Annotated in this window: 55 protein-coding genes and 2 tRNA genes (2 of these 57 cut by a window edge); 15 read left to right on the top strand and 42 right to left on the bottom strand. The window is 40.2% G+C overall.

Annotated features, from left to right (window positions below):
- Positions 1 to 516, bottom strand: the 5' portion of a protein-coding gene (locus tag CH365_RS16340; RefSeq protein ID WP_100769624.1) for an MBL fold metallo-hydrolase. It extends 504 nt beyond the left edge of the window; 516 of the gene's 1,020 nt are visible here — the first part of the coding sequence; it begins with the start codon at positions 514 to 516; the stop codon falls past the left edge of the window.
- A 68-nt stretch (positions 517 to 584) separates the two neighbouring features.
- Here CH365_RS16340 and CH365_RS16335 point away from each other — a divergent pair, with 68 nt between their 5' ends.
- The 3 genes from CH365_RS16335 to CH365_RS16325 all read left to right on the top strand — a co-directional run bounded on the left by CH365_RS16335 (position 585) and on the right by CH365_RS16325 (position 4,246).
- On the top strand, positions 585 to 1,172 hold the full coding sequence (locus CH365_RS16335) for a YdeI/OmpD-associated family protein (protein ID WP_100769623.1): 588 nt from the start codon (positions 585 to 587) through the stop codon (positions 1,170 to 1,172).
- A 116-nt stretch (positions 1,173 to 1,288) separates the two neighbouring features.
- On the top strand, positions 1,289 to 2,776 hold the full coding sequence (locus CH365_RS16330) for an RCC1 domain-containing protein (RefSeq protein WP_100769622.1): 1,488 nt from the start codon (positions 1,289 to 1,291) through the stop codon (positions 2,774 to 2,776).
- 9 nt (positions 2,777 to 2,785) lie between these two features.
- Positions 2,786 to 4,246: a di-heme oxidoreductase family protein gene (locus tag CH365_RS16325; protein ID WP_244283244.1), complete on the top strand. Its 1,461-nt coding sequence runs from the start codon at positions 2,786 to 2,788 to the stop codon at positions 4,244 to 4,246.
- Here CH365_RS16325 and CH365_RS16320 read toward each other — a convergent pair.
- The 5 genes from CH365_RS16320 to CH365_RS16300 form a co-directional block, all read right to left on the bottom strand.
- A complete protein-coding gene (locus CH365_RS16320) occupies positions 4,238 to 6,292 on the bottom strand; it encodes a sensor histidine kinase (RefSeq protein WP_100769621.1) in 2,055 nt (684 codons plus the stop codon). The genes CH365_RS16325 and CH365_RS16320 overlap by 9 nt on opposite strands.
- A gap of 110 nt (positions 6,293 to 6,402) precedes the next feature.
- On the bottom strand, positions 6,403 to 6,843 hold the full coding sequence (locus tag CH365_RS16315; protein ID WP_100769620.1) for a DUF1761 domain-containing protein: 441 nt from the start codon (positions 6,841 to 6,843) through the stop codon (positions 6,403 to 6,405).
- Positions 6,844 to 6,934: 91 nt separating this feature from the next.
- Entirely contained in the window at positions 6,935 to 8,236 is a 1,302-nt protein-coding gene (locus CH365_RS16310; protein WP_100769619.1) for a cyclic nucleotide-gated ion channel, read from the bottom strand.
- Between the two features lie 85 nt (positions 8,237 to 8,321).
- The gene (locus CH365_RS16305; protein ID WP_100769618.1) at positions 8,322 to 10,460 is read right to left on the bottom strand and encodes a 7TM diverse intracellular signaling domain-containing protein; all 2,139 of its coding nucleotides are present in this window, start codon (positions 10,458 to 10,460) and stop codon (positions 8,322 to 8,324) included.
- A 51-nt stretch (positions 10,461 to 10,511) separates the two neighbouring features.
- Positions 10,512 to 12,596, bottom strand: a complete 2,085-nt coding sequence (locus CH365_RS16300; protein WP_100769617.1) for a 7TM diverse intracellular signaling domain-containing protein — start codon at positions 12,594 to 12,596, stop codon at positions 10,512 to 10,514.
- Between the two features lie 66 nt (positions 12,597 to 12,662).
- Between CH365_RS16300 and CH365_RS16295 the strand changes: the two genes are divergently transcribed.
- On the top strand, positions 12,663 to 13,112 hold the full coding sequence (locus CH365_RS16295; RefSeq protein WP_100769616.1) for an SRPBCC domain-containing protein: 450 nt from the start codon (positions 12,663 to 12,665) through the stop codon (positions 13,110 to 13,112).
- Between the two features lie 7 nt (positions 13,113 to 13,119).
- Here CH365_RS16295 and CH365_RS16290 read toward each other — a convergent pair whose 3' ends face one another.
- Genes CH365_RS16290 through CH365_RS16280 form a run of 3 tightly spaced genes read right to left on the bottom strand, consistent with a single transcriptional unit; the run spans position 13,120 to position 17,516 of the window.
- A complete protein-coding gene (locus CH365_RS16290; RefSeq protein ID WP_100769615.1) occupies positions 13,120 to 13,944 on the bottom strand; it encodes an SDR family NAD(P)-dependent oxidoreductase in 825 nt (274 codons plus the stop codon).
- Between the two features lie 2 nt (positions 13,945 to 13,946).
- The gene (locus CH365_RS16285) at positions 13,947 to 15,779 is read right to left on the bottom strand and encodes an alpha/beta hydrolase (protein ID WP_100769614.1); all 1,833 of its coding nucleotides are present in this window, start codon (positions 15,777 to 15,779) and stop codon (positions 13,947 to 13,949) included.
- Between the two features lie 9 nt (positions 15,780 to 15,788).
- Positions 15,789 to 17,516, bottom strand: a complete 1,728-nt coding sequence (locus CH365_RS16280) for a GMC oxidoreductase (protein ID WP_100769613.1) — start codon at positions 17,514 to 17,516, stop codon at positions 15,789 to 15,791.
- Between the two features lie 104 nt (positions 17,517 to 17,620).
- Between CH365_RS16280 and CH365_RS16275 the strand changes: the two genes are divergently transcribed.
- Entirely contained in the window at positions 17,621 to 19,150 is a 1,530-nt protein-coding gene (locus tag CH365_RS16275) for a metallophosphoesterase (protein WP_100769612.1), read from the top strand.
- Position 19,151: 1 nt separating this feature from the next.
- Here the strand turns inward: CH365_RS16275 and CH365_RS16270 are convergent, their stop codons facing one another.
- The gene (locus CH365_RS16270) at positions 19,152 to 19,991 is read right to left on the bottom strand and encodes a sterol desaturase family protein (protein WP_100769611.1); all 840 of its coding nucleotides are present in this window, start codon (positions 19,989 to 19,991) and stop codon (positions 19,152 to 19,154) included.
- Between the two features lie 98 nt (positions 19,992 to 20,089).
- Here CH365_RS16270 and CH365_RS16265 point away from each other — a divergent pair, with 98 nt between their 5' ends.
- Together CH365_RS16265 and CH365_RS16255 are read left to right on the top strand one after the other, a co-directional pair.
- Entirely contained in the window at positions 20,090 to 20,710 is a 621-nt protein-coding gene (locus CH365_RS16265) for an adenylate/guanylate cyclase domain-containing protein (protein ID WP_100769610.1), read from the top strand.
- Between the two features lie 542 nt (positions 20,711 to 21,252).
- Positions 21,253 to 21,876 carry a hypothetical protein gene (locus CH365_RS16255; protein ID WP_100769608.1) on the top strand — a complete coding sequence of 208 codons (624 nt, stop codon included), beginning with the start codon at positions 21,253 to 21,255 and terminating at the stop codon, positions 21,874 to 21,876.
- Positions 21,877 to 21,906: 30 nt separating this feature from the next.
- On the opposite strand, the gene CH365_RS16250 is transcribed toward CH365_RS16255, so the two are convergent.
- The 14 genes from CH365_RS16250 to CH365_RS16185 all read right to left on the bottom strand — a co-directional run bounded on the left by CH365_RS16250 (position 21,907) and on the right by CH365_RS16185 (position 36,120).
- Positions 21,907 to 22,668, bottom strand: a complete 762-nt coding sequence (locus CH365_RS16250) for a hypothetical protein (protein ID WP_100769607.1) — start codon at positions 22,666 to 22,668, stop codon at positions 21,907 to 21,909.
- 61 nt (positions 22,669 to 22,729) lie between these two features.
- A complete protein-coding gene (locus tag CH365_RS16245) occupies positions 22,730 to 23,857 on the bottom strand; it encodes a catalase family protein (protein WP_100769606.1) in 1,128 nt (375 codons plus the stop codon).
- Between the two features lie 174 nt (positions 23,858 to 24,031).
- Positions 24,032 to 24,505, bottom strand: coding sequence for a 30S ribosomal protein S7 (rpsG, locus tag CH365_RS16240; protein ID WP_008594381.1), 474 nt, complete (start codon positions 24,503 to 24,505; stop codon positions 24,032 to 24,034).
- A gap of 14 nt (positions 24,506 to 24,519) precedes the next feature.
- Positions 24,520 to 24,894, bottom strand: coding sequence for a 30S ribosomal protein S12 (gene rpsL, locus CH365_RS16235; RefSeq protein ID WP_008596375.1), 375 nt, complete (start codon positions 24,892 to 24,894; stop codon positions 24,520 to 24,522).
- Between the two features lie 75 nt (positions 24,895 to 24,969).
- A complete protein-coding gene (rpoC, locus tag CH365_RS16230) occupies positions 24,970 to 29,175 on the bottom strand; it encodes a DNA-directed RNA polymerase subunit beta' (protein ID WP_100769605.1) in 4,206 nt (1,401 codons plus the stop codon).
- A 15-nt stretch (positions 29,176 to 29,190) separates the two neighbouring features.
- On the bottom strand, positions 29,191 to 32,871 hold the full coding sequence (gene rpoB, locus CH365_RS16225) for a DNA-directed RNA polymerase subunit beta (RefSeq protein ID WP_100769604.1): 3,681 nt from the start codon (positions 32,869 to 32,871) through the stop codon (positions 29,191 to 29,193).
- Positions 32,872 to 33,004: 133 nt separating this feature from the next.
- The gene (gene rplL, locus CH365_RS16220) at positions 33,005 to 33,388 is read right to left on the bottom strand and encodes a 50S ribosomal protein L7/L12 (RefSeq protein WP_086448169.1); all 384 of its coding nucleotides are present in this window, start codon (positions 33,386 to 33,388) and stop codon (positions 33,005 to 33,007) included.
- 54 nt (positions 33,389 to 33,442) lie between these two features.
- Positions 33,443 to 33,976 (bottom strand): 50S ribosomal protein L10, encoded by a 534-nt coding sequence (gene rplJ / locus CH365_RS16215; RefSeq protein ID WP_020770520.1) that lies wholly within the window; start codon positions 33,974 to 33,976, stop codon positions 33,443 to 33,445.
- A gap of 26 nt (positions 33,977 to 34,002) precedes the next feature.
- Positions 34,003 to 34,695, bottom strand: coding sequence for a 50S ribosomal protein L1 (rplA, locus tag CH365_RS16210; protein ID WP_100769603.1), 693 nt, complete (start codon positions 34,693 to 34,695; stop codon positions 34,003 to 34,005).
- A gap of 3 nt (positions 34,696 to 34,698) precedes the next feature.
- Complete coding sequence (gene rplK, locus CH365_RS16205; protein WP_100769602.1) at positions 34,699 to 35,127, bottom strand: 50S ribosomal protein L11; 429 nt, start codon at positions 35,125 to 35,127, stop codon at positions 34,699 to 34,701.
- Between the two features lie 41 nt (positions 35,128 to 35,168).
- Positions 35,169 to 35,714: a transcription termination/antitermination protein NusG gene (gene nusG, locus CH365_RS16200; RefSeq protein ID WP_020770487.1), complete on the bottom strand. Its 546-nt coding sequence runs from the start codon at positions 35,712 to 35,714 to the stop codon at positions 35,169 to 35,171.
- Positions 35,715 to 35,739: 25 nt separating this feature from the next.
- On the bottom strand, positions 35,740 to 35,922 hold the full coding sequence (gene secE, locus CH365_RS16195) for a preprotein translocase subunit SecE (protein WP_008595351.1): 183 nt from the start codon (positions 35,920 to 35,922) through the stop codon (positions 35,740 to 35,742).
- A gap of 44 nt (positions 35,923 to 35,966) precedes the next feature.
- Positions 35,967 to 36,037 (bottom strand) — tRNA-Trp (locus CH365_RS16190).
- A gap of 11 nt (positions 36,038 to 36,048) precedes the next feature.
- A tRNA-Thr gene (locus CH365_RS16185) sits at positions 36,049 to 36,120 on the bottom strand.
- Between the two features lie 334 nt (positions 36,121 to 36,454).
- On the opposite strand from CH365_RS16185, the gene CH365_RS16180 reads away from it, so the two are divergent.
- The 4 genes from CH365_RS16180 (at position 36,455) to CH365_RS16165 (ending at position 39,080) form a co-directional block, all read left to right on the top strand.
- Entirely contained in the window at positions 36,455 to 36,658 is a 204-nt protein-coding gene (locus tag CH365_RS16180; RefSeq protein WP_100769601.1) for a type II toxin-antitoxin system VapB family antitoxin, read from the top strand.
- Positions 36,655 to 37,026 (top strand): type II toxin-antitoxin system VapC family toxin, encoded by a 372-nt coding sequence (locus CH365_RS16175; protein WP_100769600.1) that lies wholly within the window; start codon positions 36,655 to 36,657, stop codon positions 37,024 to 37,026. Before CH365_RS16180 ends, CH365_RS16175 begins: the two co-directional genes overlap by 4 nt.
- On the top strand, positions 37,023 to 38,138 hold the full coding sequence (locus CH365_RS16170; protein WP_100769599.1) for a helix-turn-helix domain-containing protein: 1,116 nt from the start codon (positions 37,023 to 37,025) through the stop codon (positions 38,136 to 38,138). The genes CH365_RS16175 and CH365_RS16170 overlap by 4 nt, the downstream gene beginning before the upstream one ends.
- Before the next feature lie 102 nt (positions 38,139 to 38,240).
- A complete protein-coding gene (locus tag CH365_RS16165; protein ID WP_100769598.1) occupies positions 38,241 to 39,080 on the top strand; it encodes a sterol desaturase family protein in 840 nt (279 codons plus the stop codon).
- Positions 39,081 to 39,155: 75 nt separating this feature from the next.
- Here CH365_RS16165 and CH365_RS20055 read toward each other — a convergent pair whose 3' ends face one another.
- The 4 genes from CH365_RS20055 to CH365_RS16145 form a co-directional block, all read right to left on the bottom strand.
- Complete coding sequence (locus CH365_RS20055) at positions 39,156 to 39,431, bottom strand: hypothetical protein (protein ID WP_244283241.1); 276 nt, start codon at positions 39,429 to 39,431, stop codon at positions 39,156 to 39,158.
- 47 nt (positions 39,432 to 39,478) lie between these two features.
- Complete coding sequence (locus tag CH365_RS16155) at positions 39,479 to 39,985, bottom strand: ankyrin repeat domain-containing protein (protein ID WP_100769597.1); 507 nt, start codon at positions 39,983 to 39,985, stop codon at positions 39,479 to 39,481.
- Between the two features lie 94 nt (positions 39,986 to 40,079).
- A complete protein-coding gene (locus tag CH365_RS16150) occupies positions 40,080 to 41,084 on the bottom strand; it encodes a hypothetical protein (protein ID WP_100769596.1) in 1,005 nt (334 codons plus the stop codon).
- Positions 41,085 to 41,195: 111 nt separating this feature from the next.
- Positions 41,196 to 41,492 (bottom strand): helix-turn-helix domain-containing protein, encoded by a 297-nt coding sequence (locus CH365_RS16145; RefSeq protein WP_100769595.1) that lies wholly within the window; start codon positions 41,490 to 41,492, stop codon positions 41,196 to 41,198.
- Between the two features lie 204 nt (positions 41,493 to 41,696).
- Here CH365_RS16145 and CH365_RS16140 point away from each other — a divergent pair, with 204 nt between their 5' ends.
- Positions 41,697 to 42,392, top strand: coding sequence for a DJ-1/PfpI family protein (locus CH365_RS16140; protein ID WP_100769594.1), 696 nt, complete (start codon positions 41,697 to 41,699; stop codon positions 42,390 to 42,392).
- 15 nt (positions 42,393 to 42,407) lie between these two features.
- On the opposite strand, the gene CH365_RS16135 is transcribed toward CH365_RS16140, so the two are convergent.
- The 6 genes from CH365_RS16135 to CH365_RS16110 all read right to left on the bottom strand — a co-directional run bounded on the left by CH365_RS16135 (position 42,408) and on the right by CH365_RS16110 (position 48,247).
- On the bottom strand, positions 42,408 to 42,974 hold the full coding sequence (locus CH365_RS16135) for an LA_3696 family protein (protein WP_425268566.1): 567 nt from the start codon (positions 42,972 to 42,974) through the stop codon (positions 42,408 to 42,410).
- A 204-nt stretch (positions 42,975 to 43,178) separates the two neighbouring features.
- Positions 43,179 to 43,814, bottom strand: a complete 636-nt coding sequence (locus CH365_RS16130) for a peroxiredoxin (protein ID WP_086448156.1) — start codon at positions 43,812 to 43,814, stop codon at positions 43,179 to 43,181.
- Positions 43,815 to 43,993: 179 nt separating this feature from the next.
- Positions 43,994 to 44,812, bottom strand: coding sequence for a VanW family protein (locus CH365_RS16125; RefSeq protein ID WP_100769592.1), 819 nt, complete (start codon positions 44,810 to 44,812; stop codon positions 43,994 to 43,996).
- Positions 44,809 to 46,182: a hypothetical protein gene (locus CH365_RS16120; RefSeq protein WP_125226330.1), complete on the bottom strand. Its 1,374-nt coding sequence runs from the start codon at positions 46,180 to 46,182 to the stop codon at positions 44,809 to 44,811. Before CH365_RS16120 ends, CH365_RS16125 begins: the two co-directional genes overlap by 4 nt.
- A gap of 58 nt (positions 46,183 to 46,240) precedes the next feature.
- Positions 46,241 to 47,644 (bottom strand): discoidin domain-containing protein, encoded by a 1,404-nt coding sequence (locus CH365_RS16115; RefSeq protein ID WP_100769590.1) that lies wholly within the window; start codon positions 47,642 to 47,644, stop codon positions 46,241 to 46,243.
- A gap of 63 nt (positions 47,645 to 47,707) precedes the next feature.
- Positions 47,708 to 48,247, bottom strand: a complete 540-nt coding sequence (locus CH365_RS16110; RefSeq protein ID WP_100769589.1) for an NADPH-dependent FMN reductase — start codon at positions 48,245 to 48,247, stop codon at positions 47,708 to 47,710.
- Between the two features lie 251 nt (positions 48,248 to 48,498).
- Here CH365_RS16110 and CH365_RS16105 point away from each other — a divergent pair, with 251 nt between their 5' ends.
- Positions 48,499 to 49,614: a hypothetical protein gene (locus CH365_RS16105; protein ID WP_100769588.1), complete on the top strand. Its 1,116-nt coding sequence runs from the start codon at positions 48,499 to 48,501 to the stop codon at positions 49,612 to 49,614.
- A 77-nt stretch (positions 49,615 to 49,691) separates the two neighbouring features.
- Here the strand turns inward: CH365_RS16105 and CH365_RS16100 are convergent, their stop codons facing one another.
- The 3 genes from CH365_RS16100 to CH365_RS16090 all read right to left on the bottom strand — a co-directional run bounded on the left by CH365_RS16100 (position 49,692) and on the right by CH365_RS16090 (position 52,499).
- Positions 49,692 to 50,393: an HAD-IA family hydrolase gene (locus tag CH365_RS16100; RefSeq protein WP_100769587.1), complete on the bottom strand. Its 702-nt coding sequence runs from the start codon at positions 50,391 to 50,393 to the stop codon at positions 49,692 to 49,694.
- 84 nt (positions 50,394 to 50,477) lie between these two features.
- Complete coding sequence (locus tag CH365_RS16095; RefSeq protein WP_100769586.1) at positions 50,478 to 51,227, bottom strand: type 1 glutamine amidotransferase domain-containing protein; 750 nt, start codon at positions 51,225 to 51,227, stop codon at positions 50,478 to 50,480.
- On the bottom strand, positions 51,228 to 52,499 hold the full coding sequence (locus CH365_RS16090; RefSeq protein WP_100769585.1) for a serine hydrolase domain-containing protein: 1,272 nt from the start codon (positions 52,497 to 52,499) through the stop codon (positions 51,228 to 51,230). It abuts the gene before it with no gap.
- A 269-nt stretch (positions 52,500 to 52,768) separates the two neighbouring features.
- Between CH365_RS16090 and CH365_RS16085 the strand changes: the two genes are divergently transcribed.
- Together CH365_RS16085 and cutA are read left to right on the top strand one after the other, a co-directional pair.
- The gene (locus tag CH365_RS16085; RefSeq protein ID WP_100769584.1) at positions 52,769 to 53,245 is read left to right on the top strand and encodes an LIC_10730 family protein; all 477 of its coding nucleotides are present in this window, start codon (positions 52,769 to 52,771) and stop codon (positions 53,243 to 53,245) included.
- Positions 53,246 to 53,314: 69 nt separating this feature from the next.
- Positions 53,315 to 53,647 carry a divalent-cation tolerance protein CutA gene (gene cutA, locus CH365_RS16080; protein WP_100769583.1) on the top strand — a complete coding sequence of 111 codons (333 nt, stop codon included), beginning with the start codon at positions 53,315 to 53,317 and terminating at the stop codon, positions 53,645 to 53,647.
- Positions 53,648 to 53,672: 25 nt separating this feature from the next.
- Here the strand turns inward: cutA and CH365_RS16075 are convergent, their stop codons facing one another.
- The 5 genes from CH365_RS16075 to CH365_RS16055 form a co-directional block, all read right to left on the bottom strand.
- Positions 53,673 to 54,281 carry a rhomboid family intramembrane serine protease gene (locus CH365_RS16075; RefSeq protein WP_100769582.1) on the bottom strand — a complete coding sequence of 203 codons (609 nt, stop codon included), beginning with the start codon at positions 54,279 to 54,281 and terminating at the stop codon, positions 53,673 to 53,675.
- Positions 54,278 to 56,275 carry an excinuclease ABC subunit UvrB gene (gene uvrB, locus CH365_RS16070; RefSeq protein WP_100769581.1) on the bottom strand — a complete coding sequence of 666 codons (1,998 nt, stop codon included), beginning with the start codon at positions 56,273 to 56,275 and terminating at the stop codon, positions 54,278 to 54,280. The genes CH365_RS16075 and uvrB overlap by 4 nt, the downstream gene beginning before the upstream one ends.
- A gap of 63 nt (positions 56,276 to 56,338) precedes the next feature.
- Positions 56,339 to 57,010, bottom strand: coding sequence for an ATP-binding protein (locus tag CH365_RS16065; RefSeq protein ID WP_425268565.1), 672 nt, complete (start codon positions 57,008 to 57,010; stop codon positions 56,339 to 56,341).
- Between the two features lie 67 nt (positions 57,011 to 57,077).
- On the bottom strand, positions 57,078 to 57,539 hold the full coding sequence (locus CH365_RS16060; protein ID WP_100769580.1) for a tRNA (cytidine(34)-2'-O)-methyltransferase: 462 nt from the start codon (positions 57,537 to 57,539) through the stop codon (positions 57,078 to 57,080).
- Positions 57,540 to 57,671, bottom strand: the end of a protein-coding gene (locus tag CH365_RS16055) for a S1 RNA-binding domain-containing protein (RefSeq protein ID WP_100769579.1). Its footprint extends 1,017 nt past the window's final position; the window shows 132 of its 1,149 coding nt (coding positions 1,018–1,149); the start codon falls outside the window, past its right edge; the stop codon is at positions 57,540 to 57,542.

Genomic DNA, 57,671 nt, shown 5'->3' with positions numbered 1-57,671 from the left:
GAATTTACCTATCTGGATCTTTTTACCCGGTTGGAATAAAGCCAATTGTTCTTCCGGCACTCCTCCTCCTTTTCCGATCTGCATCGTAGAAAGTGAACCGTATAATTTTGCTCCAGTCTCCTTAGCGATAAAAGGAGAGTCCATAGAATGATCATAATGAGAATGACATACGAAAATACCCTTTAAACGTTTAATCCCAGCGAGAAGCATAACGTATTTGATTTCTTGCTCATCCGAGGAAATTTTAGAGAACATCGTGCGAAAAAGAGAAGGCCTGGAAAAAAATCCATCCGTCAGTATCTGAGTTTCTCCATCATCTAGTAGAATCGAGCTAGTCCCTAAAAACACGGCTCTAACCTTTCCTTTCGGAATCTCAGAGGAAAGGTCCTTAGGGTCATTGCCTATAAAATGTTCCTTATAGTCCTGGATATTTGCGGAAGAAGTCAGACAGTTCTGCAATAATAAGACCGCAGTCAAAAAACTAAAAAAAGTGGACTTGGAACCTTTTTGATTCATACTACCTACCAAAAATAACTTTCATAAAGTTATATACGCTTTAAACTTCTGCCAAGTAGAAATTCCTAATGATACCAAAGTTCTTTAAGACCGGAAAGGAATTCCGTACCTGGCTTTCCAAAAATTATAAAAAAGAATCCGAACTTCTTCTAGGTTTTTATAAAACGAAATCCTTTAAAAAAGGAATTTCTTATGGAGAAGCGGTAGACCAAGCTTTATGTTTCGGCTGGATAGACGGGATCAGAAAGAATATAGACGAGGAAAGTTATTCTGCTCGTTTTACTCCTCGAAAGGTCGGAAGTATTTGGAGTAAGGTGAATACAAAACGCATCCAAGAGTTGATACAGGAAGGTTTAGTCCAAGAATCCGGCCTCCAAGCCTTCCATTCCGAAAAGAAAAAAACCGCTCAATATTCCTTCGAGCAGGAGAAGATAGAGTTACCTTCCATTTATAAAAAACAATTTCAGAAAAATACAAAGGCCTGGGAGTACTTTAGTAACCAAGCCCCCTACTACCAGCGAACCGCCATTTGGTGGGTGATCAGTCCCAAAAGAGAAGAAACCAGACTCAAACGGTTGGACATCCTCATCTCAGACTCCCAATCCCAAAAGAGAATAGATGCACTCAATTGGAAGAAGAAAGACTCTAAGACTTAAGAACCGAATCCTTCCTCTCTAAAATTCGTCTTTTTAATGGATTGACCAAAACAGGATTTTTTCGGCTTTGGTTATTTTGATACTGAGACTTAGATTCATTATTGAGTTAAAATGTTATGAAACGCCTATTACCCCTAGTTCTTTTATTCGTATGGACATGTTCCAATTCTTCCTCTAAAACACCCATGGGGCTTTTAGGAGGAGTTTCTTCTACTTCCAGCCCCAATTTTGAGATCACCTCCCCCACAGAAGGCGAAGTTTTATCCGTTTATCAATTCGATTTGGGGATCTCCAACGCAAGCTCTGGGACCTACGAAGTATTCCTGAACGAAAGTAAGGAAACGGAAGTTACAGGCGAAACCGCCGACTTGCAGGTGACAAGCCTCAAACCAAAAAGAGGACAAAATACTCTAAAAGTAATATTAACAAACGAAGAAGGTAACGTACTCGAAAAATCGGTCTCTTTCTATTTTGGAAACAAACTGACCGCGGGAGGATCACATTCAGGATTTATAATAGATGGTTTTATCTATACCTGCGGAAGAAATAATAAAGGACAACTCGGGACAGGCTTTTCAGAAGGAGACACAAGTAATCCTAATATAGTAAAACTTGCTTCTATCTCGGGAATAGTCAGCATTTCATTTAATCAAAACAATTCTTTAGCGATCAAAGACGACGGAAAAGTTTATACCTGGGGTGCAAACGCACAAGGACAATTAGGGCTTGGAAATACTATTGAGCCGGCAGTTGGAACCGCTGGAAACCCGGCTACCCAAACACCTCCTACTGAAGTTCCGGGAATCACCGATGCAGTCATGGGAGCGTTCGGTTTCAATCATGCAGTTATTTTAAAATCAGACGGGACAGTAGTTGCATTCGGACAAAACAACGTGGGCCAATTGGGAAATGCAGATATAAGTATTACCAGTACTACAATTTCTTCTAACCCGGTAAACGTAGTAGGACTTACGAATATCATCCAAGTAATCGCAGGCTCACAACATTCTGCAGCATTAGACTCAAACGGAGATGTTTATGTTTGGGGAAGAAATCAGTATGGAAATTTAGGAAACGGAACTACTTCTACCTCGACTGCAATATCGGCAACTCCTGCAAAGGTTCCAGGACTTACCAATATCAAACATATCGCAAATGGAAGAGATCATATCCTCGCATTAAAGAATGATGGAACGGTTTTCGCTTGGGGATTAAACGCGAGCGGACAGTTGGGCCTAGGAAACCAAGACAGTCCTAAAAATTCTCCATTACAAGTAAATAATATAACAAATGTTGTGCGCGTATTTGCAGGTGGAACCCAAAGTTTTGCCCTACTCTCCGACGGAACTATTCAAGGCTGGGGAGAAAATGGACAAGGGAATTTAGGAAATCCGGATGCTGCTACTAAGGTTACCGAACCAAATTTGAGTGTAGTTGGAATTGCAAAAGGATCGAGTCTTGGAATCGGAGCACTTCACGGTTTTGTTCTATTGCCGGAAGGTTCCGTTTATGGCTGGGGCTGGAATTTTAGAGGTTCTTTAGGAAGACCGGATCTACAAGACTCCTGGGCAGCGAAAACCCCGGTTGCCCTAACATTTCCATAAGAATAAACAGTGCTTACTATAAAAAACTACCTATTAGTATTTTCTATTTTTCTAATGGGATGTTCCGAATTCGGAAAACAAGTTTTCGGAAAAGGGAATTGTATCTCTCAAGATCTATCTTGCAGATTTTCCGAGATTTACCCATTGGTTTCCGTTGCCGGAGGCCAGGATGATTCCTGGGAATATGAAGAAGGAGAAGAATTATCCGGAGGTAAAGGAATGACCTCCTTCGATTTTACATCCAGGGCATATTTACAATTTGCACCCGGGCTTCCTTTGGATAAAATTTCCGATTTTACTGTAGGACAATCAGTCTTCGAAGTCCCTTGGGAAAATTCCAGCTCGGGACAGATTGATAGACGAGGACTTGGTCCCCTATTCAATGCAAATTCTTGCTTGGCCTGTCATGTGGGAAATGGAATCGGAAAAGTCCCTTCCGGACCTGAAGAAACCATGTTCACTGCGTTAGTGCGACTCAGTAATGATCCTAATTACGGAGGACAATTCCAACCATTCTCTCTGAACGGAGTCCCGGCCGAAGGAATAGCTTCCGTTTCTTATTCGCAAATAGAAGGAGTTTTTCAAGACGGGACTTCATATACATTAAGAAAACCGAAAGTAGAATTTTCCAATCTGAATTATGGCCCCTTAACCTCTAACGGGGATGTATATTCTCTTAGAAACACTTCCAAGGTGATCGGGATGGGATTATTAGAAGCAATCTCGGATGAAACTTTGTTATCCTTACAGGACGAATCTGATTCTAATCTGGATGGAATATCAGGAAGGATTAATTTAGTTCCGGATCTGGTGAGTGGAACAAATAAAATAGGAAGATTCGGCTGGAAAGCAAACGAACCCAATTTAAAACAACAAGGCTCTCGAGCGTTTTTAGAAGATATAGGAATAACAAGTCCACTTTTTCCTTTCAAGAACTGTACGTCCGTTCAGACTGCTTGTGATTCTTCTCCCCATGGAACCCTACCCGAATTGAATACTACAAAGATAGATATGATGGTAAAGTATATGAGACTGATTGCTGTTCCTGCGAGGAGATCTCCTTCTTCTTCCGAAGTCCTTATGGGTAAGCGGATTTTTTTCCAAGCAGGATGTAATTCTTGCCATATTTCTAAATTATCAACAGGTAATATTCCTGGCGCTCCTGAGATATCAATGCAGATCATCCGACCGTATACGGATCTTCTATTGCATGATATGGGAGAAGGCCTGAAAGACGGAAGACCAGACCACTTGGCTTCCGGAAGAGAATGGAGAACACCTCCTCTTTGGGGGATAGGTCTCGTTTCCAAAGTAAATGGAACATTACAATTATTGCATGACGGTAGGGCAGAAACTTTTATGGAAGCCATCATATGGCATGGAGGAGAGGCAGAGAGAAGTAAACAGCATATTTTGGGACTTTCTTCTTCCCAAAGGAACCAACTAGTTAAATTTTTAGAATCACTTTAGTTTAGGATCTTGGCCTGGCAAAGTAAAATAGAAGGTAGCCCCTTCTCCCTCTTTGGATTCTGCCCATACCCTTCCCCCATGGCGGGAAGCGATTCTTTTTACTATAGCTAGTCCAACTCCGGTACCTTCGAAATCCGAATTGGAATGTAACCGTTGAAAGACACCGAAAAGTTTATGATAGTACTGCATATTAAAACCAGCACCATTATCTTTGACATAAAAAACGGTTCCCTCATCGGATTCCGTGGAGCCGACCTGGATGGTAGGTGATCCGATTTTTTTAGTATATTTGATAGCATTCGAGATCAGATTCACCCAAAGTTGACGAACCGCTGGCTGATCCGCTCTTACGTTTGGAATATCTTGTATTTCAAAACGGATTTCTCTTTCTGATTCCAAGTTTAGCAATTCTTTATATACGGTAACGGCCAGTTCTTTCATAGAAATTTCTCTCTCGGCCAATTCTGTTCTTCCCAACCTAGAAAATTCAAGAAGATCATCCACCAACTGCCCCATCTGCTTGGCATTCTCTATAATTTTTCCGATGATCCTTTTTCCTTCTGCATCAAAATTCACTCCATAATCTTCCATTAAGATCTGGGTAAATCCACTGATCCCTCGGATTGGGGCTCTTAAATCGTGAGAAATGGAATAAGAGAAAGATTCCAATTCTTTATTAGCCAAAACTAATTGTTCCGTGCGTATCTTTACTCTTTCTTCCAATTCATTATTTAGTAAGCGGATCTCATTCTCTGCTTCCTTGCTTGCAGTAATGTCTTGGTGGACTACAATTATCTCTAAGATATTCCCTGCAGTGTTTTTAACGGGATAAAGCACCATTTGCAACCAACGATCTCTTCCTGAACTCCCGATCAACTTAGGATCATAAAGAAAAGGTTCGGAGATCGCGGGTTCTCCGCGGAATGCCTTCTCCACAAAGGGAAAAAATCCCGCCTCTTTTATCTGAGGATCCTTTAATATATTATAATCGACTAATACGTCTCTTCTGGTATTCCACATTTCTTCCCAAGCAAAATTAGTGCCCGTACAAACACCTTCCGGATCGTAAGTTAATACGGGATAAGGAAATTGTTCTAAAATTGTCCTAAATCTATTCTCACTTTTGAATAGATCCATAGTTTTAGAGCTAACCATCTTCTCCAATTCGTGGTTCAGTTCCGAAAGTTTTTTTTCGGCATCAGTCCTTGCGAGATCCGATTTTTCCAATTGAGTGGCTACGAACCAAACCAGAACAAAAAAGGTGAGTATAATCCCGGTCATTAGGAACCCTACTCCTAGTTCCAAACTGACCGGATTGATCTTATTCAAATAAATACGTATGTAACCGAATATGACAGGAACGATAATTAAAAATGGAATTAAAACTCGTGCTAAAATTCCTCCAGAACTTTTGCTCGTGAATACCCTCATAAATCCTGAATGTCCATTGATCAACAGAAGGGAGAAGGAACAAAAAATAAAACTAATAGCGGTATGAATTGCCATAGGAATGAAGGAAAGAATCCCATAAAATTCCCGAACCTGATACACATAGCCAATCACAGAGAAAAGTCCGATCAAAAGAACTAAAATGCATAAATAATTGGAGATGGAACTTAATACTTCCCTTCGAAAAGAACTTAAAAAAACCGCTGCTCCGAGTATCACAAAATCGAAAGCAGTATTTGGAGCCATTCGATTCGTAAAACCGCTTACGATAACTTTTGAGATCTTATCCGGAAAAAGGAGAGTATCCATTCCTAGATCAAACCCACTGACAATAGAATATAATTTAGAAAGACCAATGATGATAACAGATAACGCAATAAAACGTATGGTATTACGGGAGGGTTTGGAATCAGGTTGATTTAAATTGAGATAAAGCGCCAATCCCAGCAAAACGAAAGAAAGTGCAGACATCGGGTTCATCGCAACCATTGAAGCTCTTGGTCGTTTCAGGATCTCGATATCGAGTAACCAGCCGAGTAGAACTAAAGCTCCGATCAAAGAGGGAATAAAAATTAATACGTTATGCTTACTTTTCAAGAGAACTTCCGGATATCCTTCGGAAAAAAATTTCTGATTTTAGCTTAGGATACAAAAAGGGATTCCGATTTGGAATCCCTTTTTTACATATCAGGAATGTGGATTAATTATTAAGCAGGCCAAACAGCGAGGATCTGACCTATAGCCGCTAAGGAAACTAAATTATACCCTGCATTGATAAAAAACAATTTCCAAGATCTGGATTCCCAAGCTACAGAACCTAAAAGCATTGGTATATAAAAACCCAACCAAGTATAGAATGCAGCATAAGCTCCATACATCCAAGCAGGCCCATCTCCCGGAAGATTCCAAGAAGAAGGTTTCCAAACAAATAAACTATGAGCTAAAACAAATGCTGTTAGAAAAGAACCGATGATCATGATACCCATGGATTTTAACATCTGCTTGGTATCAGGTTCCATATTCTCGTAACCCATTTCTTTAGCCCAAACTTTACCGAAGATCGGTCCGAACCAAAGAAATCCGATCACTACGTTTGCAAGAACCCCAACCAAAATTGCCAAATAATTCAACGGTATTACCGGTAGCATAAATTCTCCTATTTCAGCCCGTGCTTTTTAGCAGAATTTGCGAGTCGGTCAAGTAATTTCGAAACAGATCTTAAAAAGAGAATGGAAGTTGTTATTTTTTCAAATTGGAAACAGATTCCTCTATAGCGGATCTGAATTCTGAGAATCGTTCTAAAGAGTGATCGAAATCCGACTTACTTAAAGTATAAATTTCACAGGTGCTCATAGCTCTTACTGTTGCAGATCTAGGTTCGTCTGTTACCAACGCTAACTCACCGAAGAACTGACCTTCCTGCAAGTTTATCAAGACAGTTTTGTCATCGGAGCCTAATATATCTACAGAACCTTCGCTCAAAATATAGAGGCTATCTCCCTTCTCTCCTTTTCTAAAAACCGTATCACCTTTCAGGAAAATTGTAGGTTTTAAAGAAAATACCAAACTTGCTACCAATGCAGGATCGGCACCTTTTAAAAAAGGGACCTTCTCTAATAAACTCCGATGCAATTGTATCTTTACTTCTTTTCTCAAAGATAAAGGAAGGTCATTCAAAAGTAGACTTTCATCTTCTCCCCATCCTCTATCTATAATGTACATATAATAATCACGCACTCTTTTCCGCATGTCTGTCGGAATGTTTCTAGCCTTTAAAAAAGAGTCAACCTGGGCCATCTTTTTCATTTGTGCAGCCTTAGCTAGATCTAGATTTCCCAATATACTTGCGATATTACCGATTACTGTTGCATACACCCCTGCTCCGAGCATCATTACGAATATTGTATATATTCTCTGCAGATCTGTAGAAGGAGTGATGTCTCCATAACCTACGGTGGCAATCGTGGTTACAGTCCAATATAAAGCTCTAATATATTCAGACCGACCAGTCTGATAATCTTGGAGATCATCCATAAACAACCAGCCAACCGCGCACCAATGGGCGACTAATGTAACCCAGAATGCAAAGAGAACTAATCTTAGGATCCCTGGTGTGGGTTGGAAGGCAAGATTGATCCTATGTAGAATGTCCGATATCCTGAATACTTTTAAGATGCGAGTAACTCCTAAGATAAGATATAGATAAGGATATTGGGATTGTTGCAGGCCGAAAATTTTAAGAGTAGCGTATTCGAAAGGTATAGCCGCAATTAGATCTATAACAAACCAAGACTTTAAATAATCTCTGATCACTTCAGATCGTATAACGACCCATTTACCATCTTTGTATTCCGGAGTGACACAATTCCAAATGATGTCCAATGCAAAGACCGAATCTATGAAAAAATAGATCCCTGTTAAAAGAAGGTTCTGATCGTAAGAAATAACGATTCTAAGAGGAGATTCCAAGGAAGCCCAAAATATACATATGAATACGAGTATATCCCAATATACTCTAACGCGGTTATTCGAGCTTATCATAATTCAACCTAAGAAGGCTGAGTTAAATATCGGAATAGGGAGAGGTATTTCTACAGCATCCCGTATGAAAAAGGTAAAGAAGGAGTTAGCCTAGATATTCCAGAACGACCATCGCCATGTCATCGTGAGAACTTTGTTCTTCTTGAGTGAAATGTTGGATTTTTCCGATTACTGAATTACAAAAAAGTTCAGGTTCCAATTCGGAAAAATTTTTAAGCAGATCTAAAAATCTATCGTCTCCATAAAAGTCACCTTCTTTGGATCTGGCTTCAGGAAGACCATCAGTGTATAATACGAGCTTGTCACCTCTACTCAATTCTGTCTTTAGAGTTTGGTAATTCGGAGTGGATAAGAACTCATTGATCGCAATCCCAGTCGGACGATAAGTTTCATGCTTTCCATTGGATTTACGTATTAAGATCGCCTCAGGATGCCCTGCATTTGCGATTAGTATCCGTCCCGATTCAGGATAGAATGTAATCATAGTAGCAGTCACAAAATTTCCGTTCAACTTCCCCATCAACTGAGCTCTCATTTTTGCAAGCATGTATCCAGGGTCACTTAAATAGTCCGACCAATCCGCCAAAGCCATCTTAACCATCGCCGCCAACATTGCCGCACCCGTTCCATGACCTGTCACATCACAAATAAAAATTCCGAGAGCCCTTCCTGTCCGATCGGAAATCAGATCTACGAAGTCGCCTCCCACATGAAGCATCGGGATACATCTATACGCAATTCTTACGTTATGTGATTTAGGGAGAACGGAAGGAAGAAGTGAAAATTGTATCTTACCCGCAATCGCAAGGTCCTTTTCGATCAATTTTGCCTTAGCTTCTATATCCAACTTTTGTTCTTCTATCGTCTTGGTTCTTTCTATCACCAAGGTTTCCAAAGAATCATTCAACGTTTTCTGCATTTCTAGATTTTCTTTCTGAGCTTCAAAAATCTTACGCTGTGCATCTTCTTTTTCTTTTTTTAGAATATTGATCTTATCAGCTAATGCAAAAGAGAATATCAATGCAGACATAGAGGAACCGATATAAAGTCCATCATCCGCCCAATTAGAAACTCCGACAAGGTTCGCAAATTTTAAAACGACAAACATCCCTGAAATACATAAGAAGCTGAACGCCAATAAGAAGTATCGAGCAGGTCTATAATTTTTAAAAAAACAAATGGAAGCAGCGATCAAGACCAAAGAAGGAGCAAGGATACTAAGAGCCAAACTTACTTTGACGGTAAGCTCTGGAGGCAAAAACAAAGGCGAAAAAGTTAGAAGAGCATGAATTCCCCAAGTAAAATGTAGAGAATTATTTAGATAACGATTTATATTCTCTTCCGTATTCAAAAACTTTTGGGCGAATAAAACCAAAGAAGACATACATATCCCGGTAAAGACTACGTATAAGTTCCTCTGGAGATCAGGATGTTCCGACCAAAGATATTGGAATCCGTGACCAGTAAGAACCAGCTGTATTCCGAAAAATCCGAAAATATTGGTAACAAAAAACAGATAGCTGATATCTCGAGTAGATAAGAATATCAATAAATGGTAAAGGATCATCACACACATGATCCCGTAATACAATCCAAGACCTAAATGAATATCAGCATTATGATGATAGAAGGTCTCGGGATTCCATACTAAAAGTGGAAACACCAAACCGCCGCTTGTGTTCAACTTAAGATAAAAAGTACGGGTCTGTTCCGGTTGGAAATCTAAGGTATAGATAAAATTTCTGTGATTTACCTTTCGAACAGGATAAGGAAAGGCCATCCCACTGGAATTAACTAACTCCTGTTTGCCGGATATATTCTCTGCAAAAAAGTCGACTCGATCTATATTCGTATAATATAGTTCTAAAATTTTTCGGATCTGTGTCTTTTCTGAGTTTTTCAGGGTAATCCGGATCCAATAATCAAAGTTAGTCTGTCCGAAGTTCAGCGGATCCATATCCGATTTTTTGAATTTTCCGAAATATTCTCCTGAGGAAACCTTCTCTATTCCAAGCTCCTTATTAGAATCTTCTAAAAAATAGACCTCAGTGCTAATTCTTTTGCGCTCTACTTGAGATGATAAAGGGATAACCTCCTCCGAAAATAAAGACGAGGCCGAAAAACATAAAATTAGAACAAAAACCTTAGATAGGTACATCGGAATACGTTTGTAGGAATATTTTACTCCTCCCTTCTTTAGGAAAGAATAAAATAGCCCTTTCAAGTTCCGAATAGAGGATGATTTATCAGTACCGGACGACCGATTCGAGGTCGGCTATTCTTCTACTTCTTCTAATTTTCGATCGTGAGTTACCGGGTACAAACGTTTTAAGTAAAGTTGAGTAGCCTTATCATCCGGAAAGAGTGAGATCACTTTCTCAAACTGCTGTTTTGCTTCCTCGAATGAGTTGGAATAGAATGCTTTCACACCTTTTTCATAGGATTCTTTGGTTTTCAATTTCAGATCTTGGTGCTGAGGCTCGTCTCCGTCGAACACTTCATAAACTGAAACAGGTCGTTGTTTCCCTTTTACCTTTACTCTGTCCAAAAAACGGAAATGGAATTTGCCGTCTTTTTTAACTTCTTCGATCGTACTTTCGCTGACTGCAATTCTAGAGCCATATACTTTAGTGAGACTCTCGATCCGAGACGCAAGGTTGACCGTGTCTGAAATCACCGTACCTTCTAACCTTTCTTCCGCTCCAATTGTACCCAGCATTAAGGAACCCGAATGGATCCCTACCCCTATCTGAATAGGAATATAACCTTGCCGATGTCTATGTTCATTGTATTCTTTCAAATATCTTTGCATTTCTACACCGGCAGATACTGCATCTATTACGTTTCTCTGAAATAGAGCCATAATCGCATCACCAATAAACTTGTCTATAAACCCATTATGTCTTTGGATAATAGGACTCATCCTACTTAAATAAGAATTGATAAAATTAAAATTCTCCGCAGGAGTCATCTGCTCCGATAATGTAGTAAAGGAACGAATATCGCTGAATAAAACTGCCATATCCTTCTGGATCTGGTCTCCAAGTCTCACATCCAGAATTGAATCCTTTCCTAAATTTGCTAAAAAGTCTTTCGGGACGAATCTGGCATATGACTCTGTGAGTATTTTTTGCATTTCCAAAGTTTTTGCTTGGGCTTCTTCTTTTTCCTTTTTCATAATATTGATACGGTCCGCCAAAGCAATGGAAAGAAGGATAACTTCCATAGTAGAGCCCAAATACAATCCGTATTCAGTTAAGAAAGTAGAACCCAAAACGTTGATAAAGCGCAGAACTACTACCGTTCCTGAAACAGTAAGAACCGTAAACGCCAGAAGAAAATAACGTGCTGGACGAAACTTTTTCAAAAAGCTAATCACTGTAGCCGTAGGAATGAAGATCAAAACAGGAAGGGTCAGGACCAATGCCAATTTTACTGTAATCTCCGGAGGCAGAACCAAAGGAGTAAATAAGATAAATCCATGAGCGACAATCAGCACCTTCATGGATTTATCCAGCCATTTCGGAACATTCTCCTTTGTATTCAAAAATCTTTTTGTGAATAAGAGCACCGAGGCCATACAGATACCTGTGAAGACCACGTAAAAATTTCTTTGTAAAAAAGGAAATGCAGGCCATAGGTATTGAAATCCATGCCCGGTTAGGACCAATTGTATTCCTAAAAAACCTAAGATATACGATACGTAGTAAAAATAGCTCACATCTCTTACGGAGAAGAAGATAAAAATATTATAGAGGATCATCACAACCATTACTCCATAATATAAACCTAAACCATGTTGCATATCCGCGTTATATTGAGAGAAAGTTTCCTTATCCCAAAGTGTAAGAGGGATGTTCAAGCCTCCACTGGTCCAAGTCATTAAATAATAAGTCTTTTGTTGTCCAGGCAGCAACTCTATCTGATAAACGAAGTTGCGATTCTTAAAACTTCTTGCGGAAAAAGGAAAAAGCATCCCGCTTTCCTCTTTAGAATAAGTTCCATCGGGATTCGGCTTATAAAATTGAACTATATCTATGTTGCTATAATTGATCTCGACAAGTTTGGAAACAGATTCCGGGGTATCGTTTTCGAAAGTTAGTCTAAACCAATAATTATAATTTAATTGTCCAAAATCCAACGAATCCTTATCGGATTTTATAAATTTCGACTCTGCATCCGGCTTGGAGATGTCGTCGAATGTTAATTTTCTTTCAGGATCTTCTAAATAATATACAGACTTACCTAAAGGTAGTCGTTCGATATCCTTACTAACGTGGATCTTGTCATCTGCATATACAGAAGAAACTGCAAATAACGCGAAGAAAATGAAATAGAGAATAATACTTTTACAATTCATAAATTACCGAATTTTAAACATTTATTAGATAGACATTTTTCAGATAGAACATCAGATATGTGACGAATGAATCCTCAAACAATCGTCACCTCGATAGAAATCCAGGCATCCCCTGAAAAAATTTGGAGTATTTTTACCGACTTCTCCAAGTTTCCTTCTTGGAATCCTTTCTTAAAAAGGATTCTCGGCAAACCGGTGCAAGACGGAACAATTATTGTTTTCGATTATTATTTTACGGGAGTTTATTTACCTACCAAGGCGTTGATATACGAACTAGCCAATTCTAAATCCATATCTTGGAAAGGAGCCTTCCCCCTCTTTTTCAAATACATGTTTGCCGGAGATCATCGTTTCACTTTCGAAAAGGTAACCCCTGGCCGCACCAAATTCAGTCATACTGCAATCTTAACTGGGATTATGCCTAATTTATTTAGTTCGCATATCCAAACTGCTGTACGTAATTCACATATAAAAATGAATCAAAAATTAAAAGAGTTAAGCGAAGACAATTTCTAATTCGCTATCAATCAAAAACTCCCTTTCTTTTCCAAGATTCGAAATTTCTAACTCCCTTTTTGGCCATGATCGGATAGATCAAAGACAATAAGGAAGGGAATAATAACGCAACCCTTGCCAATAATCCTTGAGAATATGGAACATAGATCTCGGCCTTATCCGTTTGGATCGCTTTCCAAATTCCTTTGGCAACTGCAGAAGGCGGTAAAGGTGGATTAATATAAGCCATGGGCGAACTATCTCTAGATGCCATATACTTTGTCATAGGAGATTGAATCGTCCCAGGCAGAATGGAACTAACTCGTATACCTATCTCCTTCCACTCCAGATACAAACTTAAAGAAAAACCTCTGAGTGCAAATTTTGTCGCACTATAGATAGAATGATGAGGAGCAGGAACAATTCCCGCTAGAGAAGATAAGATGACCAGTTTACCTTTTGTTTTTTTGAGATAAGGCAAACCTAACTTTGTCAATCGAATAGTACCGATGATATTGATCCCAATCTGCTCATCTATCTCTTCTTGGGTTAGGTTCTCGAACTTGGAAGGTCTCATGATCCCTGCATTATTCACAAGTACATCAATCTTCCCAAATTGTTTCACACATTCTTTAATCGCTTTTTCTGAATCGGAAGCCTTAGAAATATCACAAGCAAAAACAACATGATCTTTTCCTAATGTTTCCGCAAATTTTTTTAGATCCGAAGATTGTTTCTGCAGATCTGTCAAAAACAAGAGATACCCCTTTTCGGAAAGAAGAGATGCGGTTTCCCTGCCGATCCCTCCTGCAGCTCCCGTTAGAAAAACGACTGGTCGGTCTTCCTTAGACATATTTATCCTTTTTTCACTCCGTTGGAATTCTTGCGCAGGAACTCCACTATTCTTGGGAACACGTCCTTATCGCTCTTTTTCCCCATCAAAGTATCCTGATGGCCGTAACCCTCGGCGATAAACAGTTCGTTTTTATTTCCTGGATTCAAACGATTCAGTGTTTCGTAAGCTATAATATTAGAATCTTTGAATACTTTATTTTGATCGCCCGTCATAAACAATACCGGCGTTTTGACTTCCGATGCCTTATCTAAATAGTTGTTCGGCAAAGAGTTATAACGACTGTCGGTCGGTGTATATTTGATCATTGCCTTGCGACCCACGGCTTTTCTGATATGCCTGTAATAATTCATAGAAGTTGCCCCGAAGAGATCTCCTACTCTTCGATGAGTGATATCCGGAAGGTTTGTATGTTCATAACAAGCAGGCCATCCGGTTCCCCACATAAGACTGAGCATATGACATGCAGGCTCGTCACATTCGTGATGAAAAAGACTTACAAATCTAGACAATAGCTTTCCTGAAGCTATACCTGGTAGATAATACCAGCGAGGATTCACATTCGGAAATCTGAAAACCGACTCCATTAAGAAGGGAGAGAATGCTAATTTGATCTTGGACCAAGTAGGTACATTAGGAGTCAGCGATACACTATTTGACACAACGCTTGTGACTCCGTCTATTTTTCCTCCGAACAAACTCATGAAGAAAGAAATGGATCCCACACAATGTACAACAAAGTGGATCCTTTTTCCCGCACCCACAGCGTCTTTTACTACTTTTAAAGCGGCTGGCACATCATAAAGAGCGATATCATCTAAAGTATACCTATGAGGAAAAAGATTATAATTAAAACGTAAACTTCCTCTCCAATCAAAACTCCAAACATCCGTAAATCCATTTTCATGCAGATAAGTCACTAGGTTCTTATGCTCAGGCATAACGAACATATCTGTAGAGGTTGTAAGTCCGTGCATCAAAACTACGACGTCCTTACTTTCCTTCTTCTGAAAACGAACTAAATTAAGGGAAATTTTATCATCTGTAGTGAAGGGATGAAACGTAATCTTAGAATTTTTTACGCCGTCTAGAGTGAAAACAGGTATATCCCTTTCTCTCCATAACTCAGGCTCTGCTTTCCTGAATTGGGCTCCGTAAATTTCCCAAAGATTTCCCATGAATAATTCACCGAATCTGAACAGAGCATCTTTTCTTTCCGAAAAAGTACGACCGTTGGATTTGAAGGTGGTCATCTGCTTAATAAAATCTTTTTCTAATATGTGTAGAATGCCTTTTGCGAGAACCTTTGCTTTAGGCTCTGCCTTTTCCTCGACATATCCCTCGTACACGGTAGTATAAAGTGTAGAAGTATCTCTCCAGATATTCAGGATCCCGTCATCGACTACCTTCTTAAATCCGTTTAATGTGATTTTCTTTCCCGCTTTATTCTTTAGAAACAAACGGTACTTCATATGTTTTTCGTTGGCAGAAGGTTTTCCGTAATCTACGAAACAGTTAAAGACACCTTTTTCCACTTCGAATCTACCGCCAAGAGGCTGACATTCTACCCAACCAATAGCCTCTCCAGTTTCATTCGGGTCATAGACAAAAAACTGAGTATCAGTTACGCGAATCGTTAGGTGAAACATCAGATAGTTTCCGGCCTTCTTCCCCGCGGCATAATCATCCTGGTAATTAAAAGATCCGGGCATGGAAACGAAACCTTTCATTTCCTCCGTAAATTCCAAACTTACCGGATGAGAACCGACTCCTGTTTTACCTAGCTTTGATTTGCTTGTATTCTTCTTTGATTTATTTTTCGTCGCTGTAGCCAATCGATTATCCTACCTTAAACTTGCATTCGGCTTCTTGCCTGTAATTCCTTCGGCTACCATTTCAGAAAGAGCGGAAATAGTCATAGAAGGGTTAGCCCCTACTGCAGTAGGCAATAAACTGCCATCTGCTACATACAAACCTTCGTAACCGAAAACCTTTCCGAAAGTTTTAGGGTCGGAAGAACAAACTCCTGCATTTGCAGAAGGCCCTAAAACGCAACCACCCAAAGGATGAACCGTTACGTTATTACGTACCGGCCAAGAATAAGTCGGCATCGGGAATCTGGTCTTTGCATCCGTGAACTTTGCGAACCTCTTGTTCACATCCATTATGGTATTATAAAGTGTTCGATTTTCTTTTTGAGGCCAATGTATCTGAAGATTTCCCTTTTTATCCAGATACATCTTCCCATCAGAAGTATCTATTCCCATACAAAGAAGTACTGCAGAAGTATAGGAAAGGTCTCCTTTCAAAGCTTCACTCAAAAGAAATCCCACTCTACCGAAAATTTTTCCGCTTAGGATACTCTTGAAGAGTTCTCCGATAAAATGGAAAATATATTTTAATTTAAAGATGAGAGGGATCGCACCTGAAACGAAGTAAGAAGCAAATACAGGATAACTTGCATCTTCCAACAAGAAGGCTTTTTTAGAATCAAAACCGGAGAATAAATTATAATCCGTATATTGAGTGATTACCGGTCCGTAATTCGGATCGGCAGGCTTCTTCCCTTTGGCAGTAAAGGAAAGAAAATCACCGTTTCCAGAGAATTGTGTCCCTAGTTTATCCGAAATCTTAGGCAAAGTTTTAAACTTTGTTTTACATTTAAGTAGAAGTTCCGTAGACCCTAAAGTTCCAGCAGAAACCACGATACGTTTCGTATCCGCAAAAGATTCGGAAGTTTTTCCATTCTGTAAATTCAGATAATGAACTCTAAAACCGTGTTCACCTGATTGAGACGGATCTTCTTCTCCTTTGCTATTCAAAGGAACAATTTTGGTAGCAAGATGTTCCGTTTTGATCTCGGCCTTGTTCGAATTCCTCGCTACAAAAAGATAATTTAAATCCAGAGTGTTTTTAGAATGAGTATTACATCCCACATCACATTCTGCACAATAAGTGCAGGAAGTTTGGACAGCTCCGAAACGATTCTTTTCCTGGACTCCAATAGGAGTCGGTTTCTTAAAATCGTTTCCAAAAAATACGTTTATGTCCGCTCTTTTGGAAACTCTGGATTCATGCTTTGCAAAATATTCGTACAATTCTGTCCGAACTACCTTACGTCTATCCTCTCCGGTATCAGGGATAGGCCTAGAGCCCAAGATATCTTTTACTATTTTATAATAAGGTTTTAAATGTTTCTTTTTAATAGTTTCCGGCCAACGGTGATCGAAAATATGATCCGGAGGCTCTAAAAATACGTTTGCGTAGATCAAAGAACCTCCACCTAAACCGGCGGAAAGAACTACATCTAGTTTTGGATAATTACGAATATCGAATAGTCCGGTTTGCCTACCCGCTCTTTTGAACTTGGAAGATCTAGGAATAGGACCTTCTTCCGGAACATTCCAGAAGTTTTTGGACATTCCCTCAGGAGATCTGGGAAAAGAACCTTTAGGATATTCTTTCCCTCGTTCGAGTACTAAAACTTTGCCTGGCCATTTTTTAGACAAACGACAGGCATTGATCGAACCGCCGAATCCGGTTCCGATTATTATAGCCTCGTAAAATTTCAAGTAGGCCTCCTAACGTCGAAAAATCTACTTATTTGCCCCATTTACCTAAAAATAGCAATAATTAATTGATTTTATTAACGTTTTTTGAATGATTCACATCCTAAATGCCTAAGAGTAAAATTAAATATATCGTTATCTCCGACATTCACCTAGGAGCATATAACAGTTTACTTACATACATTGAAGAATTCCCGGACCCCGTAAAAGATTCGGATAGATTCAAAGTAAATCCTCAGAAAACTTCTCCCGCACTTGCAGAACTTCTAAACTGTTTGAAACATATCGTTCACTCGGTAAACGGTTCTTCTAAACCTCCTCAATTTATATTATTAGGCGACGTGCTTGAGTTAGCATTAGGCGATATCAACGAAGCATCAATGACCTTCGAAAGATTTTTGGATATTGCTTATAAGGAAACGAAACATCATTTTTCCGAAAGTATTCTTTATATTCCAGGAAACCATGATCACCATCTTTGGGAAACCGCGAGAGAGAAACAGTATATGGAATATATCGCGAACCTAAAACCGAACCAATACATCAATCAAACTTGGCATACGACCAAGATGGTAAATCCGGACTTCATACAATCCGATCTACTCACTGGAATTTTAAGACGAAACAAAAAGTTAAAAAGAGCTGAGGCAGTGATTGCATATCCGAATTTGGAAATTCCTTCTAAAAACGGAAAACGTTCCGTGTTCTTAACTCACGGACATTTTTTGGAAAACATCTATTCCTTAATGAGTACAGTGCAAAGAGTTCTGCTGCCTGAAATAGATGAGGACAAGGATAAGCCAAAGCCTACTCAATCCCTTTGGAAAAAAATGGGGAATTATATTCCATTCAGAAAACAAGTAGAAGTCCCAAATCCAACATCCATCTATGTATTAGAGAGGGAGAATTTTGCATGGATCGACTTCTTCTGGTCTACTCTAGGAAGGTCCGGCAAAGTGGGAACAGGCATTGGGCTTATTTACGATATGCTCCAAGACGAAAAAGCAGTGAGCAGACTCGCTAAGAATGTAGCCGACTATGCGGTTCGAAATTTAAAAGTAGCCCTCTTTCTCAAGACTATCTTTGCCTGGGTGCTCAAATCTATTCTTACCAAAGTTGTAGTAAAAGTAGGCCAAGCAGAAAGAGGAATGTCCAACTCAGTTCTAAGCGACGAAGTAGTTCATAATATGGATTCATATTTAGGAGAAACTCTTCCTGCACAATGGAAATCAGAGACTCAAAAAAGTAAGAGAGAATTTCCGAATGATTATACATTCATTTTTGGTCATACACATAAACCTTTCGCAGTGGAAACCCAAGACTTAGGCTTAAAAATTTCAGGCAAAGAAGTATTCAATACCGGTGGTTGGGTAGTAGATACAATCCAACCAATGTCCTCTCATGGAGGAGCCGTATTGTTTATAGACGAAGATGCAAATGTCGCTTCTTTTAAGGTCTATACTGAAGGAGAAATAAAACCCAGCTTCTTAGTCCCGGACGGAAAAACAAATCCGATGTATGAAACATTAGTGGAGACAGTAGACCTCCAGAATCGAAAGTTTGGGGCCTTATCCAAATCCTTAGATGAGGAAATCCGCCTCAGAAGAAGATTATTAAAAGTCAGAATCAAGGAGTAGATTAAGATTTTTGCAAATAGGTAGAGGGGATCGCGGAGATCTCCTCCTTCTTCTCCACATCCGAACTATTCTCAAAACTTTCGGAATAATCCTTAAAGTTTGTACCCATTATTCTATCCCAAAAATTAAAATAAAGACTGTAATTCCCATGAAACTTTTGGTGATGAAGATTATGATGGGTAGAAGTGTTGATCCATTTTAAGATCGGATGAATAGTCCAACCTTTTGGAAAGAACTCATATCCTAGATGCCACCAGATATTCATAATCATCGCATAAAAAGTATGAATTAAAAAAACATAAAAATGAAGAGGAAGGATACATAGAGCTGGAACTACATATACACCTTCCAAAAAAGCCTCCACCCAATGAAAATTATAGGCAGCCATGGGAGAAGGATTTACGGATCGATGATGCACTGAATGTATATAAGGATAAATTTTTCGATGATGCATAATCCTATGAGCCCAATAAAACCAGGTTTCATGCCAAATAGTAAGCAACAAAAAGCTGAATATCGCGTAACCTAATCCGTATTCAGCAAAGTCCTTATACGTTTTTATATGAAGGATCTTCAATTTTCCAAGAATATATACTGAAACAGCAATCGTGCTGAACATAACCAAAGTAATCGCCGATTGTTTTAATTCAAAAATGATTCTTTCTCTTTTAGGGAAATCCTTCTGGATTCTGAATTTCTGAAAAAAGTCCTTTTTCCAAACCCAGAAGATCAGAAATGCAAGTCCCGCAATCGGATAATAACGCAGGAAATTCATTTTTAACTGATAAAGAGCAAAACCTGATACACAGTATTCCCAACTTAGTTCACAAACGAATCTCATTCCGACCTTCCTTGTCTAGAATAACCGATTTTAAAGAATTAGTCTTTCAAAAAATAGGTCGACGAATTCTATCTAAAGCGCTCTACTAATCGATTCTTATGGCATTCAAAAGAAGTATATTCGCAAGCGCATCCGAAGATAGATTGGAAAACCTAGTTTTAGAAAGATTAAAACCTGGTGCCGACAAGGAAAAAATAGACGCCCGCATCTGGGACTTATTCGGAGAAGTTTGGTGTATCATGTTTACTGATCTTTCAGGATTTTCACGAGGAGTAGAAAAATTCGGGATCATTCATTTTCTACAAACCATTCACGAATCCGAAAGAGTTTTAGTGCCTATCATAGAAGATCATGATGGAATACTTCTCAAATCGGAAGGAGATAGTTTTTTGGTGATCTTCAGGAATGTAGGCAAAGGACTACAAGCTGCGATCAGAATGCAAAAAGAATTATTAGAATATAATAAGGACAAAATCCCTGAAGAAAAGATTCTTCTCTGTGTCGGACTCGGCTACGGAAAGGTTTTGAAAATAGGAGATTCAGACGTTTTCGGTTCCGAAGTAAATACTGCTAGCAAACTAGGAGAAGATACTGCAGAGGCCGGAGAGATTCTAATCACTCAAACTGTTTTTGATAATGCGCAAGATACTGGTTTAAAATTCGAACCGATTAAAGATGTGCCTGCGGGAACACATGGGGCATATAGAGTTCTATATTGAAAACAAAATTTATAATCAGGAAAAACAGGATGACCCTAAAAAAAACAATCTGCCTTCTATCGTTTCTTTTTCTATCACCTGTATTCGGGCAGGAAAAGGATACCGTTCTTAGTTTCGAAACGGAACAAGAATACGTCGATTTCGTTTATAGCCTACAGTCAGTGTTAGTAGAACGGTATCCGAAATCGAAACTACAATGGGTTTTTATAAACTCATCCCAATATGAAACGGATTTAAATAATGTAATCGCGTTGGCAAACGCCGATTTTAAACAAAAAATAAATCACAAATTCGTTAAACAACAGAAGGAGCCGACTTCTGACCTTATAAAATCCGGGAAGTTCCTTATAGGGAAAAGAAAAACCGCAACCGAAGATCAAGCCATTTGGATCACAATCGTCGGATATGATAAAAATGGACTATTCATAAACGATTCCAAAAAAGGACCTTTCGAGCGAGTGTCATTCGATGGAATTGAGTCGGCTTACTTCCTCAAATAGATCCCCGTAATTCTGAACGAGTAATTTTTCCAAGGAAAACACATGAAAAGAAACGTTTTATCTTTATGCTTCATACTAATTTTAGCGTCTTGCAAATCGACTGCAAAAAGAGAAGTGCCGCGAGAGATGTCCCATTTTAAAAATCTTCTAATAGAAACGAATCTTTTGATCCGCCAAATCGTTCCTCCGAAATTCAACCCCGTTCCGAAAGATGAAGAAATACCTTATCACTACGATTACGCTCTTCTTTCCGATGATAAACAGATCGAGATACGGTACATCGTAAAGTCGATCCCTGGGCTTCTCAAAGAGATAGAAGAAATCAAAAAAAATAATCCGAAGGCTGTTATAGTAACCCCTAAAAAGAACGATTATTTAATTCACTTCGCCACTTTTCTAATTAATCTGGGAGGAGAATTCGCCGCCACCTCTTATACGGCATTTCCCACCAAAGCCGTTAAAGATGAATTCGGAGCCGACTGGGGAAGCAATTCCGCATTCGAAATGATTCCCGGTACGGATAGAAAATACAAATATTGCTTTATGACTGCTTTACATAAAGATAATATAGCAGACGTTTATATTTTATATTTATCCAACGATTCGGAAAATTTGATTCAATTTGCGAAGAAGACGTATCTATTCTATAATCTTCGATTCATGTAATCTTAGGAATCACTCTAATCGCAAAAATTTTTAGTCATACGACTCAATCTTCGAATCAGTCATATCAAAAAGGACCGATCCCGGAAACCAGGCACTAGTATAACCTTTGCCTTTATAATAGCAGCCCCCTCCCCAGTCTAAAGGAATATCCGCATAATACCAAGTTTCGGATTTTCCTTTAGGCTCTTTAGAGCCTTGGGTTTTAGCAAGAAGTACCAATTTCGATTTTTCGGGAAATTTATCTGTTTGGATCGATTTTTCATCTTCTCTAGTATTACAAACGATGGAAGGAAAATCGTAACCTGGGCCGATGCGTGCAAGGCTCGATTTAGATAAGTATTTTGATTTTCCGGGAATGGTTTTAACAGCCACACCTTCTATCTTTCGCTCAGTAGATTCAGGAAGAAAAAATCCTCCAAAGTAACTAGCGTCATTAGAGCAGTATAATTTTGCGGAATAACGAATAGAATATTTTGTAGGAACAATACTGCAGGTTCGGTTGGCTTGGAAATTATAAGGTTTACATGGCTCTTCCGCGGATGCTTGCATAATCACCTTGTTTGATTCTATCTTATAAGTCCCGGAATATCCCCCACATCCATCTCCGTCATAATTTTCGAAAAAAGTAAAGTCCTCTCTGAATTCCAAATACCAACCGAAGGTCCTGTTTTCAGGTCCCCAGTAAATTCCGAGCAAATTAGATTGTCTTGTTTCTAAATCGATTTTGTTTTCGGATGCGAGGTTTAGGTAAATTCCTACGAAAATAAATGGTACAAATAGAAGTTTTTTCATCCTGAATAGTGATATTAGACCCCGTTTAAAACAAGGCCTAATCATCGTTTAACGTTTGATCTTAAGGAATTAACTTGGCCGGTATATCCTTTTTATCAATTTCCTTTCTTTGAGTTTTATTCTGTCCATGTCTATAATCCGAAATAGCTTGATAAACAGATTTTCTAACTCGATTGATCCCGCCTAGAGGTTTATGCTCTTGGAGAGAATGCCAAGGTGTATAAGATACGTTCTCACAAAGAGAATCCATCTTTTCATTTGTAAATTCCTGCTTAGGAATCAATATCTCTGCTACCGGATAAAATGGTGAAACTTCTTCATCCCAAACAACAGCGGGATCTTCCACCGGCATAGATTTAGGATCTTTTTGAAGCTGAACCATAAAAGTAAAACAAGCCGAAGATTCTTTCAGTTGTTTACTCATCGCCTCTCTTAAATAATTTTCAGCCGGAGAATCCGGAATTTCGGATTTAGTTTCAGAACATGGTTTTACGGAATATTTCACCGCCTTACCTTCTCCGAAAGCGTAAGGGGTTGTAGACCAATAACGAATTTCTAATGGACTTGTGATCTTTTTGCCTCGGATGGCTCTTACTTTGGAAAGACCGCCCAATTTCCAACTAAATGGATTCCAACCAAAAAAATAAGAACCGGGTTTACCAGCAAACGCAGCCTCGAATAAAGCCAAGTATTCATCCGGAGCTCCTACAGGAAGAACAGGGTGATTGATCAGTAAAAAATCCTGGGTTTTCTCTTGCGCTTCTTCAACTAAGATCTTTTTTCCTGGAACATCGAAAAGTTTGATCCCAACTCCGCGGATATCTCCTTCCAAGTCTGCTTTCGGTTTTTGAGATCCGTTAGAAAAACGAACCAAACCTTGATAGGATTTTCCTGGCTGGAAAACTCCCAACTTATACTGAGGATCTAGATCTTTTTTTACGGTAAAGTTAGCAGCCACACAGCCATGATGTTTAGGATGTGCGTCTCTCCTGACAACGGCTCCATCTTTATAAGATTCTTTAAGAGAAGTTAGAGTAAGCTCCAAAGTACGCTTTGCGATAGATTCTTCTTCAGGAAATGAGTATTCCTTTCCTAATTCGACGGAGTCCGGAATTTTTACGTACGGTCCTCCGCAGGAAAGTGAAAATACCAGAAAGAAGAGATATAAGATAGAAAGTTTTTGTCCCATGGCCTGATTCTGTCCCGGGAAATTCTTTTGTCGATATAAAAGAAGCAGGGAATCATATTGCCTGAACCCTTATTTTAATAGGTTCTAAAATAAAAAAGGGACTCTTTTCGGAGTCCCTTCATCAAACCTGTTCGCGGTCTCATGCAACCGCGAACCATTGTGAATAAAAGATTCTTACCAGCGATAGTGGCTGAATGCTTTGTTTGCATCTGCCATTTTGCGGATATCTTCTTTCTTCTTGATTGCAGCTCCGGTGCCTTTTTGAGCCTCGATAAATTCTGCAGCAAGCTTATTAGCCATTCCTTTCTCGTTTCTATCTCTAGAATAACGGATCAACCATCTGATTCCGAGAGCTAAACGTCTTTCAGGACGAACTTCGATTGGAACTTGGTAAGTCACACCACCTACGCGGCGGGATTTAACTTCCACCTGAGGTTTAACGTTTTCTAATGCTTCTTTAAAAGTAACGTAAGGATCATTTCCGGTTTTCTTTTGGATTAGATCCAGAGCATCATAAAATAAAGATTCTGCTACGGATTTTTTTCCGTCCAACATCAAGCAGTTGATAAACTTCGCGATGTTTGCATCTCCATAAACCGAATCCGGTTGGATCTTGCGTGGTTCTACTTTTCCTCTTCTTCTAGACATTCCTAATAACTCCCTTACGCCTTAGGTTTTTTCGTTCCGTATTTAGAACGACTCTTACGACGTTTGTCGATACCGAGAGTATCCAAGGTACCACGGATAATATGATAACGAACCCCTGGAAGGTCTTTTACCCTTCCCCCGCGGATCAGAACAACGTTGTGCTCTTGCAGGTTATGTCCCTCACCGGGAATATAAGCGGTCACTTCAATACCGGTTGTTAAACGAACCCTTGCGACTTTTCTTAAAGCCGAGTTCGGTTTTTTCGGTGTGAAGGTAGTCACCTTCGTGCAAACTCCCCGACGTTGGGGGCTACTTTTTAATGCAGGAGATTTAGATTTGTTAACCTGTTTCTTCCTGCCGTGACGTATAAGTTGGCTAATTGTAGGCATGAGTTTCTTCTTTTTAGCAGGCCGGTGACCTATTTTACCAGTTCTACCGACCCTGCTCTATTGTAAAGCTTTCCTTTAATTCTCGTTGTCTTCCGGTATGGCCATCGGAATTTCTTCCTCTTCCACTTCCAGAGGACGATCTAGATCCCCGTAAGTTTCTTTGAACACCGCGACATCGCGATATTTTCTCATTCCGGTTCCCGCAGGGATCATGTGACCGATGATTACGTTCTCTTTAAGTCCCGCTAAGTTATCGGTCTTTCCTTTGATTGCAGCGTCGGTTAACACCTTAGTTGTTTCCTGGAAGGAAGCAGCCGAGAAGAACGACTCAGTATTCAAAGATGCTTTCGTTAAACCTAAAAGAATTGGAACACACTGAGCAGGAGATCCTCCCTCAGCGATCACTCTCTTGTTTTCTTCCAAGAAAGCGAAACGATCCACTTGTTGTTGGTTTACGAAAGAAGTGTCTCCGGAATCGGTGATTAAAACCTTACGCATCATTTGGCGAACAACCACTTCGATGTGCTTATCATTGATATGCACCCCTTGTAGTCTATAAACCTCTTGGACCTCTTGCACCAAATAAACTTGGAGTGCGGTAACACCTTTTACTCTCAAGATATCATGTGGATCCAGGTTTCCATCGTCTAACTGGTCTCCTCGTTTTACGAAGTCTCCGTGACGAACACGTAATTGTTTTCCGATCGGAATAGTTACTTTTACTTTATCCAGTTCTTCGTTGTCTGGAACGATATAGAGAACTCGTTTTTCTTTTACGATCTCTCCATTATCTTCTATCTTACCGTCGGTTTCTGCAAGAGTAGTCGCATCCTTAGGACGACGTGCTTCGAAAAGTTCATCTACCCTTGGAAGACCACCGGTAATATCTCGGGTTTTTTCAGCAACGGTTGGGATTTTGAAAAGAATATCTCCCGCTTTTACTTTGTCTCCATTTTGAATGGAGATAATCGCATCCACAGGAACCAGATATTCTTCTTTGCTTCCTCCGGAAGTCACAACGACTCTCGGAATTAATTTCTCACGGCGTTGCTCGATCACCTTATAATTAACGTTAGAAGTTTTAACGTCCTCGTCCCTACGAACGTTCTTACCTACTTCCAGATCCACCCAAGAGGCGATTCCTTCAATTTCAGTAACACCGATTTCGTTGAACGGGTCGAATTCTCCGAGCGCTTGATTCGCTTCGGTAATCTGTCCGACTTTTACGTTCAGAGTAGTAGAAGTTTTTACTGGAACAACCGCTTCTTCTCCCAGAATTCTGAAGAGACCGTCCGCGATTTTTACCGTTCCTGGAGCTTCGGAAGTTACGTTTTCTCCAGAAGCAAGAGTTGCAACCAACTCTCCTTTATCCACTTTCTGTCCGTTCTCAACTCTAAGGTTGGTTAGGTCGGAAGAATTGAACTGTTGGATCAATCTTTGTACTACGATGGATCCACGACGAGAGAAGATCAAACCTCTATCAAGAGTTTGTAAAGTTCTACCGTTGATCGAATTAACGATTGCGCGGTATCCTACTTTGTGTTCCTTCTCTTGTACTTTTGCGGAAGCAGCACCACCGATGTGGAATGTTCTCATTGTAAGCTGAGTTCCTGGCTGACCGATAGATTGTGCCGCGATGGTTCCGACTGCTTCTCCGATCTCCGCAGGAGTCAGACGAGCCATATCCATTCCGTAACATTTAATACAGATTCCCCAACGAGCTTCGCAGGTTAAAGGAGAACGAACTTTGATTTTTTCGTAACCAAGGTTCTCCAGTTTTTGTCCTACTTCTCTTGTGATCAAAGATCCTTTAGGGTAAACCACACTTTCAGTAACCGGGTCAACGATGTCCTCAGAAGTATAACGTCCAAATACACGGTCGCTTAGAGAAACGATAACGTTCTCACCTTCTTTTACGGTTCCAAGAGTGATACACTCTTCGGTTCCGCAATCGTCTTCTGCAACGATCACGTCTTGGGAAATATCCACCAAACGACGAGTCAGGTAACCTGCATCCGCAGTTTTTAACGCGGTATCTGCAAGGCCTTTACGAGCACCGTGAGTAGAGATGAAAAATTCAAGAACGCTTAATCCCTCGCGGAAGTTAGAACGAATCGCTAATTCAATGATCTCACCGGAAGGTTTCGCCATCAGACCACGCATACCGGCCAACTGACGGATCTGTTGTTTAGATCCACGAGCACCGGAAGCCGCCATGATGAAGACCGGGTTATATCCGCCCTTGTCTTTTTCCAATTCCTTGAACATGGAATCTGTGATGAGGTCGTTGGTTTTAGTCCAGATCTCGATCACTTTTTTCTTACGTTCTTCGTTAGTAATAATACCTTTACGATATTCTCCGTCGGCTCTTTCTACTTCTTTGTTAGCATCGCCAACAAGAGTAACTTTACCTGGAGACACTCTAATGTCTTCGATAGAAATAGTCGGGCTGAAGATAGTTGCATAACGATATCCTAATTTTTTAATATCGTCCAACATTAGAACGGTTTGAGCCGGTCCGTATTTCTCATAAACTTCCGCAATGATCCTGTTGGTCTCTTTATCGGAGAGAGCACGGTTCACATAAGGATATCCTTCAGGAAGAACCGTATTGAAGATCAGACGACCTGCAGTTGTTTCCAGAATTTTTCCTTGGTGAAGAACTGAAATTTTAGTTCTATATTCTATCACTCCTCTGTCGATCGCGTAAGTAACCTCGTCCAGGTTCGCGAATGATTTAAGAGGAACTCCTGCTTCGGTTGGAAGTTCAGAAGTTAGATAATAAATTCCGAGTACGATATCCTGAGTAGGTCCGCAGATCGGGTGACCGTTTGCAGGGTTCAAGATATTGTGAGGAGAAAGCATGAGCATCCATACTTCCAACTGAGCTTTTGGAGTCAGCGGAACGTGGATCGCCATCTGGTCCCCGTCGAAGTCAGCGTTGAACGCGTGACATACAAGAGGGTGAAGTTTGATCGCTTTTCCTTCTACAAGAACCGGAAGGAATGCTTGGATCCCTAAACGGTGAAGAGTAGGAGCACGGTTCAACATAACCGGGTGCTCTTTCACTACTGTTTCCAGAACGTCGAAAACTTCTTTTTCTTCTGCTTCTACTTTTTTCTTAGCGGACTTGATGTTAGGAGCTAGGTCCAAATCCACCAAACGTTTCATTATAAAAGGTTTAAATAACTCGAGAGCCATCTTCTTAGGAAGACCCATCTCGTGGTATTTCAGCTCAGGACCAACTACGATCACCGAACGACCGGAGTAGTCCACACGCTTACCGAGTAGGTTTTGGCGGAAACGTCCCTGCTTTCCTTTCAGCATATCTGAAATGGATTTAAGAGGTCTGTTACCTTTACCTTTTACGGTACGTTTGCGGCGGCTATTATCGAATAACGCGTCAACCGCTTCTTGGAGCATACGTTTTTCGTTACGAACGATGATCTCAGGAGCTTTTAACGCAAGAAGGCGTTTTAGACGGTTGTTTCTGTTGATAACACGACGATATAGATCGTTCAAGTCAGAAGTAGCAAAACGTCCACCTTCTAACTGAACCATTGGACGAAGTTCAGGTGGAATGACCGGAACCACATCAAGAACCATCCACTCAGGACGGTTTCCTGAATCGCGGAAAGCTTCTAATACTTCCAAACGTTTCAGGATTCTTTTGTCGGAGATCTTTTCTTTTTCTTGGATCTTTTGGCGGATGATGCGAGCTTCCGCATCAACATCGATACGAGAAAGAAGTTCTTTGATCGCGTCCGCACCGATACCAGCAACAAACTTGTCGCCGTATTCGTCTAGGTATGCGTGATATTCTTCTTCGTCGATTAACTCGCCGCGATTTCTTCCTGTATCAGCCGGATCGATGATCACATATTTTTCAAAATAAAGAACACTCTTGAGCTGATTGATGGTCATGTCCAAGAGAAGTCCCATTCTGGAAGGAACAGAACGATAGTACCAGATATGAGAAACAGGAGCCGCGAGCTCGATATGGCCCATACGTTCACGACGAACTTTGGAGTGAGTTACCTCAACACCACATTTGTCGCAAACCACACCTTTATAACGGATGGACTTGAATTTTCCGCAGTAACATTCCCAGTCCTTAGTAGTTCCGAAAATTTTCTCACAGAAAAGACCGTCTCTCTCGGGCTTCAGAGTACGGTAGTTGATTGTCTCAGGTTTCTTTACTTCTCCGTAAGACCATTCTTTGATCCTTTCCGGAGACGCTAATCTGATTGTTATTGATTCAAAATCGTTATTGGATCTCATGCTACCTTTCTTCCCTTAGGCGTTCTCGATCGTTTCGAACTTAATCTTCTTCTTGCTCTTGGAATATTCGTCTTCGTAGTCGGAGATATCAACGCTGTTACCTTCCGAGTCGGTGATGACGATATCCAATGCAAGACCCCTGAGTTCCTGCACTAGTACGTTAAAGGATTCCGGAATTCCAGGTTTAATGGAATGGATTCCTTTAACGATAGCTTCATAGATTCTTGCTCTTCCGAGCATATCGTCCGACTTGATGGTAAGAAGTTCCTGAAGAGTATGAGAAGCGCCATAAGCTTCGAGAGCCCAGACCTCCATCTCTCCTAAACGCTGACCACCGAACTGAGCCTTTCCTCCAAGTGGTTGTTGAGTAACCAAAGAGTAAGGTCCGGTAGAACGAGCGTGGATCTTGTCGTCCACCAAGTGAGCGAGTTTTAACATGTAGATGTAACCGCAGAATACCTCGTTCATAAAAGGTAAACCGGTACGTCCGTCGTATAATTTGAATTTAGAGCTGAGAGGAAGATTTGCTTCTTTGCAATACTTCTCTACATCTGCTTCAGTAGCTCCGTCGAAAACTGGAGTTTCGAAATTGATTCCCAGCTTGCTTGCAGCAAGTCCGAGTTGAGTTTCAAAAATCTGTCCCAAGTTCATACGAGAAGGAACACCTAACGGGTTCAGAACGATATCCATCGGAGTACCGTCTTCCATGTAAGGCATGTCTTCTTCTGCCATGATACGTGCAACGACACCCTTGTTACCGTGGCGTCCTGCCATTTTATCTCCGACCAGAAGTTTACGTTTACGAGCTACGAAAACTTTCACCATTTCTTCTACGCCGGCAGGAAGTTCATCTCCCTTCTCGCGTGAGAAACGTTTGATATCGATTACAGTTCCTTCGAAACCGTTCGGCATACGAAGAGAAGAATCTCTTACTTCCTTCGCTTTTTCACCAAAGATAGAGTGAAGAAGTTTGTATTCAGGAGTCAGGTCTGTTTCCCCTTTCGGAGTCACCATACCAACCAGGATATCTCCCGGTTTTACTTCTGCACCGATACGGATTACACCGGTCTCATCTAGATCACGGAAAGCTTTGTCCGAAAGATTCGGAATATCTCTTGTGATCTGCTCTTGTCCAAGTTTGGTTTCTCTTGCTTGGATCTCGAACTCTTCGATATGGATAGAAGAGAATATATCGTCTTTTACAACTTTTTCGGAGATTAGGATCGCATCCTCGAAGTTATAACCTTCCCAAGGCATGAATGCCACAAGAACGTTACGTCCAAGTGCCAGGGTTCCATTGTCTACCGCTGGACCGTCCGCAAGAACAGTTCCTTTTTGGAGAATGTTACCATTTTCATCCATTCTTTCGCCGGACACGATCTGTCCTGCGATAGTAGTTCCCCTGCGAACTTCTTCGCCGCTGGAAACGATTGGCTGGTATTGTTTGTTACCAGAGATCAGATTGTATTCGCGAATGTTTCCGTTATCCGCAGTCACTTCGATTTTCTCTTTGCTGACTTTGGTAACTTTACCGTCGATCTCTGAGTGAACCACCCCAACAACTGGAGTTTGGTTAAAACAAGTACCTTGGTTGGTTTTCTTAAATTTAGTAAGATCGTAAGTGTCGGATTCTTTTCCGCCCTTGCGCTCGATTACCACCTTCTCCGCATCTACGTATGTAACCACACCTTCATATCTGGAGATGATACAAATACGAGAGTCGTAAGCTGCACGAGTTTCCATTCCTGTTCCCACGAAAGGAGCCTCTTGGCGAAGAAGAGGAACCGCCTGACGTTGCATGTTAGAACCCATGAGCGCACGGTTTGCGTCATCATGCTCTAAGAATGGGATCAGTGCGGTAGAAACGGATACTACCTGCATTGGAGCTAAGTCCATATACTGGATCTCGTTCGGGTTACGGAAAGGGTAATCCGATCTGTGACGAGTAGAGATCAGTTTATTTTTAAACTCTCCCTTCTCATCTACAGGAGAAGAAGATACCGCGATAGAATGATATTCTTCCTTATCTGCGGTTAAGTATTCTATGTTATTGGATACTTTGCTGTTTTTGACTACTCTGTAAGGAGTTTCCAAGAATCCGTAATCGTTCACTCTCGCATATGAAGACATGGAGAGGATCAAACCAATGTTTGGACCTTCAGGAGTTTCAATCGGACACATACGGCCATAATGGCTATAGTGAACGTCACGCACTTCGAATCCTGCTCTATCTCTGGAAAGACCTCCAGGTCCCAAAGCGTTCAAACGACGTTTGTGAGTAAGCTCTGCCAGAGGGTTTGTCTGGTCCATAAATTGAGACAATTGGCTGGATCCGAAGAACTCGTTAATAACTGCTGTGATCGGTTTAATGGAGATCAGAAGTTGTGGTGTTTGAGTTCCAACTTCTTGAACGGTCATTCTTTCTTTGATCACTCTTTCTACACGAGTGAAACCGACTTTCAATTGGTTTGCGATTAACTCACCAACAGAACGAATACGACGGTTCCCTAAGTGGTCGATATCATCCGGATAATAGTTCTCAGTTTCGGAGATCAAGTTGAGAAGGTAACGTACAGTCTCGATAATATCCGCAGGTCTTAGAACTCTTTCGTGAGCGCTTGTAAATTCTTTCGGGTTATTGAATTCGAACTTACTATTGATCTTATAACGACCTACATCGCCCAGATCAAAAGTTTTAGGAGAGAAGAATAAACGATTCAATTCCGCTTCTGCGTTCTCGATCGTAGATGGCTCTCCTTGTCTCATGATTCCGTGGAATTTTAGAACTGCGTCTTCGTAATCGTTGACTCCGTCTTTTTCCAAACAATTGACTAGAACAGGATTATCCTTGTCTTTAGGATATTCTACGAGTTCAACTTCCTTCACCTTCATCTCTTTTAAGATGGAGATATTGTCCTCGTTAATCTTGGAACCCGCATCGAGCATAACCTCTCCGGTTTCCATGTTGATCACATCAGCGATCACTCTACGTCCGATCAGACGTTTGAGTTCCTTCGTAGAAGCTCCGCCGATTTTTGCTTTGGAGGATTTATAAAATAAACGTAATATTTCTTCGTTTGTCCCGTGTCCGAGAGACTTAACAAGAAGAGTTGCAGGAAATTTTTTCTTACGGTCGATTTTTGCGACCAAAATTCCCTTATTGTCCATTTCGAATTCCAACCAGGATCCGCGGTATGGAATTACTCTCGCGGAGTAAGTATCTCTTTCTTCATCATAAGAGAAGAAGATACCAGGAGAACGGTGAAGCTGTGATACAACAACACGCTCAGCTCCATTGATGATAAAAGTTCCCTGCTCGGTCATTACAGGAAGATCGCCCATGTAAACGACCTGCTCGCGGATCTCTCCGGTTTCTTTGATAATAAGTCGAATGACCGCTTTTAAAGGAAGAGCGAAAGTAGCATCTGTATCCTTACATTCCTGAGGAGACTTCTTAGCTTCTCCTAAAACATAGTGACTGTATTCCATCACCATATCGTTGTTCGGACTTTCTATAGGGAAGGTTTCTCTAAAAACCGCTTCTAGTCCCTGATTTTTTCTTTTGGTGGGATCCTTAACTTCGGATTGAAGAAACCAATCGAATGACTTCTTCTGAATCTGAATCAAGTTAGGTAGGTAATCCAAATTGGTGATTTTACCGAAGTTTACCCGTTTTCTCTCTACTTGACCGTACATTCGTGTGCTCCCTGGGGTGATGGAAAATTATAACTGCGCGAAAAAATGCAATAAGGCAAGGAAGTCCGCTGGCCTCCTTGCCTGAGTGAAAGGATTGTAATCAGATATCGAGGAGACAAAGCCTCGTCCCTGATTAGACAGCCTTAAGTTCGATTTGAGCTCCGACAGCTTCTAATTTCTTTTTAATGTCGTCAGCTTCTGCTTTCGCAACGCCGTCTTTAACAGACTTTCCGCCAGCTTCTACCAAGTCTTTTGCTTCTTTCAAGCCAAGACCGGTGATCTCGCGAACAACCTTGATAACTTCGATTTTTTTATCGCCGAAACCTTTCAATACAACGTTGAAGGAAGCAGGCTCATCTGCTGCCGCTGCTCCGCCACCTGCTGGTGCCGCTGCAGCTACTGCTACTGGAGCCGCTGCGGAAATTCCGAACTTCTCCTCCATTTTTTTAACTAGATCGGCTGCTTCCACAAGGGTAAGTTTGCCGAGTTGCTCTAATAACGCTTCAGTGGTAGACATTTTGTGCTCCTTTGATTCCGTTTGGTCCTTTAAACTACTTACTAAAATTGGTTCTTACTGATTGTTCTTTTCTGCGACTGCTTGGATAGCTCTTGCAAGTCCTGCGATAATTTGGTTCAGACCAGAAGCGATACTTCTTGCCGGACCGTTGATACCGCCTGCGATCTGAGCCAAGAGTTGTTCTCTTGACGGAAGACCTGCGATTGCTTCCACATCTTCCGCGTTCAAAACAGACCCGTCTAAATATCCCGCTTTCAGAATAAGATTCTTATTCGTCTTAGCATATTCTTTTAGAATTTTGGCTGCGCTTGGAAGATTTGCATCCGCGAAAATTGCCGCTAGAGGTCCTTGGTATTCGGATCCAAAAGCGATGTTCTTATCCTTATGCTTCTCGGATTCTTTGAGTGCCAATAGAAAGAGATTGTTCTTGATCACTTTCATCTCGGAACCTTCTTTACGAAGTTTCGCGCGAAGATTTGTGATCTCTTCTACTGTGAGTCCGCTGTAGCTGGCTAGGATAAAGTCGCTACGTTTTTCTAATCTGCCTTTTAATTCGGCTACTGCTTCAATTTTTTCCTGGCTGGGCATTGTTCCTACTCCCGTCTACTACATCCTTAAATGGATGTGTTGACCAGTTCCTTAATGTCTACTTTCACACCGGCACCCATAGTTGGGGAAACGGAGAAAGTTTTCAGATAATCACCCTTTGCATCGGAAGGTTTGTCCCGGAGAAGAGTTTGAACTACTGTGCGAATGTTTTCTACAAGTTTGGTTTGATCAAAACTGACCTTTCCAACTCCTAAGTGAACGACTCCACCTTTATCAGGACGATATTCAATACGTCCTGATTTCAGCTCGCCAACCGCTTTCGCTACATCGTTAGTAACTGTTCCAGCCTTAGGCTTAGGCATTAATCCTTTACGTCCTAAGATCGGTCCCAGTTTACCTACTTCCTTCATCATGTCAGGAGTAGCAACGCAAGCATCGAAGTCGGTCCAACCGCCGGCAACTTTCTCGATCAGGTCCATATCGCCCACGAATTCCGCACCTGCGTTTTTCGCGTCGTTCTGTTTGTCTCCTTTGCAGAAAACAAGAACACGAACCAGTTTACCGGTTCCGTGAGGAAGAGAAATAGTTCCCCTCACGTTTTGGAGAGATTTATAATTTACTTTCGTAGAGATCTCTATCGTTCCGTCGAATTTAGAGTAAGAAGTAGCTTGCGCTAATTCTACAGCTTTCTCGATCGGATAAACTTTAGTTGCGTCGACTTTCTCTTTAGCCGCGCGATATTTTTTTCCGCGTTTCATGAATTAACCCTCTACCGTAACGCCCATAGAACGACAAGTTCCGGCGATAATTTGAACAGCTGCGTCCAGATCATTCGCGTTTAAGTCTTCCATTTTGGTTTTAGCAATTTCTTCTAATTGCTTACGAGAAATCTTCCCAACCTTAGTGGTATGAGGAGTTGCGGAACCAGTCTCCAACCCGATCGCCTTCTTAACAAGAAGAGCCGCCGGAGGTGACTTGGTAATGAATGTAAAACTCCTGTCGGAGAATACGGTGATTACAACGGGAAGTTTGTACCCGATCTGGGACTTAGATCTCTCGTTGAACTGTTTACAGAACTCCATGATGTTCAATCCTGCCTGACCGAGAGCCGGTCCGACTGGAGGAGCAGGGTTGGCCTTACCGGCTTCAACCTGGAGCTTAATCTGCTTTACTACTTTTTTTGCTGCCATTGGCGAAACACCTTATTTGTTTCTCCCGGTTTTCCCACCGGTCAGGGTTCGGTTTTGACCTGTAGATAATCTAATTCCACAGGGGTAGAGCGTCCGAAAATCTCTACCTTCACTCTGAGTCTTCCTTTGTCTGGGAAGATCTCGTCTACGACTCCAGTAAAATTCGCGAAAGGGCCATCGATAATCTTCAGGCTATCTCCCACTTTAAACAACAATCTAGGAGTAACTGGCTCCTCAGATTGGAACTCTCCGGTTTCCGCGAAAAGATTTTTCACTTCGTCTACAGAAAGAGGTTCAGGCCCTCCATCTTTTGATCCCACAAAAGTGGAAACAGAAGGAAGACTTTGGATCATAAAACGAAGGTCCTCGTCCATATCCATCTCAACAAGAACGTAGCCCGGCATAAGTTTTTTCTTAGTGACCTTCTTTTTGCCGTTCTTCATCTCGGCGACTTCCATGGTAGGAATGCGCACTTGAGAAATCTTCTCCTCCAGCTTGCGCTGTTGGATCAGCTTTTCCAGGTTCTTCTGGACCTTATTCTCGTGACCGGAATAAGTCTGTAACGCATACCATTTCAAATCAGCCATCATAATCACACTTTATCCTAAGTTCTTACAGATTCCAGAATCCGGTAAGAAGCTTCACAAACGCAGTATCCGAAAAGAATAGGAAAGCAGAGAAAAATAACACTGTAACCAGAACGACAATAGTAGACTGCATCACCTCTTGTCGATTCGGCCACTGAACTTTTTTAAGTTCTTCTCTACATTCTTGTATAAATGCGCCAAACTTCACTAATAAATCCTTCCTAATCCTCTTAGAACTCGAGGCAAAAACTCCAGGTCTGGAGAGAATCGAACTCCCACCAAGGACTTTGGAGATCCTTGTTCTACCATTAAACTACAGACCTATTCGAACCTTAGCCCTCTACCAGGCTTGAACTGGTGACCCCTTCCTTACCATGGAAGTGCTCTACCGCTGAGCTAAGAGGGCATGTCTATCTACCCGCTCCCGGAAGAGGAGCTAGAAATACACAGTATTTTTACCCAGGGTCCCTGGTCAAGGTTTTAGCGGCTCTTCCCTGGTTGCTGGCATTATTTATGCAAGGAGGAAGATTTTTTAAACCTTCTCCCCTAAGCAACGCTCGACTTTAGTGTGATGTCTGATGCCTTATGCGACATAAGAGCGTTATTCATTTGGGAAGAAGGATGAGTAATTTCTAAATTTTCCCCGCGAACCGCAAAGTGGAACCGATTTTCCTTATCAGAATCAATTTTCCGTTCCCGATGCCTTGACATATGGCATTTAACACCATATATTACCCTATATGATAGCTGTCAAAACCACATTATACATTCCAGACGAGCTGATCTCCAGTGCCCAAGACTATACTGGGATCCAAGAAAAGACACGTCTTGTGCAAGAGGGATTGCGCGCATTAATTCGGGAAAAATCTGCAGAAAGAATGGCTCTTCTCGGGGGAAGCGATCCTAAAGCAGAAGGTCCTATCCGCAAAAAAACTTCTAAATGACAGCGGTGCTTGTAGACACCTCCGTTTGGATCAATCACCTGCGCAAATCGGATCCCAAGCTGATAGAGCTACTCGGTTTAGGTTTAGTTCGACGTCATCCTATGGTAGAGGGAGAACTCAGTCTGGGGAATTTTAGAAATAAGAATTCTTTTCTGACGGAGTATGCTCAATTGAAAGAAGTTCCGATTGCAAACCATAAAGAAGCCCTGATCTTTTCGGAAAGAAATTCCCTGGCAGGACTCGGAATCGGCTGGATAGATGCACATTTGCTTGCAAGTTGCGTCTTAGGAACTGCAAAATTATATTCTGCAGACCTATCCTTGATAAAGGCAGCGGAGAAGATAGGGATTGCGGAAATTACAACATGAATGAGTTCGGAATCCAATCTTATACTTCTTTATTTTTAGTCTTTTCGATCGGACTCGCATTTCTATTTTCTTTGGGAGAAATATTTTCTTCTCCCAGAGGAGAAAAACAAAACTTACTAGCCTTTATTTTTTTCTTAGTGGGCATCTTTCTCACTCATGCATTCTTGCTTACATGTAAGATGATCATCCACTTCCCGGGCCTTTATCTGACACATCTTCCCATTTCGGGACTCATGGGACCTTTTATAGAACGTTATCTCCTTCTTGCGATGGGCAACACTCCTGAATCCAAAAAAATTTTTTATCTGAAGATGATTCCCGCTCTTGCAATATTTTTATGGATGGCACCTTTCTATTTTTCGGGAGGTCCGGAAAAGATCGAATTGCTCAAAAGTTTACAAACTACAGGTCTTCCTTTATTTTTAAAAATTCCCGTACTAAGTACGATGGGAGTCATGTTCGCATTTTTACTTTCCACGTTCTTTCGTTTGTTTTGGGGCTTTAGATTTTCAGTTATATATAAAGATCCAAGAATGCTTACGATCCTAGGAGTAAGCATTTGTATTTTGATCATTTTATTATATGGATCCATATCCGTATTTTTCGGATCCATCAGAGGATTAGAAGGTGTAGGCTCTTTGATCGGGATCTTCTTATGTGCTTTGTACATTCTGCGCCAGGGATTTCCAGAATTCTTCTTAGAAGTCCAAAGAGTAGTGGAAGAAGAAAAAAAATACAGAGCCTCTCAACTAGGTGGATTGGATCTAGAAGATATTAAACAAAATTTAGAAGATCTTTTTCAAAAGGAGAAGGTATTCTTAAAGGAAGATCTGACTCTTGGATTTTTAGCAGGCAAATTAGAGATCAGCACTCACCAACTTTCCGAATATTTGAACAACGAAATTGGAAAAAATTTTTTCCAATTACTGAATGAATACAGGGTAGAAGAGGCCAAAAAGAAAATAGAATCCGATCCTGCCGAAGTATTATTATCCATAGCCTACTCTTCAGGATTTGGCTCCAAATCCGCTTTCAACGAGGTTTTCCGAAAGGAGACCGGATTTACTCCTTCCGAATATAGAAATAAAATTCGAAAAAATAAGTCCAAATAGTCCGTTTCGATCGGTCTGGACGTTTATTTTATTCCACTCCGATCGGGGAGGACGATTTCTTTTTAGATCCGCCGTAAACTGAATACAGAGATCGGAGGAAAAATGGCAATCAACGCTTGTGATTTCGGTTGGGAATGTGTTCGGAATTTCGGACTATTCCAACTTTCTATGAACTTTATTAGATACTATCCTTTGGCTGGACTTGCATTCTTTATATTCTGGGTTTGGAAAAAAGGATACTTTGAAAAATACAGGATCCAGAAAAATTTTCCGAAATGGGAGAAGGTAGTATACGAGATCAAACAATCTGCAGTTACAATGGTAATGTTCAGCTTGGTTGCAGTTATTTCTTTCAGTCTTCAAAAATTAGGATATCTTCCGAGGGCACTTTACTTCGATATCTCCGAAAGAGGTTGGGCTTACGCGATCTTAAGTTATATTCTGATCACTATCTGGCATGAGACTTGGTTTTATTGGGCTCATAGGTTAATGCATCACAAAAAAGTTTATACGTTCGTGCATGCCATTCATCATAAATCGGTAAATCCTTCCCCATTGGCCGCTTACAATTTCCATTGGGCAGAAGCTTTTTTAGAAGCGATCTATGTTGTGCCGTTCATTAGCTTGGTCCCGATCCATTTCGGAGTGTTTATATTCCACACATTCTACGCGATGATAATGAATATTTGGTGGCATCTAGGATATGAATTTTTCCCTAAGGGTTGGGCAAGCCATCCGATCACAAAGTGGATTAACACTTCTACCCATCATAACCTTCATCACCAAAAGTTTCACGGGAACTATAGCCTCTATTTTAATTTTTGGGATAGAATCATGGGAACAAATTTCCCAAATTATGAAACTTACTTCGACGAAGTAGCGGAGAAGAAGGAAGATTATGAAAAATCTCCTGTCGGTTCCGAGATAGGATTTGCAAAATAATCTATATATAAAGTTTTTATAATAGCTCTAACTGGAAACCGAGAGAACTCGGTTTCCTTTTTTGTATCTTCAGTTTCAGAATATAATCCCGCTTCCTCCATGACCACCTCCACCGTGGCCTCCTCCACCACCATCACCGCCGGAACTGCCGCCGCCCCCTCCTCCAGAACCGCCTCTGGAAGTTCTTGTACTTCTTCCGGAAGAAGATGTTACAGTATGGCAATCGGATTTACAATCATCGCAGATAACTTTGCAAATAAATCCGATCCCGAGAGAATTTTCATTGGTCGCGACCAACAGACAAATGGAAAAGTTTTTATCACAATCCCTAACACAACGATCGTCGTTCATGCAGGATTCCAAAAAGAAAAGAACAAGGACTATCTGAAATGCCGATTTCATTTTTTTGGACCAATCTCATAAGGAAGTAACAACTCTTTGATCTGAATAGACTCTTCTAAGCTCGCTTCCGAAAATGCGGTGTGACCCTGTTTACTTTTAATATGTACATTCGCTCCATTTTTCAAAAGAAGTTTTACTATGTCCAGATTCCGATTGTAAACTGCCATCATAAGAGCAGTATGACCGTCTCTGGTTTTGGCGTTGATGTCTGCGCCGTTTCGAACTAAAAACTCTGCGATTTCAACTTCTCCCTCTCTTGCAGCAATCATCAAAGGAGTGAAATTTCGGGTAAAAGGATCTCTTGTATCTACGGAATAGCCTGACCTCAAACAACTCTGCAGACCGAATAGATCTCCTTTATAGACAAAATCAGAAGGATAAGGACTTCCCCCTCCCCCAGCGTATTGAGGAGAAATACAACTCATTAAAAAAATTGTTAAAAGGAAAAAGCACCACTTAACGCAAAAAGAAACAAATGGTAACTTGAAAGTGAAAAGATTCATATGTGTCCTCTTCAACAAGAGGACCATATTCAAATCAAAACGTTCCCGATTATTAAAATTTTTGTGAATCTGGAAATATTTTATTTCTAAAAAATTATTCGGGAGGAGGAGAATCAGGCATTAAGATGAGGATACGTCCGTCTTCCTCCATTTTCACATTGGAGAGAGACAATGCTTTTTTATATTCCGAAAAGCAGAAATCGAACAAGGTGGATTCGTCTCTGTCTTGGAGTAAGACCCTTCCTTGATGAACTTGAATCCCTCCGAAAAGTAATTTTCCGCCGATAACATAAATATAATTTTTGGAATTTGTTTTAGGATATGGAACTTCCTGTTCTGCTACGAACTCGATATCCAATACATTTTCATCCAATTTTAGATCTTTGATCTTACCTTCTACTTCCGGGGAAGGAAAAACCGAAAATGGTTCAAAAAACACCTTATTCCCTGAAATCACCAAACCTTTTCCCTTAGGAAAACGAACCAGGTCCTCGATGGATACACCTACAGTATTTAAAAGTTCTTTTGTATAAGGATTTAATAATGCTCGAACAGATTCATTTTCCAGCAAGATCCTGCCGGATTCCTGATCGATTTTAATGGTGGCTATACCCTCAAAGGAAACCCAAACCACTAATTTGACCTCGCCTGAAATTTTAAGTTTCCACACACCGTTATGAAAAATCGGTTTAAGTTTGATTTTACGAAGAGTAGATTCCGGAAAAGAAAACAATCTTCCGCCTATCAGCTTTTCCAAACTTTCAAAAGAAATCCGAATATTTCCGTTTAGGATCTTGAGAGTAAAAAGCTCCGGACGATCGAAATGTAGAATTTCTCCACTTTTAGGGATTGCCTCCAAAGAAAGGTGATCCGTTTCCACGAAAACATCTTTCTGCCAGTAAAACCGAACGTTTTTTAGAATTAGGCGAGGCCCAGCAAAATAATGCGAGTCAGAAACATTTTCCTTTTCGGAATCAATATCCGAAAAAGGTATATCCATATTCTCTATGCCAAGTCTTCCGGCCCAAAAAGAAAGAAATGCGATTGAGATTAATGCGACCCAATAAGTCCAAGGATGTAAAATTCGATTCGGCTTCATTTAGCTTTTGCCCAAAGGCAGTGGGAATTTTTTAGAATAACCGTTCTTCTTGGCTATTCTTTTCTAACAAGACATGTGATTGATTGGAAGGCCAACAGATTAAAAAGAGAATTATTTAATCTTTCTTTTAGTGGAACTTGCCGCTTTTAAAGACTTCTTTTTGGACTTGTGTTCCGATTTATCATCAAACTTAAAGAAGAAGTCTACAGGCTTTTTGTAAAGTTTCGCAAGGTTCCAAAATTCGATTACGTCTACCCTTCTGTCCCCGGCTTCAACTTTAGAAATGAAAGATTGGGGTGTTTTGAGGGCCTTGGCAACATCTACTTGGGTCAGTCCCGCTTCTTCCCGGGCCTTCTTCAGTAACTTTTGGAAAATCTTATATTCTTCGGTGTAGATTGTTTTAGCCAAGCAATACTAATTCTACTTCCCAATTCAGAATATACCAAATCAGGATATTAAAAAGATGCCCACCTAATTCCCCAGATATTTATCAATTAGTGTATCTTCTTCCATTCTAATGAATTTTCATAAAACGGTTTTTATCCTCCCTATTAGAAACTTTTCTTTCGAATTCGACTTGAAGACTTCTCCGAGTCATATCCCATTTTATCCATGCAAGAGTCGTTCAATATCGGGTTACTTATCTTTCCGGATATAACCCCTCTGGATTTTGTAGGGCCTTACGAAGTATTTTCCAGAATGAAAAATTCCAAAGTCTATGTGATTGCCGAGACCAAAGAACCGATTTCCTCCGAAAGAGGACTTTTTATTCTTCCGGACACAGGTCTGGACGAAAATATAAATTTGGATTTGGTTTTAGTTCCGGGTGGACTTGGCGTAAATCGACTCATGGAAAATGAAAAAATCCTGAACTGGCTGAGAGAAAAATCAAAAACCTCCAAATATATTAGTTCTGTATGCACCGGAGCTTTGGTCTTAGCCTCGGCTGGTCTTTTAAACGGATATAAGGCAACTACACATTGGCTCTCTTTAGATGTACTAAAACTTTTTCCAAAAATCGACGTGAAAGAAGATAGAGTCGTGATTGATCGAAATCGAATTACAGGTGGCGGGGTCACTGCAGGCATCGATTTTGCTCTCCAAGTTGTGGCAGAGATCCAAGGACAAAAAGCCGCAGAAGAAATCCAACTAATGATCGAATACAATCCGGAACCTCCTTTTTTAAGCGGACATCCTAAAAACGCAAATCCAGATCTGGTTTTAGAAACTCGGTCCTCTCGTAAAAAGGCCCAAGATCTTAGAAAGGATATAGCGACTAGGTCCATCGAAAGATTTTCTAAAGAGTGAAATTCATTTGAAGATTTATAATTTGACTATGATCGAGAAAATTCCGGTCAAAGCTATGATTGCACCCAGCATCCATCTCGTTTGAGCGGAGATGAGTTTGTGAATTTCTATTCGTAACTCTGCAATATCCCCTTTTAGCTCTGTTCGGAGTTCCGAAATTTTTTCATTCATTTCGGTGCGAAGTTCTTCTATATCTCCCTTTAGTTCTGCACGAAGTTCCGCGATATCCTCTTTTAGCTCGGCACGAAGTTCAGCAATGTCCTCTTTTAGCTCGGCACGAAGTTCGGCAATGTCTTCCTTTACCTCGGCACGAAGTTCCGCGATATCCTCTTTTACCTCGGTGCGAAGAGCAGCTAAATCCGATTTGAATTCCGCTCTTAGGTCTGCCAGGTCCGTTTTGTATTCGGAGCGAAAAGTATTCAATTCTTCCGAAAGTCTGTTATCAAATCTGTTCGAAACGAGTTCCACTATATTCTCCTCATTAGCTGCGAAAGAATCGTTGAAAAAATCCACAAATTCATTCGTACCATTATCACCCAATATTTCTTCCAATTTTCGCGGTATTCTGCGAAATATAGGCATTGCCATTAGTATGCTCCTTACGAGGAAGCTTGCAATTTAAAATTCCCCGTTATGAGGCTCGGGTTCGGAAAATTGATTCCTGAGCGTACTTTTTGTTTGGAAAAGTTCTTCCGGAATCAATATTCCAGAAGAACTTTATAAAAATAGAATGTATAAAAAAAGGAGTCCGAAGACTCCTTTTTAAAACTGGCATTTATCTCTTGCTTACTTATTCGGTTGAGGAGTATATCTCAGATAAGGTTTAATCTTCTTAAATCCTTTCGGGAATTTTTTCTCAGCATCCTCGTCAGAAACAGAAGGCACGATGATAACGTCCTCCCCATGTTTCCAGTTTGCTGGAGTCGCAACACTGTAATTCGCTGTCAATTGGAGAGAATCAATGACTCTCAAAAGTTCATCAAAATTCCTTCCAGTAGATGCAGGGTAAGTCAAGGTCAGTTTCACTTTTTTATCCGGACCTATCACAAACACAGAACGAACAGTTGTAGTTTCACTCGCGTTCGGATGGATCATATCATATAGACCGGAAACTTTTTTGTCTGCGTCCGCTATGATAGGATAATTCACTGTGGTATTTTGGGTTTCGTTGATATCTCCGATCCAACCCTTATGTGAGTCTACCGGATCCACGGATAATGCGAGTACCTTAACGTTTCTTTTCTCAAATTCCGGTTTAATTTTTGCAACGTAACCAAGTTCTGTTGTGCAAACAGGAGTATAATCTTTTGGATGCGAGAATAAGATTCCCCAACCTTCTCCCAAATATTTATGAAATTCTATCGGTCCTTCGGAAGTTTCTGCCTGGAAATCCGGGGCCACATCACCTAATCTAAGTGCCATAATCGATGCTCCTACTTTCAATTCTGGTCAACTTCACAGAAGATTGCAAGGATTTTATTCGCTATAACAGATTATTTATTTAAAATATAGGAATAATGACAATAAAGCAGATTTTTCAATGTTTTTTGTAGATTTATAAGGGTTTTTAACCAATTTTAAGGTATCCAAATCCTCCAATTTTATTTGGGCAAAATCGGGTTATACATTACCCATGCAATATTCTCAGTTATAAATTCATCCTCAACTAAGGTTTCATTTTCGAATATTTTCCTTCTGATCTCATTTCGACGAGTATATCCCCCCCATGGCTCAGTTCTAAATTGATGCTTAGATTCATATACTGTATAAGAAAAAGGTCCGGGTAGATTAGTTCTCCATTCTCCTTTTAAAAAATCACCTTCTAACCATACCTTAAGTTGGTATTCCGCCTTTGTATCGTTTCTGATCTGAAGATCTATATAATTATAAGCGCATGTTGCTCCCGACCCGAAAGGTAAGGTTCGATTCGAATCAGGAAATACATCGAAGCTGTGTCTCCATCTTTCAACCACGGTTAAAGGAGAATGGAGAGTCATCCAATAGATCAAATTAGTCATTTGGCATAGGCCTCCTCCTGTCTTTGCCAAAAACCCTCCGTTACGAAGTTGCATACCGGGTAAAAACCCTCGGCTTGCAGTCGGCTTACCTACCAAACGCCAAAATGAAAAAACCTTTCCTGGCTCTATAATCAAACCATTCAAGCAAAGAGAGGCAATTTCTAAATTTTTAATTTTGTTATATTGTAAAATCATCTCTACATCCTTTAACTTCCGGAGGAGAGGTGACTTATGTTCGAAGATCTTATACGGATAATCTTCTAAGGATTTATTTTTCGCAAAATTGGATCTTTGCAATATCCATAATATTCTTCTTTTTATCCTAAAATATAGTGTCCCGAAGAACATTCTGAAAGAAGAGCGAACTACTCGTTTTTTAAAATCAAACGGATCTGAACTCATTTGGAACCTTCATATTTTTTTAATATGAATTTAGGCCTCTCTTTGAAAGGATTGATCCAACTTTCAATTCTTGATAAACTTTTTTCATCTCTTTCTTCTTCTTTTATAGAATGAAAATCATCCCAATCGGCTTCCTTTACCAACAGATAATTCCCCAGAGTAATAATTGGAGCCTTGAAAATTTTCTTCCCTTTTAGATCAAAGGCCGAATCCAATTCCCTATATGAAAAACCTTTTACGATTCTATATATTTCTGAATTTTTAGGAAGTTCATTTTTTGCCTTATCATCCGGTTTCCAGGAAAGGCAATCATACTCTTTGTAAAATTTAATAAATTCACAGAACCCGTGATGTGCGATTAAAAGTCCCGGCTGAAATTTTTCGGGGAAGCCGGCGATAACTTTTCTAAATCCAGGGTAATCATGTCCAAATTTGCTATAGTCCGATTTTATACTCAAAAACCAAATAAAACAAATAAGTATTCCGGCAAAATAGGCTTTCCTGGAACCTCGTAGGAATAATTCCGAAATCCAAAGTATAGACAAAAGAATTCTAAATTGTAAGTCTGCAAAGGAAGCCCAAGGTAAAAATAATGCTCCTAAAATAAATATAAGAAAGGCAGACTTTCTTTCTAAAATTAAGAAAAGAAAAATTAGCACCCATTCCAAAACAAATGCAATTCCGTAAATCCTATAAGCATCTAATAATGGAATATCGAAATTCCTTTCAGTGTCTATCCTCCCTCCGAAAGTAAAATTGAATAAGTATATACGAGCAATATAGAATAAAATAACCAAAACGAATGCGATTAAGGTTATATTTAGAATTTTCCAGGAATTTTTTTGAATAATTTTATCCAGGAAGAAACCGAACAAGAACACCATTCCTAAAATCAGAAAAACCGAATGTGCTAGACCGGAAATCCCTATAAAAGCCAACGAGAGGATCAAATATTTAAATTTTCTATAAATATTCTTTCGATCCATTAGGAATCTCAGATATAAGGAAATCCCAATACTGAAAAGACCTAGACCCCAAGCTTGTTTGGGATACAAAAACGAAATCCAAATTCCGGATAAAAAAATATAAAAAGGAAAATTACCTCTCTCTGCCTCTTTATCCGATAAAATTGTTTTAGAAAATCGAATGGTTAAAAATCCGCAGAAGGTTAGAAAACAATAAGTAATAAATCCGAAAATAAAAAGAGATCTTTCCGACTCGCCGAAAATCCGAAAAATTAATTCGACTATATGAAATACAAAGGATGTATCCGGAGAATGTAATTGGCCAGTGTTTATTAAAGATTTTGCCTGGACACCGTACCAATATATATCCTTTCCAGGAAGATTTTCCGAGGAAAAGGAAAACAAAAAGATGCTGGGCAATAAGAACAATCCCAGCATCTGCAAGGTACTTTTTATAAAAGATTTAGTAGTAGCTACCGTAGATTTTTGTTCCTTTTATATCGAATATTTTTGCATCAGAAGAGATCGAATTACTATCACAAATAGCATCCGAATGAAAATCTACTTTCGTTAACTTTAGTCTGTCCGAAAAAATTTCAGTTTTCGATTCTTCCGAAATATCCGTAGAATCATAAGGGCCAGTCCCAGTATTGTTGATACTTCTGTATACGCTATATAATCTTCCAAAAATATAGATTTGGCTTTCTTCTTTCGAAGTTTTTTCTAAAATCCAATTCCCGTCCATGACCACATCTTCGCCTTCATTTCCCTGGGAAGTTCTCCAATATACGAAACTTCCGTTGGGGCGCAATGTAATACTGTCATATATCATACATTCCGTATTTGCCAATCTATCACCTAAAATTTCTCCAATCGGTGTACCTTTAGATTTTTCTATAATAGATCTTTCTCTTGCTAAAAACTGAGAATCGTTCACAGTATAACGTTCAAAATTCGGACCTAAAAGTATCATTTCGCTTAAAGCAGTGTCCTTCCATTTTTCTCCGGACCACGCAGCCTCAATAGTAAATTTAAACTGTTTACCTGTTATAGGTTTGGATAAAAGGACTCTTTGGGCTCCTGATCTATCTAAAAGGATTACTGATGCAGATTCAGTTCCATTAGAGACGGAAAGTTTTTCCACTCTACCGTTCTTCTTAAAGTGTTCATCCGATCTTTGGTAGCCGTTATACACTTCTAGTCCGTGTAGAGTTATTTCTTTTTCTAGATCAATCTGTATATATTCTCCGATTCCATCATCGGGTTTTCCTTCTACCCATCCGAATTCTTTTGCCCCATCAAAAAGATTATAAGCTGGATACCCTTCTTTTGGTTCCGTCACTGAACTCGCAGTGACTTTTCCATCAATTCCGATTGGGAATAAAACGGTGGCTTTTTTATCATTTTTGTAAAACTCAATCTCATCTAACTCTATTGGTTGCAATCTGTTGGAAAAGGAGGGTTCTATATATAAGGAATGTACAAGAGAGCCAATTTTGAACTTTTCACCACATTTTGCCTTACCGTAGTAGCTTGCATTTACATACGTTACATACTCTTGGACGCTGGAGGCAGGACATAAAAATACGATCGAATCTATTTGAGTATAACCCGCAGAAACTCCGGGTAGGTCCATCTTTGACTCGTTAGCAAAGAAAAAAGTAATTCCTTCCTTAGGCGTTCGAGAAACGTAAGGCTTCCAAGATTTTCCGGAAACAAAAACATTCTCCGGACGATATCCTTCCTTATAAGAAGTAGCTTGTATACTTTCTATCAGCACACCGTTTTCACGATCGAATTTTTTGCCGCAGTTTACACAAAAAAATTGTGATAAAAAGAATAGGACTATGATGGCTTTATATCTCACCGAAACACTCCCAGAAGAAGATTCCGACAAAAATAGCCGACCTAACCATTTAAGAAAAGTATTTTAACCTGATTCTTGGATTAAATTTTTTAGATTCTCCAAACAATTTCGCAGTTCCTTCTCCGTTTGCTCATCCATGATATTTCCTTCTGCATCCACCTTCTTGTTCACAGAAGGAATACTTAGAACACAATCATCGTTTATCTTAACCGTGAGAACATTCAATAATTGTAAAAAAGCTTCCTGGGCCTTGGAAGCACCGCCATAACCAGGAGATGCATTAATCAGCCCAACCGGCTTTCCATAGAGTTCCGCGCTGGACACAATCCAATCCAGTGCATTCTTCAAAACGCCAGGGATAGCGAACGCATATTCAGGGCTGGAAAAAAGAATTGCATCCGCTTCTTTTAGTTCCCTTCTCCATTTTATGACTTCTTCCGGAGGAATATCCGTATCTAAGTCAGGGTTAAAATGTGGGATTCGATCCAATGGATCGGCGAGAATAATTTGTAAAGAATCGTCTGCGATCCTTTTTGCTGCGAGTAATAAGGCTGTATTGGAAGAACCTTTTCTTAAACTTCCGGAAACGGCGAGTACTTTCATTTTTCTTCTAACTCAATTTTCTTTTTGTATTCGATTAGACTCTTTTTCTTCCATAAAGAGGAATATTTATTCATAGCAAGACTCTCCTAACGTAAAGTGAATCAATATTCCGCGGGAACTAACGTCCATCTAACTTTAAATAGTTGTCTTTCTTGTCTGATTTTTCAATTTTTCGAATAATTATAAAACTATAAGGCAATTTCGAGAATATCCGCACATGATATTACGAATATTAACGCCGCAGGAAAAACATGTTAAAAAGAATTTTTGGTATTCTATTGGTAATACTTTCTTATTCGGAAGCTTTCGCACAAGTCCCGCCGACCAGTTCTGCCGATCCAATTCCAGTTTCCGAAAAAAGACGTTCCACTTATTTTAAGGTGACAGCGGATGCAGTAAATTCTGCCACTACAAGAAATGCATTATTAATAGAGAATGCACTTTTTTCTAATCGTTTTGGTCAAGGGAAGTCAGTACATTTTGATCCGGTTGCTAACCCTACATATAGAGGAGCCGGTATTGAATGGGGCATGACGATCAAACATGCTTCCGGCTTTTTTAGAAGTAACATATTAGTTGCCGCGTCCGCACTCAGTGCAAGCCAAGCCCAGAATAATGTCAGTAACCAAGTCGGCGGTTTTTTTGCAGAAAATTCCGTAACAAATTATTATTTTTCAGATAATAAATTAGCAACAGCGAGAGTCGGTTATTACGGTGACTTTCTTCCATTTCATAATACGAATAATTCTTTCTTAGAGAAAATTGGAATTAGAGTCGGTTTAGAAGCATACGGAAACCAAATAGATCTTGGATCATCTTTAAATAATAAATCCGGATCTTTTTCGACATTCTCACCTTCCAAACCAGGTATCGACTTTTTTACCTCTGAAAAAATCAAATATTCGGAATCCACGTTAAACGCAGTCATAGGACTAAATTACGAAATCGAATTTGCCAAGAAACATAAGATAAACTTAGGAGTTGAACATTTCCAAAGTGTTTATGGCAACGGAAATTACGAAAACAAGACAAGCGGCATAAACTCTTTCGGCGGAGGAATGATTATCCCTACAAGCACGAAAATCCATGGAGAAGTTACCAATAAAATTAACGGGAATAGACTGTTTCTCGGCTATGCGTATAGTTTTACGGAGACCTTTTCCATTCGATTTACATATGGTTTAACCAAAGCGATTCATGAGGTTATAGATTCTCAAGTTAAGGATAAACCAAATGCGGCTGCAATTGTATTAGGAACTGGCGATGCAAGCTCATTACTTTATTCCATGGCCAACCCAATGAGTGCAAATCCAAGAAGTGTAGATTCTCGGAACCAATTCGGATTAGCTTTCGAATTTAAATTTTAAACTTTTATATATTCAGTATTCCTTCTTTCGGAAGCTAAAAAGCCGGAAGGAGGAATACTATAATGGAAGAAGATACACTAACCTTTTTTTAAAATCGCAGTTAGTTCTCTTAAATCCCGGATATCCCCTTCCACATGTTTATGAAAGGCAGTCCATCCTCTAGATCTGGTTGGTAAGATATCCAACTCGACTTTATCTCCACAATAGACTAGCTTCTCGGGAGAAAGTCCCACAAGTTTCTCGGCTTCCTGGAAGATTAAAGGAGAAGGTTTTTCGTATCCGAATTCTGCGGAGACGATCACCGGATAAAAATAATCCAGCACACCTACACTGGAGAGTAACTGTTTTAGTCTATGATCCCAGTTAGAAATGATTCCAAGACCTAAATCACGCTCTTTTGCAAATTCCACTAGTTCATAAAAGCCTGGGTCTATTTCCCATATAGAAGGCTCGTCAAAACGTTTGAATATAGATTGGAAAATAGGATCAGGTTTTAGGTCGGAGCCTATTTCTTTTAAGAAGAAGCCTAGAAGTTCTCTCCACCAGCCTTCGCTTCCATCTTCGTGTGCATGGAATTTGTCCCTATGATCCGGAAGTGGATGACGCGTCATGTGAGCATAAGCCTTGCGGAAGGCTCTTTCCATATAACCGCTCGGATGTTTGGAACCGTCCAAGCCGAATTCTTTGAGAACTTCGAAATACACTTCCCCAGCAGGCTTTCTCATAGTTAGAAGAGTATCTCCAACATCCAGAAAAATGTAATGTTCTTTGGAATTCATATTGTAATTACCAGAGTGATCGTAAACCGAACCCTCTATAGTCAATATGCCTAGGTTATATTAGAGGAAAATCAAAAACTACAACTATCCGAAGAATTCAGGCAGCTCATATGCGAACTTATGAGCATCTCCGGGCCACCTTGCGGAAAGATAAGACTTATCTAAAACACTGAACCCCGGTTTAATATTGGAAAAACTATCTCTTGCGATTGGCATCGGTCCTTCTTGAAAATCCACTGGAGATTCCAGAAAGGAAGTCACTTCATCCTGTAAAGGTATAGGATAGGTTCTATAATAATCTCCGAGCCAGGCCCTGGTCAAGTTCCAAGCCAAAAGCTCCTGAGATTTCAAAAGCCCTGTGGTTTTTAGTCCGTATAAACTGGACTTTTTTGTTTTAGGATTTTTAGATCTCGCAGCGAGAAGTACACCATGACAGATGGCTGCCACAGGTTTTCCTTCCGCAAACGTATTACCTACTAAATTCTGCAAAGGTTCGGATTCCAAATAAACTCTCATACCTTTCGCATGTCCTCCGGGGAGAAGTAATACATCAAAAGAATCCAATTTGACAGATTCGTATTTTTTGGGATTTAAGAATTCATTCGATTTTTCTAATTCTCTATAGAGTAAAACATCATCATTTTTTGCTCTTAAAACTGGAGAAAGAATTCCTAAACCTTTTCCGGTTACCATCCTAAAATCGGCTTCTCCGCTGATCCCGCTTGGAGTGGCAAATATGATCTTATATCCGTTTTCTTTTAAAACCTTCCAAGGTACGGATACTTCTGTGGGATCGAAATCGATTTGTGGGATTGGGATTAAGACAGTCTTCATTTAAGGATGATTTTGTTTCATCCCTGGTTCTGCTGCAATCCTTGTTTCATCCGCTCCTTCTTTAAGCTTAGGGTCCAAAGAAGTTCTAGCAGATATTTTCAGTTCTCTGAGAAGCGCTTCTTCCCTGTCAGGAGAAGGGATCTTATCCGTAGATATTAAAGAAGCCTTAATCGCATCCAAAGCGGCGGTTAAAACTAGGTCAGGTGCCTTGTCCCAAATGGCGCTGGTCATCACTAGAACGATCTTACGATGAGGGATCACATAGATGAATTGTCCCCCCTTACCATTTGCCATGAAGCTAGGTTTTCCTTCGAATTCATGGATCCAAAATTGGAGTCCATATCGTTTTTCAACACCTGGCTCCAGAGTTAAAGCGATCCACTCAGGTTTTAAAATCTGACGGCCTTGCCATTTTCCTCCATCCAGATAGAGTTGTCCTAACTTAGCCATATCGATAGGTCTCAAACGAAGTCCGAAACCGGCAGTTTGTCTTCCGGATTTCGAGGTATTCCATTCTTCTCCCTTAAAACCTAACCAAGAGAATGCAGTGTTCTTAGAATATTCGTATAAGGTTTTTCCAGTTTTAGCTTCCAGATAACCTGCAGCTAGCTGAGTATCTCCATTAGAATATTCGAATTTAGTTCCCGGAGCAAAAGAAACGGCGGGAGTCCAAGCGATTGCAAGTGGGTCTGCGTCCGTCCTAATATCTTCCTTTTTAGGAAAAGAATCCCAGGCCATTCCGGAACTCATACGTAATACGTCTTTAAGTCGGATAGATTCTTTTCCTTTTAATTCCGAAGGAAGAAGTCCCGGCAAACTAGACTCCGCTGAGGAAAGACTATCCTCCAAATCCACTCCACAATCGTTCGTATAACAAATCCCTAATAGCATAGAGACGACCGACTTGGTCACAGAATACATATTATGATTATGATTTCGAGAGATTCCGCCGGCGTATCTTTCAAATACCAGGTTTCCTTCTTTTAAGATGAGAAGAGAACGTACCTCTGTTTTTTCTTTTCTAAGTTTTTTAGAAAGTTCCACCAAAGGTCTGGAATCCAGTCCCAATTCTTCCGGAAATTCAACTCGGAAGCCTTCTACAGGGTTTCTATCTAAGGTCTCGTTTTGATCCCAGGCAAGTCCGGAAGGGAGTTTGACCCAGCCCCAGTCTAGGGCGCTACAATTGGAAAGAAAAAGGATAACTAAGGAGAGAAGAAAGAAACGTTTTACTGATATACTAGAAAAAAAACTACTCACTAAAAGACCCCCCATTCAAATTCTTAGGTCTTAAGTACTGCTTAGACAGACTCTATTATAGGTTATCCTACATTCAATACTATTGAGACCTAGTCTGGAAATTTTTTTCCAGTCGATTTCTATACAAAAGAGTGCAAAAATTATGTATTTATTTGTTAGACGACGAAAATATTCGCCTAATCCCAAAGGTTTAGTTTTTAAAAAATTCCTTTTTCTTTCCTTGTCTTCCCGTTTTACGGACAAAATCTGTAAAAGCCGTCTGCCGAAATATCGACTTTCTTCTTATGAAAATTAAACTCGGAATATTACTATTCTTCTTTATTCTAAACTGCTTTTTCGCAGTAGATTGGAGCTCCAACGAATCGGGTAAAGTAAGAGGAAAAGGTTCTGTGGAAGATTTTCCCGAGCCTGAAAATGCCAACCTAAGTAAACAGGAACTTTCTAAAAGGCACCCAAAGGGAGGCTTCAAGTCCAGAGAAGAGCAGGAACTTTTCGATATGATGATCTCCGCAGGATCCGATCAAAACACTGCTCGCAACTGTGCCGCCAAATACGGTACCTGTAAAAGCCAATGTTGGACCCAATATCCAATTCCTAAAGTAGAGACCGTTTTTACAGCAGTCACAGTTGACCGTAAGAGGGAAGATTGTATCGCAAGATGCAGTAATCTTTGTGATGATTATACCCCTTCCTCTTCCAGAGGTTCTATGCCGAACTCGGGTAAAGGAAATTATTCGGATCCGAACGCTCCCAGATACTAATTCAATCTTTCTAAAGAAAGACTGGACAAAGAATGAATACTTCTTATCCTCCTTTTTCTCGGAGGAACAATGTCTTCATCTCAAGAAATTTTAGTCTTCACTACTCTGGCGGATCGCGATCTAGCGGAAGAGTATATTGCTGAAATGCTCCAGTTAGGCATCATAGTGAGCGGTACCATTTTTCCGGAAGTAGCCCTTTTGTATCAATGGGAAGGAAAACTCACAATTGATTCGGAAAATAAAATTCTTCTAAAAGCAAAGGCGGACAAATACGCAGCAATCGAAGAATATATTATAAAAAAACATCCTTATCTCGCTCCTGAGATCATCAAAATGGATGTAAGCTTCGGTTCAGATAAGTTTAAGGCTTTTATAAAGGACAAAATCGCGAAAGGGGGTTAATATCCTTTCGCATTTTAAGAAAATCTCATATAAATGAGCCTAACACGTATTGGACAAACGTAATCAAAGATTGCGGTTGTACTAAAATGGCAACCGCAAGTCCAGTTAGCGCTCCATAAAAATGTGCGTCGTGATTGATCCCATCCTGCCTGTTCTTAGAAGCATAATAAGAATATCCCAAATACAAGATCGCATATAGAGGTCCCGGAATCGGGATCGGTATAAAGAAAAAGAAAATTTTAGAGTACGGATAGAATAAGATAGAAGCAAATACGATTCCGGAAGTTCCACCGGAAGCTCCAAGACTTGCATAATTCACATCTGCTTTATTTTTCTGGAAAGAAACCAGATTTGCGATCAGGATACTCGCCAAGTATAACCCCATAAATCCCAAAGGTCCGAGCACCATATCCACATGCCTTCCGAAGAAGTACAGTGTTAGCATATTAAATAATAGATGAGTAAAATCCGCGTGAACAAATCCACTCGTAGCTAAGGTATAATAATTCCCTTCTTTAGAATCTCTGAAAGGCCTGAGAATCAGTTTGTCCAAAAGATTTTGGTCTACATATAATGTGTAAAGGCTGATAATCCCAGTAACTATTATAGTGATAAGTGTGATGTCTAATCTCATTTTTCCTCTGTGGGATTCACTTTGATAGTAAGCATTTTGTCTCTAAGCAAAGCTGCTCTTTCGAAATCCAATTCCTTGGCCGCTTTTAACATTTCTTCTCTGATCTTCTCTTTCATTTCTTCTTTAGAAGAGAAGTTTTTCTCTCTGAACTTCTTATTGATCTCTTCTGCTGCGTATTCTTCAGGAGCCAGTTCTTTCTCTGTTCTTTCGATCATATCGGCAATTTCCTTTTTGATCGTTTGAGGAGAGATCCTGTATTTCAGGTTATGTTCTTCCTGGATCGTTCGTCTTCTTTTAGTCTCTTCTATGGCCCTGGTCATAGAATCTGTCATCTTATCCGCATATAAAACCGCAGTTCCGTTGATATTCCTAGCAGCCCGACCGATCGTTTGTATTAAGGATTTATAATTTCTCAAAAACCCTTCCTTGTCCGCATCCAAAATGGCAACGAGAGAAACTTCTGGGATATCCAAACCTTCTCTAAGAAGATTGATCCCTATTAGAACATCATAAATTCCCTTTCTCAAATCCCGGATAATTTCTATCCTTTCTAAGGTTTCTATCTCTGAATGTAGATAAGAAACTTTAAGTCCGATTTCTTTATAATAATCCGCTAAATCTTCGGACATCTTCTTAGTCAATGTAGTGACAAGAACCCTCTCTCCAAGATCTATCCTTTTTCGGATCTCTACCAAAAGATCCTCTACTTGGTTTTTAGTAGGTCGGACTTCTACATTCGGATCCAAAAGTCCAGTAGGACGAATGATCTGTTCAACTCTTGTTTTACTCTTCTCCAATTCGTATTCAGCAGGTGTTGCGGATACATAAAGAGTTTTAGGAGTTAAAGATTCAAATTCCGTAAAGTTCAAAGGTCGGTTATCAAGTGCAGAAGGTAATCTGAATCCGAAATCCACCAGAGTTTGTTTGCGAGCTTTATCGCCTGCATACATCCCCCCTACTTGAGGAATCGTAACGTGAGACTCGTCCACTATAAGTAAAAAATCCCCACGGAAATAGTCGATAAGACAGGCAGGTCTTTCTCCTTCTTTTCTTCCCGTAAGGTGACGGGAATAATTTTCGATCCCGTTACAATAGCCCATCTCTTGTAACATTTCCATATCATAATTCGTTCTGGATACGATACGCTGTGCTTCTAAAAATTTATTCTCTTTGGTAAACTTGATCTCTTGTTCCGCCATTTCATCTTTGATTCTTTTGACAGCGTCCTTTATCAAAGGAGGAGACATGATGAAATGTTTTGCAGGATAGATAAAACATTTTTCCTGTTTTGCAATCACTTGGGCGGTAACCGGATGAATTCTTGAAATCGAATCCACCTCATCTCCGAAAAATTCGATCCGAAAAGCATCTGTATGGTAAGCAGGGTAAACTTCGATAGAATCTCCTCTTACCCTAAAATTACCCCGAGAAAAATCCGTATCATTTCGATTATATTGAATATGAAGTAATTTACGAATAACCTGGTCTCTATCTATGATATCTCCTTTTGTCAAAGCAACAACAGAGTTCACATATTCTTCGGGGGATCCTAAACCGTAAATACAGGAGACTGAACTTACAATAACCACATCGTCTCTTTCCAATAGAGAAGAAGTGGCTCGGAGCCGTAGTTTATCTATCTCTTCGTTCATGGACATATCCTTTTCGATAAACGTATCGGAAGAAGGTACGTAAGCCTCAGGTTGGTAGTAATCGTAATAAGAAACGAAATATTCCACGGCATTCTCCGGGAAAAACTCTTTAAACTCGCGAAATAATTGTGCCGCCAAGGTTTTGTTATGCGACAGAACCAAGGTAGGAAGTCCCATATTAGCAATCACCTGTGCCATGGTGAATGTTTTACCAGAACCGGTTACACCGACAAGGGTGACCTTATCTTGGCCCTTTTGAAATGCTTGGCCTATTTTTTCTATGGCCTGGACTTGGTCCCCGGCTGCTTTGTAGTTGGAATGAATTTTAAAAATTGAAGACATACTCACTCTAGGAAAGAAAGACCCGAAAATCGAAGAAGTGTAAAACTTAAAAAACTGCGGAATTTACTTTGGAAGGATTTTTTCGGCCATAAATAAGGCCTGTCTTTTATCCTCTAAGATTTCCAGATCCATTTTATCGAATAATTTTTGCATAACCATCATCCCTCTCATGAGAGTGGCTGTGGAAGAAAATTTCCCTCTTTCTATATCTTCTTCGATATTCAATTCTCTTAGGTTGTTCACCAGTCGGATCTTAAAAATTCCACTTTTTTCGATTGTATAGGCAACTTCTACATTTCCACCGTCACCATATTTGACGGCATTCTCCACTGCTTCGATGGAACCGATCGTCAAGTCCACGATCATGTCCTCGTTTATTCCGTTGCCTCTCAGGAAAGATTCCATTCTGCTTCGTACATATTGCATCGGTTGGAATTCGGTACGGCCGAGTAGAAGGTATTCTTCGTTTTTGGAAGTTTTTTTGCGAAGAGGTGATTCTGCAGAGAGAGTATATTCTCTGGGATCTAATTTACTTTTTGCTGCTTCTCCCGAAACAACCAACTCGTCTAGAACTTGGGAAACCCAATCCGGTGCGAAGGAAGGCTCTTCTCTGAATTTTCGAAGAGTGTCCATACGGATCCACGCATGGAAATCCTGGGAATTACCTGTTAAACCGTTTGCTAGGAGTTCCCTTATGCGGGCTTGTATCTCTCCTAGGGAAAAGGACATTCCCATATTTTTCCATAGGACTGTTTTTTTCGAGGGGTGTAAATCCGATTTTTTCCAGAAGGCAGTTTCCGATTCACCAACGACGAATTTGGCGTAATGCCTCGTATGCGATTACCGCGACTGCGTTACTCAAATTCAAACACCTGCAATCTTCTTCCATAGGGATCCTAAGGATACCATTAGGGATCTCTGATTGAAAAATTTCCTGAGGTAATCCTGAGGTTTCGTTTCCGAACAAAAATACGTCATTCTCCCCGTATTGAGGAGTTGTATAAGAAATTTTACCCTTAGTGGATATTAAATATAATTTGGAACCGGAGTATAAGGATTTTGAGAAACTTTCCCAACTAGGATGAAGGGTCAATTTTAGTTTATCCCAATAATCTAACCCTGCTCTTCTTGCTGCTTTTTCAGACAACTCGAAGGCAGGTTCTCCTACGATATGCAACTCCGCTCCTAGAGCGACGCATAGTCGGGCAATATTTCCCGTATTGGGCGGTATCTCCGGTCTATACAGCGCTATCCGAAGAGCCATTTATCCCTTTTTCTGTCCCTTGTTTAAGGATTTTGCAAGAATAGCGCCGAAAGATCCGGTAGAAGAAGTTTCCTCGGAAAGATATCCACTATAATCTAATCTTTCCTGAACTTCTTTCGCTTTCACAAGAGA

The sequence above is a fragment of the Leptospira neocaledonica genome (genome assembly GCF_002812205.1).
Taxonomy (GTDB): domain Bacteria; phylum Spirochaetota; class Leptospiria; order Leptospirales; family Leptospiraceae; genus Leptospira_B; species Leptospira_B neocaledonica.
Note: the sequence above shows the minus strand (reverse complement) of the source record. Positions and strands in the feature narration are given on the sequence as shown.

Bases quoted from the DNA above. Each gene is read 5' to 3' on its own strand.
- CH365_RS16180 (WP_100769601.1), top strand. From the start codon at position 36,455: ATGATAGCTGTCAAAACCACATTATACATTCCAGACGAGCTGATCTCC.
- CH365_RS16300 (WP_100769617.1), bottom strand. From the start codon at position 12,596: ATGAATTGTAAAAGTATTATTCTCTATTTCATTTTCTTCGCGTTATTT.
- CH365_RS16315 (WP_100769620.1), bottom strand. From the start codon at position 6,843: ATGCTACCGGTAATACCGTTGAATTATTTGGCAATTTTGGTTGGGGTT.
- CH365_RS16095 (WP_100769586.1), bottom strand. From the start codon at position 51,227: ATGAAGACTGTCTTAATCCCAATCCCACAAATCGATTTCGATCCCACA.
- CH365_RS16250 (WP_100769607.1), bottom strand. From the start codon at position 22,668: ATGAAAAAACTTCTATTTGTACCATTTATTTTCGTAGGAATTTACCTA.
- rplK (WP_100769602.1), bottom strand. From the start codon at position 35,127: ATGGCAGCAAAAAAAGTAGTAAAGCAGATTAAGCTCCAGGTTGAAGCC.
- CH365_RS16170 (WP_100769599.1), top strand. From the start codon at position 37,023: ATGAATGAGTTCGGAATCCAATCTTATACTTCTTTATTTTTAGTCTTT.
- CH365_RS16275 (WP_100769612.1), top strand. From the start codon at position 17,621: ATGCCTAAGAGTAAAATTAAATATATCGTTATCTCCGACATTCACCTA.
- CH365_RS16295 (WP_100769616.1), top strand. From the start codon at position 12,663: ATGAATCCTCAAACAATCGTCACCTCGATAGAAATCCAGGCATCCCCT.
- CH365_RS16105 (WP_100769588.1), top strand. From the start codon at position 48,499: ATGTTAAAAAGAATTTTTGGTATTCTATTGGTAATACTTTCTTATTCG.
- CH365_RS16130 (WP_086448156.1), bottom strand. From the start codon at position 43,814: ATGGCACTTAGATTAGGTGATGTGGCCCCGGATTTCCAGGCAGAAACT.
- CH365_RS16125 (WP_100769592.1), bottom strand. From the start codon at position 44,812: ATGAGTTCAGATCCGTTTGATTTTAAAAAACGAGTAGTTCGCTCTTCT.
- rpsL (WP_008596375.1), bottom strand. From the start codon at position 24,894: ATGCCTACAATTAGCCAACTTATACGTCACGGCAGGAAGAAACAGGTT.
- CH365_RS16065 (WP_425268565.1), bottom strand. From the start codon at position 57,010: ATGGGAATGTCCTTTTCCCTAGGAGAGATACAAGCCCGCATAAGGGAA.
- uvrB (WP_100769581.1), bottom strand. From the start codon at position 56,275: ATGTCTTCAATTTTTAAAATTCATTCCAACTACAAAGCAGCCGGGGAC.
- CH365_RS16135 (WP_425268566.1), bottom strand. From the start codon at position 42,974: ATGCCTATATTTCGCAGAATACCGCGAAAATTGGAAGAAATATTGGGT.
- rpsG (WP_008594381.1), bottom strand. From the start codon at position 24,505: ATGTCTAGAAGAAGAGGAAAAGTAGAACCACGCAAGATCCAACCGGAT.
- CH365_RS16085 (WP_100769584.1), top strand. From the start codon at position 52,769: ATGAAAATTAAACTCGGAATATTACTATTCTTCTTTATTCTAAACTGC.
- rpoC (WP_100769605.1), bottom strand. From the start codon at position 29,175: ATGAGATCCAATAACGATTTTGAATCAATAACAATCAGATTAGCGTCT.
- CH365_RS16335 (WP_100769623.1), top strand. From the start codon at position 585: ATGATACCAAAGTTCTTTAAGACCGGAAAGGAATTCCGTACCTGGCTT.
- CH365_RS20055 (WP_244283241.1), bottom strand. From the start codon at position 39,431: ATGAACGACGATCGTTGTGTTAGGGATTGTGATAAAAACTTTTCCATT.
- CH365_RS16290 (WP_100769615.1), bottom strand. From the start codon at position 13,944: ATGTCTAAGGAAGACCGACCAGTCGTTTTTCTAACGGGAGCTGCAGGA.
- CH365_RS16090 (WP_100769585.1), bottom strand. From the start codon at position 52,499: ATGGGGGGTCTTTTAGTGAGTAGTTTTTTTTCTAGTATATCAGTAAAA.
- CH365_RS16060 (WP_100769580.1), bottom strand. From the start codon at position 57,539: ATGGCTCTTCGGATAGCGCTGTATAGACCGGAGATACCGCCCAATACG.
- CH365_RS16165 (WP_100769598.1), top strand. From the start codon at position 38,241: ATGGCAATCAACGCTTGTGATTTCGGTTGGGAATGTGTTCGGAATTTC.
- CH365_RS16175 (WP_100769600.1), top strand. From the start codon at position 36,655: ATGACAGCGGTGCTTGTAGACACCTCCGTTTGGATCAATCACCTGCGC.
- CH365_RS16100 (WP_100769587.1), bottom strand. From the start codon at position 50,393: ATGAATTCCAAAGAACATTACATTTTTCTGGATGTTGGAGATACTCTT.
- CH365_RS16245 (WP_100769606.1), bottom strand. From the start codon at position 23,857: ATGGGACAAAAACTTTCTATCTTATATCTCTTCTTTCTGGTATTTTCA.
- CH365_RS16155 (WP_100769597.1), bottom strand. From the start codon at position 39,985: ATGAATCTTTTCACTTTCAAGTTACCATTTGTTTCTTTTTGCGTTAAG.
- CH365_RS16310 (WP_100769619.1), bottom strand. From the start codon at position 8,236: ATGATAAGCTCGAATAACCGCGTTAGAGTATATTGGGATATACTCGTA.
- CH365_RS16270 (WP_100769611.1), bottom strand. From the start codon at position 19,991: ATGAGATTCGTTTGTGAACTAAGTTGGGAATACTGTGTATCAGGTTTT.
- CH365_RS16255 (WP_100769608.1), top strand. From the start codon at position 21,253: ATGAAAAGAAACGTTTTATCTTTATGCTTCATACTAATTTTAGCGTCT.
- CH365_RS16265 (WP_100769610.1), top strand. From the start codon at position 20,090: ATGGCATTCAAAAGAAGTATATTCGCAAGCGCATCCGAAGATAGATTG.
- CH365_RS16140 (WP_100769594.1), top strand. From the start codon at position 41,697: ATGCAAGAGTCGTTCAATATCGGGTTACTTATCTTTCCGGATATAACC.
- CH365_RS16330 (WP_100769622.1), top strand. From the start codon at position 1,289: ATGAAACGCCTATTACCCCTAGTTCTTTTATTCGTATGGACATGTTCC.
- rpoB (WP_100769604.1), bottom strand. From the start codon at position 32,871: ATGTACGGTCAAGTAGAGAGAAAACGGGTAAACTTCGGTAAAATCACC.
- CH365_RS16150 (WP_100769596.1), bottom strand. From the start codon at position 41,084: ATGAAGCCGAATCGAATTTTACATCCTTGGACTTATTGGGTCGCATTA.
- rplA (WP_100769603.1), bottom strand. From the start codon at position 34,695: ATGAAACGCGGAAAAAAATATCGCGCGGCTAAAGAGAAAGTCGACGCA.
- CH365_RS16110 (WP_100769589.1), bottom strand. From the start codon at position 48,247: ATGAAAGTACTCGCCGTTTCCGGAAGTTTAAGAAAAGGTTCTTCCAAT.
- cutA (WP_100769583.1), top strand. From the start codon at position 53,315: ATGTCTTCATCTCAAGAAATTTTAGTCTTCACTACTCTGGCGGATCGC.
- nusG (WP_020770487.1), bottom strand. From the start codon at position 35,714: ATGGCTGATTTGAAATGGTATGCGTTACAGACTTATTCCGGTCACGAG.
- rplJ (WP_020770520.1), bottom strand. From the start codon at position 33,976: ATGCCCAGCCAGGAAAAAATTGAAGCAGTAGCCGAATTAAAAGGCAGA.
- CH365_RS16075 (WP_100769582.1), bottom strand. From the start codon at position 54,281: ATGAGATTAGACATCACACTTATCACTATAATAGTTACTGGGATTATC.
- rplL (WP_086448169.1), bottom strand. From the start codon at position 33,388: ATGTCTACCACTGAAGCGTTATTAGAGCAACTCGGCAAACTTACCCTT.